The sequence below is a fragment of the Acinetobacter sp. IK31 genome (genome assembly GCF_035615195.1).
GTDB lineage: Bacteria > Pseudomonadota > Gammaproteobacteria > Pseudomonadales > Moraxellaceae > Acinetobacter > Acinetobacter calcoaceticus_C.
Genome location: NZ_JANBOB010000007.1, coordinates 1 through 57,671 on the forward strand (window position 1 = coordinate 1; position 57,671 = coordinate 57,671).

The 57,671-nt window shown below is 37.6% G+C and carries 55 protein-coding genes, 3 pseudogenes and 1 riboswitch (1 of these 59 running past the window's edge); of the genes and pseudogenes, 46 read left to right on the forward strand and 12 right to left on the reverse strand.

Annotated features, from left to right (window positions below; genetic code table 11):
* Window positions 1-599, forward strand: a pseudogene (locus MSG66_RS04320) (hypothetical protein); the annotation flags it as partial.
* Window positions 600-637: 38 nt separating this feature from the next.
* Complete coding sequence (locus MSG66_RS04325) at window positions 638-1,498, forward strand: DNA adenine methylase (protein WP_324652524.1); 861 nt, start codon at window positions 638-640, stop codon at window positions 1,496-1,498.
* Between the two features lie 132 nt (window positions 1,499-1,630).
* Here MSG66_RS04325 and MSG66_RS04330 read toward each other — a convergent pair whose 3' ends face one another.
* The gene (locus tag MSG66_RS04330) at window positions 1,631-2,308 is read right to left on the reverse strand and encodes a hypothetical protein (RefSeq protein ID WP_324652526.1); all 678 of its coding nucleotides are present in this window, start codon (window positions 2,306-2,308) and stop codon (window positions 1,631-1,633) included.
* A 431-nt stretch (window positions 2,309-2,739) separates the two neighbouring features.
* Here MSG66_RS04330 and MSG66_RS04335 point away from each other — a divergent pair, with 431 nt between their 5' ends.
* The 6 genes from MSG66_RS04335 (at window position 2,740) to MSG66_RS04360 (ending at window position 6,705) form a co-directional block, all read left to right on the forward strand.
* Window positions 2,740-3,444, forward strand: coding sequence for a hypothetical protein (locus MSG66_RS04335; RefSeq protein ID WP_324652528.1), 705 nt, complete (start codon window positions 2,740-2,742; stop codon window positions 3,442-3,444).
* A 140-nt stretch (window positions 3,445-3,584) separates the two neighbouring features.
* A complete protein-coding gene (locus tag MSG66_RS04340) occupies window positions 3,585-3,902 on the forward strand; it encodes a hypothetical protein (protein WP_202743975.1) in 318 nt (105 codons plus the stop codon).
* Window positions 3,903-4,076: 174 nt separating this feature from the next.
* Window positions 4,077-4,271, forward strand: coding sequence for a hypothetical protein (locus tag MSG66_RS04345; RefSeq protein WP_324652531.1), 195 nt, complete (start codon window positions 4,077-4,079; stop codon window positions 4,269-4,271).
* Window positions 4,272-4,523: 252 nt separating this feature from the next.
* Window positions 4,524-4,982, forward strand: a complete 459-nt coding sequence (locus tag MSG66_RS04350; protein WP_324652533.1) for a hypothetical protein — start codon at window positions 4,524-4,526, stop codon at window positions 4,980-4,982.
* 308 nt (window positions 4,983-5,290) lie between these two features.
* Window positions 5,291-5,635 (forward strand): hypothetical protein, encoded by a 345-nt coding sequence (locus MSG66_RS04355; RefSeq protein ID WP_324652535.1) that lies wholly within the window; start codon window positions 5,291-5,293, stop codon window positions 5,633-5,635.
* A 125-nt stretch (window positions 5,636-5,760) separates the two neighbouring features.
* Entirely contained in the window at window positions 5,761-6,705 is a 945-nt protein-coding gene (locus MSG66_RS04360) for a DUF4424 family protein (RefSeq protein WP_324652537.1), read from the forward strand.
* A 124-nt stretch (window positions 6,706-6,829) separates the two neighbouring features.
* Here MSG66_RS04360 and MSG66_RS04365 read toward each other — a convergent pair whose 3' ends face one another.
* Window positions 6,830-7,435: a DoxX family protein gene (locus tag MSG66_RS04365; RefSeq protein ID WP_133974331.1), complete on the reverse strand. Its 606-nt coding sequence runs from the start codon at window positions 7,433-7,435 to the stop codon at window positions 6,830-6,832.
* Window positions 7,436-7,599: 164 nt separating this feature from the next.
* Between MSG66_RS04365 and MSG66_RS04370 the strand changes: the two genes are divergently transcribed.
* The 18 genes and pseudogenes from MSG66_RS04370 to MSG66_RS04455 all read left to right on the forward strand — a co-directional run bounded on the left by MSG66_RS04370 (window position 7,600) and on the right by MSG66_RS04455 (window position 23,627).
* Complete coding sequence (locus tag MSG66_RS04370) at window positions 7,600-7,908, forward strand: hypothetical protein (RefSeq protein WP_262471550.1); 309 nt, start codon at window positions 7,600-7,602, stop codon at window positions 7,906-7,908.
* A gap of 69 nt (window positions 7,909-7,977) precedes the next feature.
* A complete protein-coding gene (locus tag MSG66_RS04375; RefSeq protein ID WP_324652541.1) occupies window positions 7,978-8,841 on the forward strand; it encodes a DUF692 domain-containing protein in 864 nt (287 codons plus the stop codon).
* Window positions 8,792-9,547 (forward strand): DNA-binding domain-containing protein, encoded by a 756-nt coding sequence (locus tag MSG66_RS04380; protein ID WP_202743971.1) that lies wholly within the window; start codon window positions 8,792-8,794, stop codon window positions 9,545-9,547. The genes MSG66_RS04375 and MSG66_RS04380 overlap by 50 nt, the downstream gene beginning before the upstream one ends.
* A 2-nt stretch (window positions 9,548-9,549) precedes the next feature.
* Window positions 9,550-10,170 carry an RNA polymerase factor sigma-70 gene (locus tag MSG66_RS04385; RefSeq protein WP_324652543.1) on the forward strand — a complete coding sequence of 207 codons (621 nt, stop codon included), beginning with the start codon at window positions 9,550-9,552 and terminating at the stop codon, window positions 10,168-10,170.
* Window positions 10,164-10,343, forward strand: coding sequence for a zf-HC2 domain-containing protein (locus MSG66_RS04390; RefSeq protein ID WP_197730910.1), 180 nt, complete (start codon window positions 10,164-10,166; stop codon window positions 10,341-10,343). Before MSG66_RS04385 ends, MSG66_RS04390 begins: the two co-directional genes overlap by 7 nt.
* A gap of 91 nt (window positions 10,344-10,434) precedes the next feature.
* Window positions 10,435-11,346 (forward strand): LysR family transcriptional regulator MumR, encoded by a 912-nt coding sequence (mumR, locus tag MSG66_RS04395; protein ID WP_042897352.1) that lies wholly within the window; start codon window positions 10,435-10,437, stop codon window positions 11,344-11,346.
* 341 nt (window positions 11,347-11,687) lie between these two features.
* A complete protein-coding gene (locus MSG66_RS04400; protein ID WP_324652547.1) occupies window positions 11,688-12,941 on the forward strand; it encodes an NRAMP family divalent metal transporter in 1,254 nt (417 codons plus the stop codon).
* A 34-nt stretch (window positions 12,942-12,975) separates the two neighbouring features.
* Window positions 12,976-13,740 (forward strand): 5-oxoprolinase subunit PxpA, encoded by a 765-nt coding sequence (locus MSG66_RS04405; protein ID WP_324652549.1) that lies wholly within the window; start codon window positions 12,976-12,978, stop codon window positions 13,738-13,740.
* A gap of 2 nt (window positions 13,741-13,742) precedes the next feature.
* Window positions 13,743-14,558: a putative hydro-lyase gene (locus MSG66_RS04410; RefSeq protein ID WP_080592901.1), complete on the forward strand. Its 816-nt coding sequence runs from the start codon at window positions 13,743-13,745 to the stop codon at window positions 14,556-14,558.
* Window positions 14,559-14,591: 33 nt separating this feature from the next.
* A complete protein-coding gene (locus tag MSG66_RS04415; protein ID WP_324652553.1) occupies window positions 14,592-16,175 on the forward strand; it encodes an urea amidolyase family protein in 1,584 nt (527 codons plus the stop codon).
* Window positions 16,175-17,893, forward strand: coding sequence for an acetyl/propionyl/methylcrotonyl-CoA carboxylase subunit alpha (locus tag MSG66_RS04420; protein ID WP_324652657.1), 1,719 nt, complete (start codon window positions 16,175-16,177; stop codon window positions 17,891-17,893). Before MSG66_RS04415 ends, MSG66_RS04420 begins: the two co-directional genes overlap by 1 nt.
* 302 nt (window positions 17,894-18,195) lie before the next feature.
* Entirely contained in the window at window positions 18,196-19,416 is a 1,221-nt protein-coding gene (locus tag MSG66_RS04425; protein ID WP_324652555.1) for a chloride channel protein, read from the forward strand.
* 144 nt (window positions 19,417-19,560) lie between these two features.
* The gene (locus MSG66_RS04430; protein WP_324652557.1) at window positions 19,561-20,469 is read left to right on the forward strand and encodes a tetratricopeptide repeat protein; all 909 of its coding nucleotides are present in this window, start codon (window positions 19,561-19,563) and stop codon (window positions 20,467-20,469) included.
* Between the two features lie 74 nt (window positions 20,470-20,543).
* Window positions 20,544-21,002: a hypothetical protein gene (locus MSG66_RS04435; protein WP_324652558.1), complete on the forward strand. Its 459-nt coding sequence runs from the start codon at window positions 20,544-20,546 to the stop codon at window positions 21,000-21,002.
* Window positions 21,003-21,047: 45 nt separating this feature from the next.
* Window positions 21,048-21,500 (forward strand): NF045616 family extracytoplasmic (lipo)protein, encoded by a 453-nt coding sequence (locus tag MSG66_RS04440; protein ID WP_324652559.1) that lies wholly within the window; start codon window positions 21,048-21,050, stop codon window positions 21,498-21,500.
* Window positions 21,501-21,545: 45 nt separating this feature from the next.
* Window positions 21,546-21,950 carry an NF045616 family extracytoplasmic (lipo)protein gene (locus MSG66_RS04445; protein ID WP_420714247.1) on the forward strand — a complete coding sequence of 135 codons (405 nt, stop codon included), beginning with the start codon at window positions 21,546-21,548 and terminating at the stop codon, window positions 21,948-21,950.
* A gap of 14 nt (window positions 21,951-21,964) precedes the next feature.
* Window positions 21,965-22,384, forward strand: a complete 420-nt coding sequence (locus tag MSG66_RS04450; protein ID WP_324652563.1) for an NF045616 family extracytoplasmic (lipo)protein — start codon at window positions 21,965-21,967, stop codon at window positions 22,382-22,384.
* Between the two features lie 639 nt (window positions 22,385-23,023).
* Window positions 23,024-23,627, forward strand: a pseudogene (locus MSG66_RS04455) (TetR/AcrR family transcriptional regulator).
* A gap of 52 nt (window positions 23,628-23,679) precedes the next feature.
* Here the strand turns inward: MSG66_RS04455 and MSG66_RS04460 are convergent.
* A complete protein-coding gene (locus tag MSG66_RS04460; RefSeq protein WP_324652565.1) occupies window positions 23,680-24,108 on the reverse strand; it encodes a hypothetical protein in 429 nt (142 codons plus the stop codon).
* A gap of 256 nt (window positions 24,109-24,364) precedes the next feature.
* Between MSG66_RS04460 and MSG66_RS04465 the strand changes: the two genes are divergently transcribed.
* The gene (locus MSG66_RS04465) at window positions 24,365-24,880 is read left to right on the forward strand and encodes a hypothetical protein (protein WP_324652566.1); all 516 of its coding nucleotides are present in this window, start codon (window positions 24,365-24,367) and stop codon (window positions 24,878-24,880) included.
* 48 nt (window positions 24,881-24,928) lie between these two features.
* On the opposite strand, the gene MSG66_RS04470 is transcribed toward MSG66_RS04465, so the two are convergent.
* The 3 genes from MSG66_RS04470 to yddG all read right to left on the reverse strand — a co-directional run bounded on the left by MSG66_RS04470 (window position 24,929) and on the right by yddG (window position 27,069).
* Window positions 24,929-25,162, reverse strand: coding sequence for a hypothetical protein (locus tag MSG66_RS04470; RefSeq protein ID WP_042897364.1), 234 nt, complete (start codon window positions 25,160-25,162; stop codon window positions 24,929-24,931).
* Window positions 25,163-25,576: 414 nt separating this feature from the next.
* Window positions 25,577-26,008, reverse strand: coding sequence for an SRPBCC family protein (locus MSG66_RS04475; RefSeq protein ID WP_016138615.1), 432 nt, complete (start codon window positions 26,006-26,008; stop codon window positions 25,577-25,579).
* Between the two features lie 128 nt (window positions 26,009-26,136).
* A complete protein-coding gene (yddG, locus tag MSG66_RS04480; protein WP_324652570.1) occupies window positions 26,137-27,069 on the reverse strand; it encodes an aromatic amino acid DMT transporter YddG in 933 nt (310 codons plus the stop codon).
* Window positions 27,070-27,274: 205 nt separating this feature from the next.
* Between yddG and MSG66_RS04485 the strand changes: the two genes are divergently transcribed.
* From MSG66_RS04485 to uca, 5 genes are all read left to right on the forward strand, one after another.
* Window positions 27,275-28,225 (forward strand): 3-hydroxyacyl-CoA dehydrogenase NAD-binding domain-containing protein, encoded by a 951-nt coding sequence (locus tag MSG66_RS04485; protein ID WP_324652572.1) that lies wholly within the window; start codon window positions 27,275-27,277, stop codon window positions 28,223-28,225.
* Between the two features lie 234 nt (window positions 28,226-28,459).
* Window positions 28,460-29,623, forward strand: a complete 1,164-nt coding sequence (locus tag MSG66_RS04490) for a zinc-dependent alcohol dehydrogenase (protein WP_324652574.1) — start codon at window positions 28,460-28,462, stop codon at window positions 29,621-29,623.
* Window positions 29,624-29,851: 228 nt separating this feature from the next.
* A riboswitch (guanidine-I (ykkC/yxkD leader) is annotated at window positions 29,852-29,947 on the forward strand.
* A 28-nt stretch (window positions 29,948-29,975) separates the two neighbouring features.
* Window positions 29,976-30,716, forward strand: a complete 741-nt coding sequence (locus MSG66_RS04495; protein WP_324652576.1) for an urea amidolyase associated protein UAAP1 — start codon at window positions 29,976-29,978, stop codon at window positions 30,714-30,716.
* 15 nt (window positions 30,717-30,731) lie between these two features.
* Window positions 30,732-31,385, forward strand: coding sequence for an urea amidolyase associated protein UAAP2 (locus tag MSG66_RS04500; RefSeq protein WP_003651023.1), 654 nt, complete (start codon window positions 30,732-30,734; stop codon window positions 31,383-31,385).
* Between the two features lie 2 nt (window positions 31,386-31,387).
* Window positions 31,388-34,993: an urea carboxylase gene (uca, locus tag MSG66_RS04505; RefSeq protein WP_324652579.1), complete on the forward strand. Its 3,606-nt coding sequence runs from the start codon at window positions 31,388-31,390 to the stop codon at window positions 34,991-34,993.
* A gap of 39 nt (window positions 34,994-35,032) precedes the next feature.
* Here uca and MSG66_RS04510 read toward each other — a convergent pair whose 3' ends face one another.
* The gene (locus MSG66_RS04510; RefSeq protein WP_262471569.1) at window positions 35,033-35,569 is read right to left on the reverse strand and encodes an NAD(P)H-dependent oxidoreductase; all 537 of its coding nucleotides are present in this window, start codon (window positions 35,567-35,569) and stop codon (window positions 35,033-35,035) included.
* A 92-nt stretch (window positions 35,570-35,661) separates the two neighbouring features.
* Between MSG66_RS04510 and MSG66_RS04515 the strand changes: the two genes are divergently transcribed.
* Complete coding sequence (locus MSG66_RS04515) at window positions 35,662-36,012, forward strand: helix-turn-helix domain-containing protein (RefSeq protein ID WP_324652582.1); 351 nt, start codon at window positions 35,662-35,664, stop codon at window positions 36,010-36,012.
* Window positions 36,013-36,053: 41 nt separating this feature from the next.
* Here MSG66_RS04515 and MSG66_RS04520 read toward each other — a convergent pair whose 3' ends face one another.
* Window positions 36,054-37,994 carry an AAA family ATPase gene (locus MSG66_RS04520; protein WP_324652584.1) on the reverse strand — a complete coding sequence of 647 codons (1,941 nt, stop codon included), beginning with the start codon at window positions 37,992-37,994 and terminating at the stop codon, window positions 36,054-36,056.
* Window positions 37,995-38,261: 267 nt separating this feature from the next.
* Between MSG66_RS04520 and MSG66_RS04525 the strand changes: the two genes are divergently transcribed.
* Genes MSG66_RS04525 through MSG66_RS04540 form a run of 4 tightly spaced genes read left to right on the forward strand, consistent with a single transcriptional unit; the run spans window position 38,262 to window position 41,669 of the window.
* Window positions 38,262-38,387: a hypothetical protein gene (locus tag MSG66_RS04525; RefSeq protein WP_017390353.1), complete on the forward strand. Its 126-nt coding sequence runs from the start codon at window positions 38,262-38,264 to the stop codon at window positions 38,385-38,387.
* Between the two features lie 4 nt (window positions 38,388-38,391).
* Window positions 38,392-38,826 carry a CopG family ribbon-helix-helix protein gene (locus MSG66_RS04530; RefSeq protein WP_032070478.1) on the forward strand — a complete coding sequence of 145 codons (435 nt, stop codon included), beginning with the start codon at window positions 38,392-38,394 and terminating at the stop codon, window positions 38,824-38,826.
* 12 nt (window positions 38,827-38,838) lie between these two features.
* Window positions 38,839-40,650 (forward strand): allophanate hydrolase, encoded by a 1,812-nt coding sequence (gene atzF / locus MSG66_RS04535; protein ID WP_324652588.1) that lies wholly within the window; start codon window positions 38,839-38,841, stop codon window positions 40,648-40,650.
* Window positions 40,647-41,669 (forward strand): ABC transporter substrate-binding protein, encoded by a 1,023-nt coding sequence (locus MSG66_RS04540; RefSeq protein WP_324652590.1) that lies wholly within the window; start codon window positions 40,647-40,649, stop codon window positions 41,667-41,669. The genes atzF and MSG66_RS04540 overlap by 4 nt, the downstream gene beginning before the upstream one ends.
* A gap of 51 nt (window positions 41,670-41,720) precedes the next feature.
* Here MSG66_RS04540 and MSG66_RS04545 read toward each other — a convergent pair whose 3' ends face one another.
* The 4 genes from MSG66_RS04545 to MSG66_RS04560 form a co-directional block, all read right to left on the reverse strand.
* On the reverse strand, window positions 41,721-42,602 hold the full coding sequence (locus tag MSG66_RS04545; RefSeq protein ID WP_001000088.1) for an ABC transporter ATP-binding protein: 882 nt from the start codon (window positions 42,600-42,602) through the stop codon (window positions 41,721-41,723).
* The gene (locus MSG66_RS04550) at window positions 42,602-43,546 is read right to left on the reverse strand and encodes an ABC transporter permease (RefSeq protein WP_202742451.1); all 945 of its coding nucleotides are present in this window, start codon (window positions 43,544-43,546) and stop codon (window positions 42,602-42,604) included. The genes MSG66_RS04545 and MSG66_RS04550 overlap by 1 nt, the downstream gene beginning before the upstream one ends.
* A 102-nt stretch (window positions 43,547-43,648) precedes the next feature.
* On the reverse strand, window positions 43,649-44,050 hold the full coding sequence (locus tag MSG66_RS04555; protein WP_133974284.1) for a hypothetical protein: 402 nt from the start codon (window positions 44,048-44,050) through the stop codon (window positions 43,649-43,651).
* Entirely contained in the window at window positions 44,043-45,383 is a 1,341-nt protein-coding gene (locus MSG66_RS04560) for an MFS transporter (RefSeq protein ID WP_324652594.1), read from the reverse strand. Before MSG66_RS04560 ends, MSG66_RS04555 begins: the two co-directional genes overlap by 8 nt.
* A 98-nt stretch (window positions 45,384-45,481) precedes the next feature.
* On the opposite strand from MSG66_RS04560, the gene MSG66_RS04565 reads away from it, so the two are divergent.
* The 9 genes and pseudogenes from MSG66_RS04565 to MSG66_RS04600 all read left to right on the forward strand — a co-directional run.
* Window positions 45,482-46,378: a LysR family transcriptional regulator gene (locus tag MSG66_RS04565; RefSeq protein WP_324652596.1), complete on the forward strand. Its 897-nt coding sequence runs from the start codon at window positions 45,482-45,484 to the stop codon at window positions 46,376-46,378.
* A gap of 105 nt (window positions 46,379-46,483) precedes the next feature.
* Window positions 46,484-49,681 (forward strand): type VI secretion system Vgr family protein, encoded by a 3,198-nt coding sequence (locus MSG66_RS04570; protein ID WP_324652598.1) that lies wholly within the window; start codon window positions 46,484-46,486, stop codon window positions 49,679-49,681.
* 9 nt (window positions 49,682-49,690) lie between these two features.
* Window positions 49,691-54,511 (forward strand): RHS repeat-associated core domain-containing protein, encoded by a 4,821-nt coding sequence (locus MSG66_RS04575; protein WP_324652600.1) that lies wholly within the window; start codon window positions 49,691-49,693, stop codon window positions 54,509-54,511.
* Between the two features lie 3 nt (window positions 54,512-54,514).
* Complete coding sequence (locus tag MSG66_RS04580; RefSeq protein WP_324652602.1) at window positions 54,515-54,904, forward strand: hypothetical protein; 390 nt, start codon at window positions 54,515-54,517, stop codon at window positions 54,902-54,904.
* 257 nt (window positions 54,905-55,161) lie between these two features.
* A pseudogene (locus MSG66_RS18690) lies at window positions 55,162-55,321 on the forward strand (RHS repeat-associated core domain-containing protein); the annotation flags it as partial.
* On the forward strand, window positions 55,321-55,707 hold the full coding sequence (locus MSG66_RS04585) for a hypothetical protein (protein ID WP_324652604.1): 387 nt from the start codon (window positions 55,321-55,323) through the stop codon (window positions 55,705-55,707). The pseudogene MSG66_RS18690 and the gene MSG66_RS04585, both read left to right, overlap by 1 nt.
* Window positions 55,707-55,958 (forward strand): hypothetical protein, encoded by a 252-nt coding sequence (locus tag MSG66_RS04590; RefSeq protein WP_324652606.1) that lies wholly within the window; start codon window positions 55,707-55,709, stop codon window positions 55,956-55,958. Before MSG66_RS04585 ends, MSG66_RS04590 begins: the two co-directional genes overlap by 1 nt.
* A gap of 354 nt (window positions 55,959-56,312) precedes the next feature.
* A complete protein-coding gene (locus tag MSG66_RS04595) occupies window positions 56,313-56,606 on the forward strand; it encodes an RHS repeat-associated core domain-containing protein (RefSeq protein WP_079269668.1) in 294 nt (97 codons plus the stop codon).
* Between the two features lie 319 nt (window positions 56,607-56,925).
* A protein-coding gene (locus tag MSG66_RS04600) for a type VI secretion system Vgr family protein (RefSeq protein ID WP_324652608.1) crosses the window boundary here: on the forward strand, window positions 56,926-57,671 show its start. Its footprint extends 2,041 nt past the window's final position; 746 of the gene's 2,787 nt are visible here — the first part of the coding sequence; it begins with the start codon at window positions 56,926-56,928; the stop codon falls past the right edge of the window.

Sequence of the window (57,671 nt, forward strand, 5' to 3'; positions counted from 1 at the left end):
ATACTTCTGCTGTTGAGGATACCGATACTTCTGCTGTTGAGGATACTGATACTTCCGATGCAAATGATACAGAAAGCTTGGATGAAGATGGCACAGCTGCTACAACTTCAGGGCAGCCTGGAACTACTCAGGACCCAAATAAAAGAAAATATTTAGTAACTTCAAAACTGATTGCTTGTATATCGGATAATACTTTGAGAAGAGTGTATGGTGAGTTAAGAAAGATTGAAATTGATGAGAATCCATTAGCAGTTATGTTAGTGGCAAGAGCATTTTTAGAAGGAATTTATATTCGCTATTATGAAAATATACTTGGGCTTAAGTATGATAAAAATATCAAAATGCATATTGTATTACAGAAAGTGTGCGATTCCCTTAATTCTAAAAGGAATGATTTAAAGCACTCAGAAGTTAGTGCATTAGCAGTTTTAAAGAAACTACCATCTGACCAAAATAAAATTTTTGCTGCTGGTAATTTAGGTTTATACGCACATGCTGTGGAATATCCTAGTAATAAGAAGCAAATTATAATTGAGTGGGATAATATTTCTGCAATAGTCCAATATATGCTAATAGTGCTATATAAAGCAGATCAATAAAAAGCTAAAATTAACATAGTTTTTGTAAGGATTTTTTCATGCCACAGACACCATCACCTTTAAGATATCCCGGTGGGAAAACATCCATTTGGAAAATGGTGTCTACAATTATCAAAGATAATGAATTAGATCGAGGTCACTATTGTGAGCCCTATGCGGGTGGCTGCGGGCTTGCATTGTCACTACTTTTCAAGGGCTATGTTCATGAACTCCATTTAAATGATATTGATAGATCTATTTGGGCATTTTGGAATGCTGTTTTGCATGAAACAGATATTCTAATTGAGAAAATTTTATCAACAGAAGTCACAGTTGAGGAATGGTATAGGCAAAGAGATATTCAACTAAATAAAGATAACTTCAGTGACTTTGATTTGGCGTTTTCTTCATTCTTTCTCAATAGGACGAATAGGTCAGGAATAATTCTAAAAGCGGGTATGATTGGTGGTTCAAAACAAAATGGTAATTATAAAATTGATTGCCGTTATAATAAAAAGTCTTTAATTGATAAAATTAAACGTATTGAAAAGTACAAACACAGGATCCATTTGTACAATTTAGATGCATTAGATTTCTTAGACAAAACTAGGACCCGTTTGCCAAAGAATAGTGTCTATTGTATTGACCCTCCATATTTTGAGAAAGGACAAACCTTATATACTAATGCGTATGAAAAAAAGGACCATGAAGAAATATCTAAAAAAATATTAAAATTAAAGAGACCATGGATTTTAACTTATGACAATGCAGCAGAAATTAGAACACTCTATGCAAAACGAAACCAATACACATTTGATTTGAACTATAGTGCAGCTGAAAAAAGAGTTGGAACTGAATTATTGGTAATTAGTAAAAACTTAAAAATATCCGAAGAGCTGAAAATTCAAAAAATTAATTAAATTTTAGATTTTTAAATTTTTATCAAAATAACTTGATCAAGAAAAATTTAATTCAGCTCTTATGCTATTTATAGTAGAAGAGCTTTAGATAATTTTTTATGACTAAGATGTTGTAATTTTTTCATTATAAATCTATATAACTTCTGGCTCTTGATTCGGACTAAGCTCACAAAAATCCTTTGTGAATTTAGGTTTTAAACTCTCATTTAAAATAAATAAGGCTGCTGAGAAGAGAGTTATTATAATAAAGGCTACTGTTAATATGATTTTCCAATCCAGATTTAATTTCATTGGCTGATTGAAAATGATCTGGGAGAACATAGGAAGTAATAATGGTGAAAAAGCCAGTATACTTATTCCCATATAAAATATAAATCCAAAAACAATATTGAAGTTAATTCGTAATTTTCCCATTTTCACCTTTGAAACTACGGTTCCATTCTCAATTTTGACTTCACTTTTTATTCTATGATAAAGACTGATAGTACTTAAAATATCTTTTCGGCTTAAAATAAATCTAGCCATTTCTTTAGAGCAAAATCGGCAACCTATTAAAGCTTTAATTTGTGTTTCCTCACATAAACGTAAATAATCTATCTCTAATTCACTGGTAAGAAAATTTTTATCCTTGAAATTAGCTGCTTCTTCATATTTTTGTATGAGTCTTTTCTTAGTAAGGTCTTTAAATTCAAGGATACTATATAAAATATTTTTTGATTTAACAATAATAAATAAAATAACTAGAGTAAAAATAAATGCTGGTGAGGAGTGTTCTAAGGCTAATTTTAATAGTTCAATAATATCGCTCATCTAACTATCTCATTGTTGAAATTAACAATATTATACATGTTTATAATATTGGCGTATATCTAGCCTTTATTATATAATTAGATGAGGAAATTGTAATTTCTAAGTTATTTATATTCACAATGTACTTTATGTTTAGATATTAATATTTGCATTCAGATTAGTTGGATCTGTCACGAAATTTTAACTTGATATTTAACTAAGGTAATTTTAGAATCCGCCCAACTAATTTTTAGGAGCTTCAATGTGAGTACTTGCTCGAGTGACGATAGTCGATCGGTAATAGTCTAAGTATCCACTGAAGTCCTTACGGACCTCTTTTTGTGGATGCAAGAAGAGGTTTTTTATTTTCATCTTTTCATTTCTATTATTAGCCCATGATTTAATCATGACGGGTTGCAGTACTCGCATATGCTCCATAACTTATGGGAGTGATGTCAGTGGTATTTACTTTAAAGAAACGCTCACTTATTTCAAGTTTCTGTTTATTGGCTTTATCTAACGCTAGCCATAGTGGACGACCTATGGTTGTTGACGACGCAGCTCTTGTTTCACCAAAAACCTGCCAACTCGAAACATGGATGCAGCATAATCCTGACAACAAAGAATATTGGGCAATGCCTGCCTGTAATTTTGGTAGTAATTTTGAATTTGCTGTAGGGCTGGGAAGAGTAAACGATGATACTGAGCACGTCAGCTATGCAACCTTACAAGGTAAAACCTTATTAAAGCCTTTAGAAACCAATGATTGGGGAGTTGGTTTTTCTTTTGGAACTCAAATGAATACTAAAGATTCTTCAAACAAAGATTGGACTGTTAACGTTCCATTAAGTGTTTCTACTTTCGATGATAAATTTTTAATCCATGCCAACCTCGGTTGGTTACGTGAAAATACCACGCATAAAAACCAGACCACGTGGGGAATTGCAACCGAAACACAACTTATTCATCCATTAACGCTCACTGCCGAAGTATATGGTAATGACCGAAATGATGCTTTTTACCAGACAGGTTTTAAATACATGGTCTACAAGGACTTTGTTCAGTTAGATGCAAGTTATGGCAATCAAATTTCTCATCAGGATAATGCTTTTTTCTCTGTCGGATTTGTATTCCTAACAAATGAATTTTTACCTTGATGATTTAGGAATATCTTTATCTATCAATAACTGTGACAGATTCTAACTTTTTATAACATGTAAATACGACTATTCTAATTGGACTTGAGCACAATCTTTTGAAGTGTTCCTCTTTTAGTTAGATTTTAGGTATTTAAAAAATGAATAAAATGCACGTAACTTTAGCAGTAATTATTGGCTTAATTGTTGGTGGAGTAATCGGCGCTCTAGGCTACTCTAAAACTGCTGCACGTTATGACGCCATGACCACAGCATGTGTAATGGTAAACCAAGCGGTTGAACATAACATCTTGAAACCAGAACAAGTGAAAGAGCTAGGTGAGCTAACAGGCCAAAGCCTTAAAAAAGATTATGAGTCGGTTGCATCTAAATTCAAATTCTCTGAAAAGCAATTAGGTAACGCATCTGAAGGTTCTAATTGTAGTCAGTTTATTGTTGGGGTAAATGCCGCACAATAACCATTCAGAAGCCCCAGTAAGTGGGCTTTTTTTATAATGTTTAGTTAGGGCAGCTACAATATTAACTGAACATATCATTTATAGACTGCTATAATAATGATCAATTCAAAATCTGAAATATAAGCTTGCCTAAAGGCAGGCTTTTTGTATATGTAAACAAGTCTGCTAGGAAATATGAAACGTTATCTAAAACAAATTCAATCAACAACATCTAATTGGACAACAGAACAAGACTGTTTCTTGATAGAAAATAATTCTCTTCCAATTCACGAACTCATACATCATCTGCCTTTTTCTGAAGAAGAAATAAGAGTGCGTAGATCTGTTTTGGGTTTGGTTCGACGGGATAAGCAGATGAAAACATATTAATTTTACCAAGTGGTAAAAAATAATATGAAAGTAAATATTTCCAATTATCTCTATTCGACCATTCATTTTGCGGATGAGTTATCAAAACCATAATTTTTTTAAGAGTTTTTTTGGTGCGCTTTACATAAACATATAACTAATTACAAACTGTTCTCATAAGATTACTTTTACTTACAATTCTTTAAGCATAATCAAAGTCATAAAAGATTCATAGATCAGCACTTTATAACAATAGTACGGAGAGAGAGGTTAATGCCAAAGTATCTAGCTGTAGCCGAAAAGGTTTATAAAAATATTAAAAAAGATAGCTTATTCACTGATGACATTACTCAGAATCTTAACTGTTTAATTAGTCAGATTCGAAAAGCGATCAAGGGAACTGAGTTTAAGCTCAAGTTCAACTATATAGATTTTGAAGAGAACTTAACCAAACCTTTAAGTGAATGCAAAGTTCAAATTGACTTGAGTGTCATGCCAAAATTTACCAATGAGGGCGAATACCTTCTTTGGCTAGCTGGTTTTATAGAGCGCATCACAGAAGGTGGAAAACCTAAATTGCCTCCAATTTCACAATTTCTTCCACCAGGTTTTAAAATGTCGAAAGATGCATTTCCTGTATCTGTAACTCCCCAAAAAGAAGAACACGCAGACATGATTATTAATTATTTTAAATCTGAGGATTTTATTAAAACCAATAAAACTCCTTCATAAAAGAATATAGAAGTGACGGTCCACTACACTTCTATATACTGCTGGTTTAACTTCAGCGACCGCCTTCTGGGGCGGTTTTTTTTGTCTTAAATCTCTTCATAACTAACTTTTAACATTGTCTAAACTTAAATTTTAGAAAATGTTAAATGTATATAAATGTTAAATTAAATTATATTTTAATATATAACAAATAGTTAACTATATCTATTGGTAAATAAAAAATACATTTTTCACATAAGGCATGGTTTAAGTAACGCAATTAAACATTTAGCTGTTCATAATCTTTAAAAAAAGAGAATGTGAATGATATGAATGAAAATGCCGAGCTAATAAAATACATAGACGTTGCTGAAAACGTATATGAACGTATCTATGAGAATAATCAAGTTTCAAATAACTTGATTGTTAACCTCAATCGAATTATGGCTGAAATCAAAAAGCAAGCCGAAGCAAAGAATCTAAAATTAAAGTATAACTCTATCGATTTTGAATATTGCTTGAGTTTACCTTTGGCAGATAGAGATATAAAAATTGATCTAAGTTTGATTCCTCATTTTGAGCATCGGGATGAATGCATTTTATGGCTGACAAACTTTATTGGAAAAATTAGTGTGCAAAAAAAGATGATAAGGGAGAAACTAAATTTTCATTAAAATGAATTAGATTTTAAGTGCATGAACGAACCGTCTCTAGACGGTTTTTTTGTAGGTAAAATATATAATATGATTTACCTTAGATTGATATTCCATAATTAGAAAATGACATAGAGCACTTTAAAATGAAAAAGCTTGTAATCACCTTTGCTACATTGATTCAACTATCGACCTATAGCCTAGCCAATGACTCTACGGGTTACGTGGGAACGGGTGGGATTCAATACCTCAAAAATTCGCAGATTGCCATGCAAAGCGAAAATCTATTTATGAGTAAAAAACTAATTAAGGTCGATTACCTCTATAAAAACCTAAGCAATAAAGATGTTACTGAAACCATTTTATTTCCACTACCGCGCATTGATAATTTGTTTGAATCTGATTTTGCCCATACAGAAGAACTTTTAAAAAGTTTTAAGATTGTAGTTGATGGTAAAAATATAAAACCAGACATGCATGTCAGAACGTTTATTCAAAAAGATGAAAAATCGCCACTCATTGATGTAACAGACGAGTTTAAGCAGTGTGGTTTTAGTGAAAAAGAGATGTTAAACCCATGGCTGCGTAATAACTATGATTATGGATATTATGTAGATAAGCTAAAGCAATGTAAGACTCCGAATATACAGAAAATCTTAGTCAATTTTAAAAAAGATGATGTCATCCCGTGGTCATCGCAAGTGATTCATAGTTGGAAGCAGACTTTTAAAGCCAATGGTTTGACTAAAATTCACCATGAATATAAACCTTTGGTGGGCGGTTCTGTTGCTTTATATCCCGAGGAAGATAGCCGACAATTTTGTATGGATAATCAATTTAAGCAGGGCTTAAAAAAAGCCCGTGCAGAAAATTCACCATTTAGTGCTTTGGGCTATATTTTGACAACTGGAGCAAATTGGGCAAAGCCGATTGATAACTTTAAGCTAACCATTGAGCGCGATAAAAATGAACTGGTTTCTTTTTGCTGGGATGGGCAAGTCAAAAAGATTAGCCCAACTCAATTTCAGATGACCAAAACCAAGTTTGTCCCTAAAAAAGACCTAGATATTATTTTTGTGAGAGTTAGATAATTTAATACAAGCTTCGAATTCTCCCCAATTGCCTCACTATTGATTGTGTGTCATGAGCTAAACATGGCACACAATAAGAAAAAGATACTCAATGTTGCCGCCATGAGGGTTCTTAACGTAATGATTAATTAGACAGTTTCTTTTTAATCCAATAATCTAAACTAAAATAACGGCCGCCTCCAAGAACAAGCAGTGCGAGAAGCATGACTAAATACGTAGTGGCAAACTCAATTCCATTATTTAAAATTACAAACGAACCATTGGAAGTGAGCCAGTCATAATTGCCGTAGGTTTGTAATATTTGGCGAGCCTTCTCTAACTTTTCAGCTGAAGCCAACACCTGCATGTTTGCAAAGGGTGCATTTGGATCAGCAATCGCTTGCCATCCATTTGGTAGATGTACCGTAAATATAGCAACCAACATCGTAATAATGAGGGGAATACTAATTAAGCGAGTAAAGAGGCCAAATGTTAATAGTATTGCGCCCGCGAGTTCAGTTGTTGTTGCAAGCAGGGCCATTAGATATGGAAAGGGAAGTCCTAAACCTCCATCTGAGTTGCCAAACCATTCTACAATATCATTGAAGTGCATTAATTTATTTGTGCCTGCCATCCAAAATATAGGCACTAGATACAATCGAAGAGCCAGAGCTGCGATGCCATCTGCATGTTGTAGAGTTTTACCCAGTTTTTGATAATATTGAGATAAACCATAAATAAAATTCTTCATGATAATTTCACATCCGATGCGATTGAATATTAATTAGTCGGATAAAGACTGTATTTCTTACATAAAAATTTTTTTTATTTACGGTGTAATAAAAAAGGATTTGGTCCGTCTAACTATACGTACAAATGTACAAACCGAGAATTTATCTTTAAAGGAATACTAAAATGAATAAACTCAACTCAATGACTTCAGTGGCGGCATTATTAGCACTAACAGTTGCTGGCGCTACACAAGTGGCGGTAGCAGCAACCCATACAACAACCGAAGCATATGCAACCAAAGCAGCAGATGGAAAATGCGGTGAAGCAAAATGCGGTGCTAGCAAAATGAAAAACCACGAAAAGTCTGCCGAAGCAAAATGTGGTGCAGATAAAAAAGCAGCTGATGGAAAATGTGGAGCAACCAAAAAAGCAGCGGACGGCAAGTGCGGTGCAGATAAAAAAGTCGCTGACGGTAAGTGCGGCGCTAAGTAAACAATCTGATCATGGATGATGTCGGCCTTCTGGTAAGTGTCGGCATCGTTTCCAAAAGGAGAAATCACCATGATGGATTTGTCAGGCGTAGGGCTTGGTTTAAGGCGTGATTTTATAGATTCGTTTTTAGATGCAAAAACATGTCCGGACTTTATCGAAGTTGCTCCTGAAAACTGGCTAGGTTTTGGTGGACGACATGCAAAATTACTCGCACAGTGTGCTGAAAAAGCGCCATTAATTTGTCACGGCTTGTCATTGTCTATTGGCGGTCCTCATCCACTGAATCTTGAATTTATCGGCAAAATAAAAAGCTTTTTAGAACAATATGATGTCTCTATTTATTCTGAACATTTAAGTTATACAAATGATGGCGGCTATTTATATGATTTGTTGCCAATCCCCATGACCGAAGCGGCTGTTAAATATGTGGCTGAACGTATTTTACGTGTGCAAGATATTTTAGGAAGAAGATTAGTCATAGAGAATGTTTCTACTTATTTAATGCCCAATGCCCAAATGAGTGAAGCGGAATTTATCCGTGAAGTTCTTCAATGTGCAGACTGTGATTTGCTTCTGGATGTAAATAATGTCTATGTCAACAGTATTAATCATGGCAGTGATGCATTTGGATTTATTCGGGAGATGCCAAAAGAGAGAATCCGTTATTTACATATTGCTGGGCATGAACAAGTTCAGAAAAATTTATTAATTGATACACATGGTGCAGAGGTTTGTGATCGCGTATGGGAACTATTGAGATATACCTATCAAGTATGTGGTGTGAAAGCAACTTTACTTGAGCGCGACTTTAATATTCCATCATGGCGAGAGCTAGAAGAGGAACTAGCCAGAATTAAAATAATTCAACAACAGGAGAGTGGCTATGAAGGAAAATCAAATATCCTTCCAAACCATGCAACAACAGTTTTGTGACTGGATTAGAGATCCTGATTTGGAATTACCTCAAGCTCTTCCTGCCGAGCGAATGCAAATTTATCGGGACTTGCTTTTTAATAATGTCAGCTCATTTATTGAGTTAGTTTATCCCGTAGCTCGTGCGATGTTGCCAGAATTAAAGTGGCAACAATTACTCTCGGAATTTTTTCAAAAAGCCCAGTGTCGCTCACCTTTGTATAATGATATTTCTCTGGAGTTTAGAGAGTATTTGACAGATCAGCAGCACCCAATATTGCAAGAATATCCTTGGTTGGCTGAGTTGTTGCAGTTTGAATGGCTTGAGTTGTATTTAGATACTGTTGAAATTGAAAAAGTAGTCTTGCAGGAAAACTGCGATTGGCAGTTAACCACCAAGATATGGGTATTGGTTTATCAATATCCCGTTTATACGTGGACAACTTTAATGACTCCAGAACATGCTGAGCCTATACTGGGAGCGATTATGGTCTGGCGAGATGAACAAGACAATGTATGTATTGAACAGCTTTCGCCTTTGTTTGCTATTGTGATTGAACAGTTGACTCAAAATGTAAAGCTAACTGATCAAGATATTCATACATTCATTCAATCTGTACTCACTGACTTGTCTGAATATCACATTTATCTGCAAATTCAAGAATTAAAAGCACTGTTAATTCGACTGCGATTAATTCACGTTCCCCATGATTTTAAAGAGGTATAAGGATGACTTCAGCCGTAGCATCAGATCATGAAGAAATAGGGGATCAGCTGCATAATCCAGCCTTTTTACAAGACTTAAGACAGCAAATGATAAAATTTGCTTTTTTACAGCTTTCCTCGCTTCCTCAGGCTGAAGATGTGGTGCAAGAGGCATTAACAAGTGCTTTCCAACATTTAGATTCATTTAAAGGACGTGCTGCGTTTAAAACATGGGTGTTTGCCATTTTAAAAAATAAAATTCTTGATGTGATTCGGCAAAAGTCACGTTTGGTCGCAATGAGTGAATTATTTAAGGATGAGGAAAGTGAACTGAGTATTGATGCACTGTTTGATGCTTCTGGACATTGGCATAAATATGAAGCACCTCAAGCATGGCAAAACCCTGAAGAAATGATGGAGCAGACAGATTTCTGGATAATTTTTGAAGCTTGTTTAAATCATTTACCTGCCAAATATGCTCAAGTTTTTATGTTGAGAGAAGTGATAGAGCTGAGCTCCAACGAAATTTGTAGCAAGTTGGAATTGTCTATCTCAAACTTTAATGTGTTGATGTATCGAAGTCGTACCCGACTAAGGGAATGTTTAGAAAATAAATGGTTATTGAAGGAGGATTGTTCATGCTGACATGTCGACAAGCCACTCAACTGTTGTCTGAAAAGCAAGATAAACCATTGTTATTACGTGAGCAAAGTGGTTTACAGCTGCATTTATTGACCTGCCGATCATGCCGCCGTTATTCAAAACAGATCAAAACAATTAGTCAGCTTTCTAAAGCATTTAAAAGTTTTGATGGCTAACTTTAGTTAAAAATTTATTTATTGCTAGCCTAATCACGCTAAGAACTCCCATACTATAAAAGTAAAGGAGTTTTTTAAGACAGGATGAAACGTGAATTTAAAGAATCTTGAAGCATTTTATTGGGTTGTGACTTTAAATAGCTTTAATAAGGCTGCAATTAAATTGCAAACAACCCAGCCTGCGGTATCTCAAAAAATCACATCTCTTGAAAATGAATTAGGTTTTAAAGTTTTAGACCGAAGTTTGCGAAAATTTAAACTGACCCATAAAGGCATTACATTATTTAAATATGCTGAAAAGTTTATGCGTTTGGAGACTGACCTTGTCGCAGAGCTTACAGAAAACCAGCACCTGACCGGAACAATACGTTTAGGTGTTTCCGAAACAATTGTTTATACGTGGTTGGTTGAATACATCGAAAAAGTTCAACAAGAGTTCCCAAAAGTTTCGGTGGAAATTGTGGTTGATCTAACACCCAATTTACAAGAAGGTGTTCGGACAGGGGACTTGGACATGGCCTTTTTGCTTGGACCAACTTTGGCTTTTGAATGTATTGAACAGGCATTGTGTGATTTTGAACTGAGTTTCTTAGCTTCACCGTCATTTAAAGGCTGTGTAGCTCAAATGTCTTTTAAAGCTCTCATGTCTCATACCATTTTAACTTACCCCAAAATTACCTATCCATATAAAGAATTGAAAGCCAGAATGAAAGAACTAGGCGTTGATGAACCACTTTCAATTACCAGTTATTCATTAGCAACTTTATTGCGTTTAGCCGAACAGGGCCTAGGCATTGCAGTCGTACCAACCTTAACGGCGTTGAAAGAAATTATTGATGGTCGACTAGAAATATTAAATACGCCCATTCAATTAAAGACATTTCATTTTACCTCTATCTATATTCACGGGAATGACGTTGCCTTGAAAGAGAAATTGACAGAGGTTGCCGTTAAAGTATCGGCAAGTGCCATGAAAAGTCTCAATGAAAAAATTAAAAACTAGGCTGTTTTCGAGTATCGCTTTTCCCTATTTTTCTTGTTTAAAAAAAGCTGTTTTGTATGTGAAACTATAAAAACAGCTTATGAAGTTCGATAAGTAAAATTTATCCTTGTTTATAAATAATCTAAAAATATATAAAAATCAATATTTTGTAATTTTTACTTTATGTAAAAAGTCTTATTGTCCGTAGGGATTAGCTATGTTTTTATTCTAGATACAAGATTTGATCACCGATTGTGTTGATTGGGGAACAGGGAATCTTTGTCATTTAAAAGGATTAAAGAATATTGTTTGGGAAAAATAATATTCTTGGTTCAACTTGCAAATAGCGTTGTTAAGCTCAAATGGATGAGGAACGCATTAATATGTCTTTACTGAAATCTTCTTTTTTATCAGATCGCCAATGGGCCATTGTTGCCTCAATCTTTATGATGGCGACCTCTGCAATGGGGCCCGGATTTTTAACCCAAACTGCTGTATTTACAGTGAAGTTAGGCGCGGCATTTGGCTTTGCCATTTTAGTTTCCATTCTGATTGATTATGTGGTTCAACAAAATATTTGGCGAGTGGTGACACTTACCCAAATGCGAGCATCGGATATTGCCAATAAAGCAATTCCCGGCAGTGGTTACTTACTGGCTTTTCTGGTCATTTTAGGTGGCTTTTTCTTTAGTATTGGTAACATTGCAGGCGCTGCATTAGGTCTAAATGCGCTTTTTGGCCTCGATACAAAATGGGGCGGTATTTTAAGTGGTGCCTTAGCTATTTTGATTTTTGCTTCAAGAAAAGCAACGCTTGCCATGGATAAAAGCATGATCGTGTTGGGATTGCTTAAAATTATCCTGATTATTATTGTTGCCGTGATTGTGATGCCTCCTGTGGGTCAAGCTGTACATCAAACCTTTGCTCCAGATCAGATCGACTTTGCCATTATTACCACTATTGTCGGCGGTACAGTCGGTGGTTATATCTGCTATGCGGGTGCACACCGTTTACTCGACAAAGGTGCGGTTGGCCCTGAAAATATTGATGAAGTTGCTAAAGCTGCAACCAAGGGCATTATTGTTGTCGGCATCATGCGTTATGTGCTGTTTCTAGCATTTTTAGGTGTGGTGGTGAGTGGCGCAAATATTGATTTAACCAGCCATGATGCCAATCCAGCAGCTCAAGCATTCCAATATGCAGCGGGTACATTTGGTTTTAAATTATTTGGTTTAATTTTCTGGGCAGCCGGCATTAGCAGCACCATTGGCGCAGCATATACTTCAGTGTCGTTCTTTAACGTGTTTAAAAAGAACTTAACACCAAAACAAAACAACTATACGACCATTACTTTTATCGCATTGGCTTTATTGCTCTATGTGTTATTGGGCGCAACTCCAGCAGGTCTACTCATTTTTGTGGGTGGTTTTAACGGTTTAGTGTTGCCAATTGGTCTTACAATTTTTGTGTATGTTGCTGCGTGCCGTAAAGATTTAATGGGTAACTATAACTATCCAAAATGGTTACTTATTTTGGGTGGATTAACATGTCTGTTGACGTGGTGGATGGGCTATATGTCGTTTACGACAGTGTTTAACTATTTGACGAAGCTTTAAGCCAGACTTTGTTAAGTGATAAAGGAATGATGCCATGTTTGTAGATTTAAATAGTGATCTGGGTGAGAGCTTTGGCTCATGGAAAATGGGCAATGATGACCAGATTTTACCTGTCGTGACCAGTGCCAATATTGCATGTGGATTTCATGCAGGTGACCCGCTCGGCATTTTAAAAACAGTCCGTAAAGCAGTTGAGCTTGGTGTAACGGTCGGTGCTCATGTTTCTTATCCAGACCTTGTCGGCTTTGGCCGCCGTAATATGGATTTGTCACGTGATGAACTGATTGCCGATGTGCTTTATCAAATTTCTGCACTCGATGGTTTGGCCAAAGTAGCAGGCTCAAAAGTGCAATACGTTAAACCACACGGTGCGCTCTACAACACCATTGCACATGACCAAGTTCAGGCAGCAGCCGTGATTGATGCGATTAAAATGTATAACCCTGAATTGGTTTTAGTGGCTTTGGCTGGATCAAACCTAGTAGAACAGGCACGTGCGGCTGGTTTAAAAGTCGTAACTGAAGCATTTGCAGACCGCGCTTATAACAGCGATGGTTCACTGGTGTCTCGCCGTCTAGAAGGTGCGGTTTTACACGACTCGGCATTTGTTGCCAGCCGTGTGGTGTCTATGCTTAAAAATGGTGGGGTTGAGTCAATTGATGGTGTATTTACCCCAATTCAGGCCGACACGATTTGCTTACATGGCGACACCGACGGTGCGCTAGAAATGTCGGCAGCCATTAAAGCCGAGCTTGTAAAAAACAATATTGAAATCCGCCCGTTTGTAAACAAAGCATAAGGATGAGCACAATGTATAAGGATATTAAAGTCGACCCAGCTCAGCTTGAAGCCGCTTTAGATGCGCGTTTAAAAATTCGTGCAGGTTTCGATAAACCAACAGCAGGCATGGCGGCGGGCATGACTCAAGTAAACATGATTTCGGTGCCAAAAGAGTGGGCTTACGATTTTCTTCTTTACGCACATCGTAACCCACAAAGTTGTCCAGTGCTCGATGTACTCGAAGAAGGCATCTATGCAACCAAGCTTGCGGCAGATTCAGACATCCGAACCGATTTTCCACGTTATCGCGTTTGGAAAGATGGTGAAATGGTCGATGAAGTGACCGATGCAAGCGAGATTTATAATGCTCATCCTGATTTGGTGACTTTCTTAATTGGTTGTAGTTTCTCGTTTGAAACAGCTTTGCAAGAAGCAGGCATTGAAGTTCGCCATATTCATGACGACACTAACGTGCCGATGTATTTGAGCAATATTCAGTGCCAACCAGCAGGGCGTATTTCAGGAAATATGGTGGTTTCAATGCGACCAATTCCATCGCATCAAATTAGTGAAGCGGTAAAAATTACCGCGCGAATGCCAAGCGTGCATGGTGCACCTGTGCATATTGGGCACCCTGAAAGCTTAGGAATTTTGGATGTAAATAAGCCCGATTTTGGTGATGCTTCTCGCATAGAAGCAGGTGAAATTCCAGTGTTTTGGGCTTGCGGTGTAACGCCGCAAGCGGCAGTTATGAACTCGAAAATTCCTTTTGCGATTAGTCATGCACCGGGCTATATGTTTATTACAGACATTCCTGACCGTGCTTGGATTGGCTAACTGGACTAAAGAAGAATTAAAAAGGATAAGCAAATGCGTTTTTTATCGGTAAACGCTGATTGTTTTCTAATCGAGCTTGCGAGCCTCGAAGAAACTCTGGCGTTATACAATAAATTGCAAAATACGCAATTGAATGGAATTAAAGACTTAGTCCCTGCTGCAAAAACAATTTTGGTTTTTTTTAACGAGATCGAAACCAATTTTAAAACGCTGGTTGCTTCAATTCAGAGCCTCAAAATTGATTCAGCGTTTGAGCGTAGCGGCCAAGAAGTAATTGTACCGATCCGTTACGATGGTGAAGACCTTGCTCAAGTTGCAGAGTTGCAAGGTTTGTCGATCGCCGATGTGATTAGAAAACATCACCAAAGCGTGTGGAATGTCGCTTTTATTGGTTTTGCGCCGGGCTTCGCTTATATGAGTAGTTCTGATCGGCCTTTTACCGATATTCCGCGCTTAACAGTTCCGCGTAAGAAAATACCGTCTGGCTCTTTGGGTTTAGCTGGAAAATACTCTGGTATTTACCCAAAAGACAGTCCAGGTGGCTGGCAGCTTATTGGTACAACATCGGAAAAAATGTGGGATTTAGAGCGTAAAAATCCTGCATTGCTGTTACCGGGTATGACTGTGCATTTTGAAGACATTACGCATAGTCCGACAACCGTAAATGTACCGCAGCAAATTACCCGTACGGTTGATCCTAAACAATCTGTGCCACTGTTTACGATCACTGCATCGAGTCTACAGATGCTCATTCAAGACGAAGGGCGTTTAAACCAGACCAATATTGGCGTTGGGGTTGCAGGTGCAATGGATGTGTCGGCCATGCATAGTGCTAACCGAATTGTGGGTAACCCGACCGACACACCCGTAATTGAAGTTTTAAACGGTGGCTTAAAAGCCAAAATGCAGCATGCAGCCGTGATTGCGGTTGCAGGTGCAATCTCAACCATTCGTGTGAAATTTACCGATGGACAAACCGCAGACTTTGCAAGTTATCAGCCGATTGATTTGGATGAGGGCGATGAGTTTCAAATTCAGCCACCAACAGCAGGTTTAAGAAACTATTTGGCAGTTCGGGGTGGTATAGACGTTGAACCAGTACTGAATAGCGCCTCATTTGACAGCTTGGCGGTGTTAGGTCCAGAGCCTTTAAAGCTTGGAGATACGATTTATCTAGGACAAGTGAAGGCCGCCAACATTAGCGTAAATGAAGTGGGCAAGTTCGATTTGCCAAAAGTTGGCGAGTTGGTTGAGCTAGATATTGTGATGGGACCACGCACAGACTGGTTCGAACAAGCCAGCATTGAATTGCTATGTCAGCAAGAATGGCTCGTGACCAATGAAAGCAACCGAGTCGGGCTAAGACTTTCAGGTGCAGAGCCTTTAACTCGCAAAATTACCCATGAACTGGAAAGTGAAGGCACATGCATTGGTGCTTTACAGATTCCACCGAGCGGCCAACCAGTTTTGTTTATGAATGATCACCCTTTAACGGGCGGCTATCCAGTCATTGGCGCTGTTGCTAAACACCATTGGGATTTAGTGGCGCAGATACCAGCAGGTTGCCACATCAAATTTAAAAAAATTGCCGAATTTACAGATTTTGAGAATGAATGATGAATACAGAAAAATTATTGATTGCTAACCGTGGTGAAATTGCCGTTCGTATTATCCATGCTTGCCGTGATATGGGAATTTCATCGGTCGCGTTATATGCAGATGACGACATTGGCAGCATGCATGTCGAACTTGCAGACGAAGCATGGGGCTTGGCTGGTGCTACGGCCAGTGAAACCTATTTAAATATTCCTGCCATTATTGAGATTGCAAAAAAATCGAAAGCGACTATGGTGCATCCGGGTTATGGCTTTTTGTCTGAACGTGCTGAATTTGCCCAAGCCGTGATTGATGCAGGCTTAAAATGGGTAGGTCCATCACCAAGTGCCATCGAAAAATTAGGCGATAAAATTGAAGCACGTAAAATTGCCGCTTCAGTGGGCGCACCGTTAGTTCAAGGTACACAAGACCCACTCAACAATGGCGATGAAGCTTTAGAGTTTGCTAAACAATTTGGTTTACCGATTGCCATTAAAGCCGCATTTGGTGGCGGTGGTCGTGGCTTAAAAGTTGCGTGGAAACTTGAAGAGGTGAAAGAGCTTTATGAGTCGGCAGTACGAGAGGCAAAAGCTGCCTTTGGCCGTGGTGAATGTTTTGTCGAGCAATATTTAGATAAACCGCGCCATGTAGAAGCCCAAGTCATTGCCGACCAACACGGTAACATTGTCGTACTTGGCACACGTGATTGCTCGTTGCAACGCCGTAACCAAAAATTAGTCGAAGAAGCACCAGCGCCGTTTATCAGCGATGAGATTTATCAACAAATTTTAACCTCGGCAAAAGAGATTTGTCAGGCTGCAAATTATGTTGGTGCGGGAACGGTTGAATATTTACTGAGTCGTGATGGAAAACTTTCATTTTTAGAAGTAAACACCCGTTTGCAAGTTGAGCATCCAGTTACCGAAGAAACGGCAAAAGTCGATTTGGTGGTTGAGCAAATCCGTGTCGCACAGGGCCATGAACTTTCCATTAAAGAAACACCTAAAGCACAAGGCCATGCGATTGAGTTTCGAATTAATGCCGAAGACCCAGCACGTGGTTTTATTCCGGCGTTTGGTGTGTTGAGCTTGTTTGAGGCGCCGTTTGGAAACGGTGTACGAGTGGATACCGGCGTTCGGACTGGTTCATTGGTATCGAGTCATTTTGATTCGCTCATGGCAAAACTGATTGTGACTGGTCCAACCCGTGAAGTTGCAATTGCTCGCGCTAAACGTGCTTTAAAACAATTTAAAATTGAAGGTGTGGCATCAGTTCTAGATTTTCACCGTGCGGTACTCAATGAACCTGACTTTACCAATGAGTTTAATGTACACACCCGTTGGATCGAAAATGACTTTAAACAAGAGTTGAAGCCAACCAAACGCGGCATTCCAAACCATCAACAACCGATGTTACTGAGCTACATTGAAATTGATGGCAAGTTACACCGCTTAGGTTTACCAGCAGGCATGTTTGCACAAGGGCCAGCAACCGCAATTCAAGCACAAACTAATGAGCCAGAAGTGAGTGCCGAGCATTTACTTGCCCCAATTAATGGTGTGATTAGCGCTTGGAAAGTCGAAAATGGTGAGCAAGTCACCGAAGGCCAAGTGGTTGCGATTATGGAAGCCATGAAAATGGAAGTTCAGGTGCTTGCACATCGCAGCGGCGTTATTCAGATTAGCGCAGAGAAGGGCGCGACCTGTCATGCAGAAACCGTCATTGGAAGCATTAATTAAGTTTAAATAAATGATTTCACCTGACTAGATTTTAATTTAGTCAGGTCAGTCGGAATATATTTTTATCTATCAAGTAAATTAGCTATTTTCACAGTACTCGTTAACCATTTTCAACTTGAAAGCTTGTGCTGGTTATGAGATATTTATCACAGTTTAGTGATGTCAAAATTAATCACTGTATAAAAGCTCGCTTATGCGGGCTTTAATTTTTAGCCCAGTTTAAGCATTTCTCACTTAATGAGCTGGCAGAATAAAAAAATTGAGAATTTATCATCCACTCAAAGGCGAATTGAAGAACGCGAATGAAAATTCTACCTTCATCTGAATATGATCAAATTCTAAAATACAGTGTCTATTGGCTCGTCATATCGATTGTGATTGGAGTCGTCGCTGGGCTAGCATCGACTTTAATTTTTGTGGCTTTTGATATTTCTAATAAAGTAAGAAGCCTGCATCACTGGCTCATTTATTTCTTACCCTTTATAGGGTTTGGGATTGGTTATCTCATTAAAAAATATGGATCACCCATTGAACGGGGAACCCATTTACTGATTGATGAAATTCATCAACCTAAGTCGTTTATTCCGAAACGAATGAGTCCTATCATTTTTATCACTTCAATTTTAACGCAGTTATTTGGTGGTTCGGCAGGGCGTGAGGCGCCAGCCGTTCAGCTTTCAGGTGCTTTAATTGATCACTTGAGCCATATATTAAAAGTTTCGGAAGATAACCGAAAAATTTGTTTAATCGCCAGTATTGGTGCGGGCTTTGCAGGGGTATTTGGCTTGCCTCTAGCGGGTGCAATCTATGGTTTAGAAATCACAGCTTTAGGTAATTTAAGATATTCAGCTATTTTTCCATGTTTTGTATCGGCTCTCATTGCTTCGACCATCCCTGAGCTATTCGATATTGTCCACCCACATATTTTTTATGTGATTAGTGAGTTTCCAGCCATTCATTTTAGTACGCTCATGAACTTAATTGTGGCAGGTCTGATCTTTGGTCTGGTTGCACGTTTCTTTATTGCTGCAATTCATTTTGCCAGTGATATCTTTTATAAATACATTCGTTATTTGCCCTTAAGAACGATGGTGGGTGGTATTGTCATTATGCTACTTACTTTGTTCACCGCACATCAGCAATACAACGGTTTGGGTACAGATAAAATTATTTCATCTTTTTATGTACCGATTGAGTTTTACGACTTTTTTAATAAAACCGTTTTTACCGCTATTACTTTAGGTTCTGGTTTTAAAGGTGGTGAAATTACACCACTGTTTTATGTGGGGGCGACATTAGGTAATGCTTTAGGTGCAGTTTTAAACTTGCCAATTTCATTGCTTGCAGGCTTAGGCTTGGTGAGCCTATTTTCAGGAGCAAGTAAGGCGCCGTTAACTTCTATTATTTTAGCCATAGAGCTATTTGGAATGAATGTTGCCACTTATGCCATTATTACTTGTTTATTGGCAGCGCTATTTTCTGGAAATTGTGGGTTGTATCGCCGTAAAAAGTTGATGGATTAGTGAGTGTTTTATAAGTAGGGTTTGATTGGGTTTTAGCCCAATCAGCTCATTTTGTTTGGATTCTCTACCCATTTATTTGTGTTTGAGAATTTATGCTAAAATCCATTAAATATATTTATCACCAAATGCAATTTAATATTAATTATGTTTTTAATTTTAAGAAAAAAACTTCAAAAAATTGGTATTGTTTTCTTAGCAATCAACTTATTAGCTTGTAGTCATCAGCCAGATTTCAAAGATATTTCTCGGTTAGCAGAAAGAGGTGATGCAGGAGCTCAAGCAAAACTTGGTGAACTATATGTAGAGGGGAAAGTTGTTCCTCAAGATTATAAAAAGGCTTTTGAATGGTATAGCAAAGCTGCTCAACAAGGGAATGCAGAAGCACAGAATAATTTAGGAGCAATGTATGCTCTTGGACAAGGGGTAGAGCAAAATTATAAAAAAGCATTTGAATGGTATAGTAAAGCTGCTGAACAAGGGGAAGTAAAAGCACAGAGTAATTTAGGTGCATATTATGCAAATGGTGATGGTGGAGTTAAAAACTATAAGAAAGCCTTTGAGTGGTTTAGCAAATCTGCTGCACAAGATAATGCTGAAGCTAAATACTCTTTGGGCATACTTTATGAAGAAGGTTATGGGGTAACCCAAGATTATAAAAAAGCATTTGACTGGTATAGCAAAGCTGCTGCACAAAATTATGCCGATGCGCAAAATAATCTTGCAGCACTTTATGCACAAGGTAAGGGCGTAGAGCTAAGTGATAAAAAAGCCTTTGAGTTGTATAGCAACGCTGCTGAGCAAGGAAATGAAAAAGCACAAAATAACTTGGGGGCGGTATATGCTCTTGGGAAAGGTGTAAATCAAGATTATAAAAAAGCGTTCGAATGGTATAGCAAAGCTGCTCAACAGGAAAATGACGAAGCACAATTTACTGTAGGGATGATGTATTATAAAGGTGAAGGCGTACAACAAAATAATGAATTAGCCGAAAAGTGGCTAAGAAAAGCAGCAGAAAATGGAAATAAAGATGCTTTGTCGTTATTTGAAGAATAGTTATTTAAAATTTAATAAATGTTAATGTATAAATTAAAATACCTTTGTTTTTAAAGAGATTATGAGCTGTTGAAATGAAAAAATTATCTGTTGGAAATAAAGTAATATTGGTTATTTTTATTATATTTTTCCTACATGTATGCTACGTTGCGTATGGCTTTTTTTCTAAAAAAGAAGAAAATAAAATTAAGGTAAATATGGGTAACTCAGATATTCATTTTTTAGTAAATAAAAATGGAATAATGATTCATAGGTATGAAATAAGAAGTTTGATTGATAGAAAAGAAAATAGTTTAAAATACAAGAAAGTTTTAGAGAAAAGTATTGGAAGAAAAGTATCCGAAATTGTTGTTAGAAATTATAAAAGTTATGAAATTCAAGAAAATAAGCCATACTATCTTTCTATTTCGAGAGAGGGCATTATTAATGAACCAGGTGTAGTAATGCAATCAGTAAATTTTTGTATTAAAGATCATAATATAGTTTATTCCGAAGGGAATGAAGAAAACTTTGTGCGTGAATGCATTAACTAGTATTAAAGTGTAGAGTTTATTAAAGGGGATGTTAGCATAAAAATTATGAAAAGAAGCTATATTTTATTATTGTTATTATTCGGTAGTGCTCATATTTTTGCTTCACCCGAAAAACCACTTTATGCAATCGTTAAAGATAAGAGTATTTGTGTTTATACTAATGATATAAATACAAAACCATATAATAATCAAATATATTTATATATGGGTGGGATTGTTTCTGGAGAAAATTATAAAAGTACATACAGCAAGATTTATAAAAATATAAAAATGCCAATAGATAAGAACTCTTGTATCCCTATACCAAGTTCTTATTTTAATAAGGCAATACCTTTTGATGTTTCTTTAGATATGGAACAAGCTTATGCAAGAAGGATATGTGTAAATCAATCTTCAAAGAAAATTATATTGACGGAAGTAAAGGATGGCTATGAATGTAACAATCAGCCTTTTGATTATTCTGAAAAGAAAGCTACTTTTTTTAGATCGATTATTTGAATGGTTTAAGTAATTTTATCTAAAGATAAATTTAGTTTTTAAATTATAAAAAAACTTATACATTTTATATTCTTACCTCTTTTATTTGTTTTGTCAGCTTGTGAAGAACAGAGTAAAGACTTAAATGTTGAAATTAAAAAAGATCAACTATGTATTTTTACTAATAAACCTAAGAATTATGGAGAGGATGATTTTCTTGTACATATTGGGAAAATTGATTTTTCTAAAGAATATAAAAGTGAATATGAGAAAGTCTACGATAAGACTATTCTACCTGTAAAAGAAAGTAACTGCGTATATATCCCTTTAAATAAAAAAAAAAAAGATACTCCCTACAAAATCACTCTTAGTACTATAAATAGCTCGTTTAGTGCTAATATTTGTGTTCAACAAGAAGGTTCTCTGTCTTCTCTAGAGTATTTGGAAGCTGGCAAAGAGGTATGTAAATAGAGATATAAATACTTATGTATAAAATAAAACTATCCCTAGCTTTAATCTGTACTATCTTAATGAATGTTGGGTGTGCTCAACCTATTAGTCACGAACTAAAAGTTACTGTTAAAAATAATGATATATGTATCTATACTGATAATGAACATACATATCTTGGACCAGATAACTATTTCATTGTCTTTGTTGGTGAATATAAGCCAAACCAAGAATTTAAAAGTATTTATGATAAAAATTATCAAGGTAAAGACGCAAAATTTCCTATTAAATCAGAGGATTGTTTGTCTATTCCAGCTTCAGTTTTTGAAGATAAAAAGGTATATGATGTTAACTTGGAATCTAATAAAAATTTCTCTGAGTTAATCTGTATATCTAAAAAGAATAATATTTTAAGTGCTAAAGTAGTAAGTCCAGAAGATACTACATGCAATTAGGCTCTTAAAATAAATCTATCTGATACCAAGCCATTAATCACACTGTAATGGCTTTTTATTTCCCAACCGCTCGAACTTAATACAAACTATATTTTCTGTGCTTGACGACAACAAAAGCGAATACTATCCTTTGCGGGCTGGCCTACATTGCTAGCGGGTTTTAGCAGACCCTATTTAACAAAGACGATATACGAAACCTTGTTTTGTGTATCGTGATCTCGTTCGCCCCCTTTTTCTCTACGGTAGGGCGGAAGGGGGACACCTTCGGGTGTGCTGGTTTCTTTGTTGCCAGTCTGCTAACCCTCTTTCGTCCTGCCACCATCATTTAGCAGTGATCGGTAGGATTTCTTTTGTTAACAAAGGAGTCCGCTATGCGTACTAATTCTTCTCATTTATTGGCCTTTGCCAAAATCTTTCCGTCCATACCAATTAAACAGTCTTTAAAACGGTTTAATCGACTCTAGGTTTTCTACGACCTTAGATCGTTACGACTAAAAAATCATAGCAACAATAAACCCGAGATAGGTCAGCACACCATTTTTGTGCAGCTTTCGTATGCCTGTTTTTAACACTCATTTTAAGAGTGACGGCATTTCTATCTCTTTTAGATACAACAAAAAAATATTTTAAGCGGTATACATGAAAAATTTAGAATCTTCATTTAGAGCGCTGCGAGTGCTTCACGCAGCAAAAGATTTATTTAATCAAGATGGCTTTCATAAGGTCGGTGTCGACCGAATTATTGCAGAAGCCAAAATTCCCAAAGCCACTTTCTATAACGACTTTCACTCAAAAGCACGACTGATCGAGATGTGTCTCACTTTTCAAAAAGATGCGCTCAAAGTAAAAGTATTTTCAATTTTCAATTTTCAATTTTCAATTTTCAATTTTCAATTTTCAATTTTCAATTTTCAATTCTTACCGTGAACAAATGGTGCTTGATAAACTCAAGCAAATTTACCTTCTACATGCCGACTTAAATGGCTTTTATCATTTACCGTTTAAAGCAATTTTGGAAATTGAAAAGCTCTACCCAAAAGCCTATAGCGTGGTGATTGAATATAGAACTTGGCTAATCAATGAAATTTATAAACTGCTTTTAACCGTCAAAACCACCGCTTCAATGAAAGATGCCTACATGTTTTTGTTTGTGATTGATGGGGCAATGGTTCAGCTTTTAAGTAAAAACAGTGTAGATGAACGAGACAAGTTACTAGAATATTTTTTAATAATGTTGTCTTAACGATAAACCCAAACACTTCTTAAAAATAAAAGCCCGTGACTGGGCTTTTTATTTACTTTTTGGTAATAGGATCTATAAGTTGATTGATAATAATTCCTTTATTTAGATCACAAGTGGTATCAGGTTTAACGATCCAATTGTAGTTATTCAAATTTATGGAATAAGCTTCTCCACTACCATAAGCAATAGTGTCACCATCTTTATATTGTTTTGAGTCAACAATTAAAAGATGCTTATTGCTATCCCAATAAGCATCTTTAATCGCAAAAATAGGGAGAATTCTTTCATTCGCCTGCATTAAATAAATACAAGAGCCCTCGATTTTGATCTGTGCCTCACTATAACTTGCATTATCAGCACCGCCAGTGTCTGCAAGTTTCGGTACAATAAGTTTGTTTTGAGGCTGAGGAGGATTGGTACATCCATTAAGCAAGATGACCAATCCAGTTAGAAGAGTAATTAAAATATTTCGTTTATTCATATTTAATATACTAATGAAAAGCCTAAATTATAAAGTTCGTCAGTAGACATGTAATAGTATTCATTACATTGTCCAAATCCAGTGCCCGAAGCGGAAGTCCCTTTTACTCGAATCCAAACAGGACTACAGGTTTGACTATTACATGCATTATCATAGGTGGAGAAGTTTAAAAATATAAAAAATGATAAAATTTCTATATTGCCAATAAACTGAATAAATATTTTTATAATCAATATTATATACAAGGATTTAATTTGTGAAGAGAATATTGCTGTCTATTTTTCCACTATGTATGCCATTTCTACATGGATGTTCTGCTGAAGAAAAAAATGTCAACTCAACGCCTACGCCTGACCAAGTTTCAGTTAATAAGATTACTCATGAGGCAAATACGAAAAAATCTTATAAGCAGTTTTTTATTCTTTCAAAAGATTTAAAGTTTGATAAAGATTTACATCAGTTAGAAGCGATATGGTCTGGTAAATTAGTCTTGTACAACAACTGTTTATCCATTCTAGTGAAAAGCGATAATAAAGAAACTATTCATACCCTAGTAGTGCCTAAAAACTATGAAATCATATTTGATGATCAAAATAATATTGCCGGACTTAAAGATAGTAAGTCAAAAAAACAATACAAATTAGGTGAATCATTGCTATTAGGAGGCTTGGCTATAGATCAAGAAAAACTGAAACCGCATAAAAATATACCGAGTTATTGTGAGCCAAAATTGGCACTACCAGAATACATTAAAAGTGTTAATTCTAAGTAGTTTGTAAAGAAAATTATTATCAAGCATATTAATTAGTCCATCCTTTATTCATTCGAGTTCTAGTTGATCATCATCTTTCGTAACTTTGATTTTCATCTTTTTATATTTACGTTTGTTTGGATCTAAGGCAGAGTTTGAGACTTCATCAGCAAATTTTGGATTCTGCATGAGTTTTGCATAGGCTCTGTAACCTATGCGAATTCTGGTAGGTGGACAATCTGTTCTTTTGGAATAATATTCAATAAGTGAATTTAATTCCTTTAACAAGCACTGATGTTCCATTGTATGGATTATTTTCTAATAGTAGGTCATTTCAGCATACTGAACTTTAGAAAATTTCTAAAGATTTAATTGATATACATCATCTCTATGAAATGTTAATTGTTGTGCATTATTCTTGTTAAGTGTGAGTTAATTTGCTTTTTATCTCATCTTTCTGTTTTCTTTTAATCAAACAGTCATAACTAAGGTGTAAATTAATTTTAGAAAAAGAAAATAGATAGAAGATTGCCACGAACAAAAACTATTTAAGCAATTCTCTCAAACTGTAGAATTAAGCTGACTTTAACGAGTCGGCTTTTGTTTTTGTCATTAAGTTTTCGAATTTACTATTTTTAGAAATTGATATACCAGCTCTTCAATAAATCTACTTAAAAATAAAAGCCCGATAAAGGGCTTTTATTTGATATATCTCAATTAAAACTTAAGTTTTTTAAGCCCACGGCTTACACCATTTTGTAAGGCTGCTTTAATGATCGGGCCAATAAAAGGAACGCGACCTTTAAAGCTAATGGTGTAATCCAAGCGAGTACGGTTGTTTCCCAAGTCGCTAAATTTCATTACACCACGGTGAGCCTTAATTGGGCTAATGCCGCTGGTAATTGCATATTCGATGAGTTCATTTTCTTTGTAGACTAAATTTGTTTCTACAAATGAAGGGGTAAATGGAATAGACATCTTGCGTGCAGAGCCGACACCATTGCGAGCGTCTTTTCCGTTGCTAATCCGAGTTACTTTAGCTGGAGCGAAAAGCTTGCTTAGGTTTTCATGTTCGCTCAAGATTGCAAAGACCTTGTCTATGGGTGCATCAAATTCTTGTACGATGTTGATTTTTTGAGTTTTTAACATCTTATTCCCTCTAGAAATAATTTTGACATGGACGATTGTCAGAATTTGGATGTTAGCACGCTTTTGGCAATGGGGGAATTCTAGTTCGTCGGAGTTCTCGGAAGCCCGAAAAATTCATTGCGGTAACTTTATGATATTTCCTGCCGTTTTATTATTTTTTTAAAGAAAGGCTGAATAACAGACCAGTTTGTTGAAATCCAGCAAATAAATGAACCAGCTGTAACCATTGCTGTTCCTTGCCAAAAGCTCAAGGATAATTGAGTTTGTAAAACAAACATTGCCAAAATAGATGAAATAATAGGAGTGAAATAAGAGGCCACCACAAGCATGGTAATGTTTCCATGAATGATGCCAATGTTCCATGCCGCATAACCAAAGCCAATTGCAGCAGATGCAACTAAAAGGGTGATTACAGTTGGAATATCCATTGAAGGAATAGCAAATTGCCCCGAGAGAAGCAGCTTGAGCCATAGTGTTAGTGCGACACAAACAAAGAAAATAGAGATCGGGTTTTGTCCATTACTCATTTTTTTGGTGAGTACACAGTAAAAAGCCCAAATGATGGCACCTGCAAAAGCCAACATATAGCTCAGCGGGTTGCTATGAAAATTATCGACAATACTCTTTAGACTAAAATCACCGCTTCCAGTTTGAATAAAAACAATGCCAAAAATTGAAAAAGTTAAGCCTAAAATAATAAGAAAATTAAACTTTAATTCCTTAAAAATAACGAAAGCCAAAACTGTCAAACTCGGCCATAAATAGTTAACAATACTGACTTCAATCGCTTGTTGAGGGCTTTGAGAATAAGCAATCGCAAATGAAAAACACAGCTCGTAAGCAACGAACAGAACTGTACCCAATATTAAATATTTTTTAGAAATCAGTTTAAAGTCTGGAACTCTGAAAATGGCAAGCAACAGTAGCGCACTGAGAGTATAAATAAGCGTGACACCCATTTCTGGTCCAATGGCGGCACTGACTTGTTTCATCAGACCGACCATAGATGCCCACATGAGAATGGCGCTTAAACCAATCAATGTTGCTAGATTTTTTGACATAAAATTCAGTAAATAAAGTTTGGAAAGTGGTAAAAGATTAAGCCGTATTGGCGAAAGGAATAAAATTTTCAAGATAGGGAATATAGGACAAATTATATAAAATATAAACAATTAAATTTATTGATTGGTTGAATCTGCTATGTTGGTTTAAGCATTCCATTGGGTAAAGAAATTTCGAATAAAACAACATTTTTACGAGGAAAATATGGAAGTCATTAAAACGGTTGGTGTTGTGGGAGCTGGTGTTATAGGTGCGAGTTGGACGGCCTTATTTTTATATAAAGGATTTAAAGTTAAGGTTTATGACCCTTATCCTATAGATGAAGCGATCTTAAAAAAAAGAATATATGAAAATCTAAATGATTTATTGGCTTTAGATGAAAACGCTAAGCACATCCATTCTCTACAAGATGTGTTGCTTAATCTGGAAGTTTTTAATCATTTAAAAGATGCGGTTTCAGATGTAGATTTTATTCAAGAAAATGCTCCAGAGCGTTTAGATTTAAAACAAAAGCTATATCAAGAAATCACGTCATATTGCCCTGAACACACTATTATTGCTTCAAGCTCATCGGGCTTAAAAGTGTCTGATTTTCAAAAAGAGACTCAATATCCTGAACGTATTTTATTAGGTCATCCTTTTAATCCTCCTCATCTTTTGCCTTTGGTTGAAATCGTTGGCGGTAATTTGACAGATCCACAAATTTTAAAACAGGCTTCTGAGTTTTATAAACAGTTAGGTAAGAAACCAATCATTTTAAATAAAGAAGTAAAAGGACATGTGGCAAACCGCTTGCAGGCTGCGCTATGGCGAGAAGCTTTTTCATTGGTTGAACAAGGCGTGTGCTCTGCCGAAGATGTTGACGTCGCGATTACCAGTGGGCCGGGATTAAGATGGGCGCTATTTGGTCCCTATATTAATATGCAACTTGCAAACCAAAAGGGTTTTAAAGAGGCGATTCATCATTTAGGCCCCCCAATGACAGAGTGGTGGAATGACATGCAAGCATTTCAACATTCAGACGAAACAACTGACTTGTTAGAAGCAGAAACCAATCAGTTGTTAACACAATATAAAGATATCGATTTATACCAAACCCGAGACAAAGGATTGGTCGATATCTTGAAGCTCAGACAGCAACTTAAGTTAGATTGAGTCAGCGTTTAGGGCAGAGCCAATCATTTTATTATAGAGATGATTGGCTTTTTACAAGGTCAGATAAGAAAAATATCTCTCGCTGAAAATGATTGCTCATTCATTAATTGTTACTCAAATCTCTATCCCGTTGCATTTGAACTATATGCCTTACGTGAAAAATAAGAATCGTTGCAAACGGTAAAGAAAGCCTCTTCATAATCAAATGACATCATAAAAATGAGAGGAATGAAAATGCGCGCTCTTACCTATCACGGTGCCGAAGATGTCCGAGTTGAAACGGTCGCGGACCCTATTATTCAAGAACCAGATGACATTATTTTAAGCGTAACAGCAACCGCAATATGTGGTTCTGACCTACATTTATATCGAGGCAAAATTCCAAAGACCGAGCATGGAGATATCTTTGGTCATGAGTTTATGGGAGTTGTAGAGGAAGTTGGCCCCGCCGTTACCCAAGTGAAAAAGGGTGATCGTGTGATTGTTCCTTTTGTGATTGCTTGTGGCGAATGTTTCTTTTGCCAACTCGACCTGACTGCTGCATGTGAAAAAACCAATACAGGGCGCGGTGCAATTATTAATAAAAAACAAATTCCACCCGGTGCAGCTTTATTTGGCTATAGCCACTTATACGGCGGTATTCCCGGTGGCCAAGCAGAATATGTGCGTGTGCCAAAAGCCAATAAGGGTCCTTTTAAAGTACCAACCTCATTGTCAGATGAAAAAGTACTTTTCTTGACTGATATTTTGCCGACTGCTTGGCAGGCAGTGACCAATGCCCAAGTCAAACGTGGCTCAACCGTTGCTATTTATGGTGCTGGTCCAGTTGGGCTATTAAGTGCTGCTTGTGCCAAGATGCTCGGTGCAGAAAAAATATTTATGGTCGATCACAATCAATATCGATTGGAATATGCGGCTGCCACTTATGGGGCTATTCCAGTCAATTTTGAAGAAGTGGATGCTGCTGAATATATTATTCAAAATACAGACAACTACCGTGGTGTAGATGCGGTGATTGATGCGATTGGTTTCGAGGCGAAAGGTAGCATCATTGAAACTGCGCTAACAACCCTCAAACTTGAAGGCTCAAGTGGGGCTGCTTTACGCCAATGTATTGCAGCGGTTCGCCGTGGTGGTGTGGTGAGTGTACCGGGTGTATATGCAGGTCCAATACATGGTTTCTTATTTGGCGATGCTTTTGATAAAGGCTTGACCTTTAAAATGGGGCAGACCCATGTTCATCAATATTTACCACAACTATTAGAACATATTGAGCGTGGTGAATTAACACCTGAAGCCATCATTACTCACCGCATGAAATTAGAAGATGCCGCAGAGGGATATCGCATTTTTAATAAAAGAGAAGAGGACTGCCGTAAGGTAATTCTGATCCCTTAAAATGTGTCTAGTATTTTATTCGTTCGCCCATTTGTCTTAAAAGTCCCTAATGATTTGGGGACTTTCTTATATCAGTTTTAAAGTTGCAGCTAATTTAAAAAATGCACTATTTTTTATGCAGCCATCTATTCTCTACTCTAAATTGCACCCCAATTGATCAAGTTTAGTATTACTTTTAACCAAAAACGTAATACTAAGCTGGCATGTCATTTGCATAGTTATAAACAATCAAAAGTGATCTAGGGTTCCGATACTTCATGTATGACTGGACCGAGAGTTCACGGTTCCTAGCGAACTACACGGAGGGATAAAAGCCCGGGAGGAAGTCTAAAACTATCCGACAGGAGTAGCTATGAACACTGCAAGTTATCATAACAATCAGGCGATTTGGACCGAACTTTTACCCGGTGGACATCACTGGTCGGGCCGTATTCAAAAAGGAACAATTCTTAGATTTAAATCACTTGGCGCTCAGGCAAACGTTTCTTTGTTCTGTGTAAATGCTGCCGATGTGCTGGAACGTTTTAATATGCCCGACAGTTTAAAAGGGCAACATACTGCCTATTTAAAAGCTTCCAATGTGCTCTATTCAGATCTTGGTCGTGTCATGGCTTCAATTGTTCGAGATGATCATGGCTGGAACGATGCACTCTGTGGCCCAAGCCGACCTGAACAAATTGAAAAGCAATTTGGTACTTGTACATTTCAAGATACCCGCAATGATATGTACCAAAACGGCTTAGATAGTTTACTCATTGAAATGTGTAAATACGGACTTGCCAGCCAAGACCTGAGTGCCACGGTTAACCTGTTTTCTAAAGTTGCGGCAGATGAAAGCGGTGCTTTGTCTTATGTAAATTCAGATAACACCGATCAAACCATTGAGATGCGTTTTGAAATGGACTGCCTGCTATTTTTATCTGCCGCACCGCATGGTTTAGACACCAGCTCAAGCTATCAACCTGCCGATATTCAACTCAGTTTATTTAAAGCCAATTCACTAACAGACAGCGATATTTGTCGTGATGCGTGTTCGCAAAATCAGCGTGCCTTTCAAAACACAGCCCGCTACTACGCACTTAGCAATATTTAAATCAGGAGAAGCATCATGACAGTTTTACAATCATTTGAAAAAGCAGTTTTAAATGAAGTTTGTCCTGCGGGTGAAGCGTGGATGTGTGAGGTTAAAAAAGGCCAATATTTTCGAATTATTGATCTTGAGGGAAACCAAGCGGTCGATACTTTGTTTATGAGTGCCGAAAACCCAACTGAGCGTTATAGCGCAATGGATACTTTGGCCATCAATCAACACATTTATTTAGAAAAGGGCACCAAGCTTTACAGTAACTTTGGCCGCCCAATTGCGGTTATTCATGATGATAACTGCGGGCGTCATGACACCATTGGCGGTGCCTGCTCATGTGAAAGTAATACAGTTCGTTATGCACATGAAACTTACCCAATGCATAGTTGCCGTAACAATTTTATGTATGCTTTGGCAAAACATCCCATTGCAAAAAAGCATGGCTTAAATGTCCGTCACATCGGCCCAAACATTAACTTTTTTATGAATGTGCCAGTAACGCCAGACGGTCAGCTTAAATTTGATGATGGAATTTCAGGGCCGGGTAAATATGTCGAAGTTCGGGCAGAAATGGATTTAATTGTTTTAATTTCCAATTGTCCGCAGCTCAATAACCCATGTAATGCCTATAACCCAACCAAAATTCAACTGGTTGTCCGTGAAGCGGAAGGGGTGTAAGCATGTTTAAAAAAGTTCTGATTGCCAACCGTGGTGCAATTGCCTGTCGCGTGATTCGTACCCTTAAAAAACTCGGTATTGCTTCGGTTGCAGTTTACTCCGAAGCCGATCGTGATTCTCTACATGTGACTTTGGCTGATGAAGCTTTCTTGATTGGTCCTGCGCCTGCTCATCAAAGCTATTTAAATATTGAAAAAATCCTTGAGGTTGCTAAACAGTCGGGGGCAGAAGCCATTCACCCTGGTTATGGTTTTTTGTCTGAAAATGCTGAGTTTTGTGATTTGTGTGAAAGCCAAGGCATTGCTTTTATTGGGCCAACTTCAAGCCAAATGCTCGATTTTGGTTTAAAACATACTGCACGTGAACTCGCTATTAAAAGCAACGTGCCTTTACTTCCGGGCAGTTCACTCCTTGCAGACGAAGCTGAAGCCTTAACTGAAGCGGCCCGAATTGGTTATCCGGTCATGCTTAAAAGTACCGCAGGTGGCGGTGGTATTGGCATGCGTCTGGTCTGGAACGAAACCGAATTAAAAGACGCCTATCAAACCGTTTCTTATTTAGCGCAGGTCAATTTTAAAGATGCTGGTTTGTATTTAGAGAAATTTGTACAGCATGCGCGCCATATCGAAGTGCAAATTTTTGGTGATGGGCAAGGGCAAGTTTTAGCCTTGGGTGAGCGTGATTGTTCAGTGCAACGCCGTAATCAGAAAGTGATTGAAGAAACACCCGCACCACACCTAAATGAACAGCAACGTGATTATCTTCAAAAAGTTGCGATTCAACTGATGCAGTCGGTGAACTATCGTTCGGCAGGCACAGTTGAATTTGTCATGGACACTGAAACCCAAGAGTTTTATTTCTTAGAGGTCAACACGCGTTTACAAGTCGAACATGGCGTGACCGAGCAAGTGTTTGATGTCGATTTAGTCGAGTGGATGGTCACTTTAGCAAGTGGCGACTGGTCAGCGCCGACCGAAAAGTTAGAACCAGCAGGACATTCGATTCAGGTCCGTCTTTATGCCGAAGACCCGATTAAACAGTTCCAACCGAGTGCCGGCTTGCTTACGCATGTTAAATTTGATCCGCAAGCCCGAGTCGAAACATGGGTGGAGACAGGTTCAACGGTATCGTCTTTTTATGACCCAATGATTGCCAAAATCATCGTGACTGCTGCAACACGGGACCAAGTCATACAGGCAATGAGTGCTAGTCTTGCAAACACGCAGGTAGCAGGTATCGAAACTAATCTGGAGTATTTACAAAACATTATTGCTTGCGATGTGTTTGCTTTAGGCACCCAAACCACTCGTTTTTTAAATACATTTGAATGGAAAACACAAAAAATTGAGGTGTTACAGGCTGGTATTCAAACCGCCATTCAAGACGTAACAGGCCGATTGGGTTATTGGGATGTCGGAGTGCCGCCATCAGGTGCCATCGATCCACTCAGTTTAACTGTGGCAAACCAGCTTTTAGCCAATGAACCAAATACAGCAGGGCTTGAATGCACCTTACAAGGTCCAACCTTAAAATTTCACTGCGACAGCCAAATTGTGATTGTAGGTGGTGATATGCCATCAACGCTTGATGGTGAGCTGGTGCCGATGTGGCAAACCATCAATGTGAAAAAAGGTCAGATTTTAAAATGTGGCATCATTCGTTCAGGCTGCCGTAGCTATATTGGCATTAAAGGCGGTTTTGATGTTCCTGACTATTTAGGGTCACAGGCTACTTTTACTTTGGGTCAGTTTGGTGGACATGCGGGACGTAATCTATTAATTGGTGATATGTTACCGATTACTGAATATTCCACTCACTCGACCACGACTTTAGCTCAAGCACAAATTCCTAGCTTTACCCAAAACTGGGAAATTGCCGTGATGTATGGCCCACACGGCGCACCAGACTTTTTTACCAAACAAGATATTGATACGTTCTTTGCCAATGAGTTTGAAATTCACTATAACTCAAGCCGTACAGGCATTCGTTTAATTGGTCCCAAACCTGAATGGGCACGTGAAGATGGCGGCGAGGCAGGCTTACATCCATCCAATATTCACGACAATGCTTATGCGATTGGGGCAATTGATTTTACGGGCGATATGCCAATTATTTTGGGTCCCGATGGTCCGAGCTTAGGTGGCTTTGTATGTCCTGCGGTGGTGATTCATTCCGAGCTTTGGAAAATCGGGCAACTTAAAGCAGGCGATAAAGTCAAATTTGTACCTGTAAGTTACCCGCAAGCAAAAGCACTCGATCAAAAATATCATCAAAGTTTAATCGCGGCTGATACAACGCTAACTGATTTTAACCCAGCCATTCAAGCAGAATCCGATACTCTAAAAGATGCAGTTTTGGCAACTTTGCAAGGTGAGGGCGACTTGCCAAGTATTACCTATCGACCAGCAGGAAATAGCTATTTGTTGGTGGAATATGGTGAGTTAGTACTCGACCTAAATTTACGCTTCCGTATTCATGCACTCATGCAATGGGTCAAAGATCAAAACATTCAGGGCATTATCGACTTAACACCGGGCATCCGTTCACTACAAATTCATTTTGATTCAATCCAGCTCGATCAACTTGAGCTTTTACAGAAACTTCAACAAGCAGAAGCCGAATTACCCGACATTCAAAATATGCAGGTGCCTTCACGGACTGTCTATTTACCTTTAGCTTGGGAAGATTCACAAACTCAGCTTGCCACCGAACGCTACACGCAAATTGTTCGTCCAGATGCGCCGTGGTGCCCAGATAACGTCGAGTTTATTCGTCGTATTAACGGCTTAGCTTCAAAGCAAGCGGTTAAAGATGTGGTTTACAGTGCTAACTATTTAGTTATGGGTTTAGGCGATGTGTATTTAGGCGCACCCGTTGCGACACCACTCGACCCACGCCAACGTTTAGTCACTACAAAATATAATCCAGCACGAACTTGGACACCTGAAAACGCCGTGGGTATCGGCGGTGCTTATATGTGTGTGTACGGTATGGAAGGGCCGGGTGGCTACCAGTTTGTTGGCCGTACCACTCAAATGTGGAGCCGTTACCGTAAAAATGCCGACTTCGAAGAGGGTAAGCCTTGGCTACTGCGCTTTTTTGACCAAGTTAAGTTTTATGAAGTCTCTGAAACAGAACTTCTGCAAATGCGTGAAGACTTTAAGGCGGGCCGTCTACAACTTCGCATTGAAGATGGTGTGCTCAATTTAAAAGAATACAACGAGTTTTTAAAAACACATCAAGATAGCATCCAAGCCTTTAAAGACATGCAACAAGCCAACTTTGAGGCTGAACGCCGCCGTTGGCATGAAGCCGGTTTGCAAGAATATATCTCTGAAAGCCTAGATGCTGTTGATGAAGGTGAAACCGTAGTTATTCCTGAAGGGGGCTGTGCAGTTGAGTCGCATATGCCAGGCTCAATCTGGAAAATCGAATGTGCATCGGGAGATATTGTTGAAGAAGGTGCAACTCTTGCGGTGATTGAGGCAATGAAAATTGAAATCCCGATTATTGCGCCTGAACGCATGAAAGTTGAAACCATTACCATTGAAAAAGGGCAAACTGTAAAAACGGGACAAGTGCTATTTACCTTGGCGCCTGTCGCTTAAACCAAAAGAGAGCATCTATATCGATGCTCTCTTTAAACCTTATGCTTCGGTCAAATGCTTTAATACTTTATGACCATGTTCAACCGCTTCTAATTTAATTTTCGACTCTGGATTGCCTGATAAAGGTGATACGTCATAAAGCAAGTAAGTGCCGCTTAACTGCATTTGCGTATATTGAATTGAATATTGAACCGCTTTTAAAAAGCTATCGGCTAAGTTTTCTCGGTCGTTCACCATGTCAGCTTCTTTTTGCCCGACCGTCATACTAATAATGACTTTTTTATCTTTTAATTTATCGCCCTGAGAGCCATAAGCAAATTGATAAGTGAAAACTTCATCAAACCATAACTTCAAAATTGCCGGCATATTAAACCAGAACATTGGATATTGCAGAATGATGGTGTCGTGGCGTAACAAGGCCTCTTGTTCAGCATTCACATCAATTTGATAATCTGGATAGAGCTGGGAAATATCTCGGACTTCAAGGTCTGGGTAGGTTTTTACGAGTTCATTCACAATCGTTTTATTTGCAATCGATTGAGCGTAGTAGGGATGGGCCAAAATAAGTAAAGCCATAATAATGCCTTGTAACTATAAAAATAATAGTCACTATAATTTTTATAGTATTCGCGTACAATAACTATCAAAGTTGATAGGTGGCGTTAAAAATGGCAAATACTGAAAATAAATGTGAAATCAGCATGAATGGAAAAACTTATCCATGTCATATCAGTATGGCTATGGACTTGGTTGGTGGAAAATGGAAAGGCGTTATTTTGTATTATCTAAAAGATGGACCAAAACGTTTTAATGAAATCAATCAATTAATGCCAACAATCACAGAAATGACCTTAAGCCTTCAACTTAAACAATTAGAGCAAAGCGGCTTAATATCCAGAACAGTTTATGGTGAAAAAGCACCAATTAAAGTGGTGTATGAAATGACCGAATTGGGCCAGACTTTCAAGCCTGTTTTAGAGTCTTTATCGGTATGGGCACATACGATGATTAGTCGGTAATGATAAAGATTCGCTTTGTTTTAAAAGAGCTGTTACTTAATTTACGAAGTTTTAGAAGTATTACTAGTACTAATATGAATAAAAATTTTTTCACAAAGCTCTCTTGCCGATTGAGTTAATTCCCAGTCCACATGATCCATAAGTGTTAAAATTAAACGGCAAAATTTTAATTTTTCTTTAATTGTTCCTGATTTATCAGCGAAGCATCTCTTGGGATTGTCATCCGAATTTTGAAGTTCATCTACTTTGATGTGGTTATCTATTATTTTTCCAATACCATGTTCTTGATGAAAATAATTTACATCTTTAGATAAGCGACTAATATCAAAACCTTCTTTACTTGAATCTTGCATACCATCAATAGACAAATAATCACTAAGTATAGTTTTTAAATCTTCATCGCTAGCTAAAGCTGCATTTAAACCAGAAAACTTAATATTACATGCTAAATTTACTAGACTTGTTGGAATTGTATTTTCTGTCTCTTTACATTGTAATAATAAAAACTTATCACCTAAACTTTGGTTTAGTTGTTCTACACGGTCCCTTTTATTCCGGATATCACCATCTGCAATTAATAAAACACTGCTTGTAGTAAGTAAGGCATTCATGCCTCGATCATCTAAATGGCCTGTAAACTCATCACTAAAATCCCAATGAACTAAATTACTTCCTGCATACTCTACAAAGGTATAGTGATAATTGGGCATAAAACGACGATATTGTTTATATAATTCTGTATTTACTGTTTTTAATTCACTTAAGAATTTCTCCATATATTTTGTGATATAAAGCCGATCAGTTATACCTTCAACCCAAATTGTGCAGTTGGCTAAATAGACTGAAGAGGGTTTTACACCTAATGAAGCAAGTAAGTCTCGATCTCTATCACAACGATAAATTTTAAATTCAAATTCTTTTGGATCTTCAGATTTAGGCTGTTTAACAAATTTTTGGATAATAACGTGGTCTGATTCATCTACCATATCTAAAAGATGATTCGAGTGTGTAGTAAAAAAATAATAATGTTGAGTTTCATTTAAATAAAAATTCATGAGCTGGCGGACCATACCAGCATGCATATGCAACTCAGGTTCTTCTACAAAAAAGGAATGAGTTTGTTGTTTTTTAATGAATGCTTCATAAGTCAAAATAATGATTTGTTGTAGACCATCACCAAGTTCTGAAATAGGGAATTGTCTGTCAGAGCCTATTTTTATATTAACAACATCTTGATCATGTTTAGGGATAAGTGATATTGGTTCATTATCAAAAAAATATTGGCTAAGTTTATTTTCATAGCTTTTTATAAGGTCGCGTTGTTCTGGTTCACCAAGTAGATGGATCTTAAGCTCCTGATAAAGAGACTCGCCAGTAATAATACTTTTTGCATTAAATTTCTGAATATTTTTGAAATAGTCCTTTTGTGCCCGCTCCATATAGGGTTGTTTATTTTCTATTTCGGTAACAGGACGCATACCTCTAAGTATAGGAAGATAGAATTTTTCAGAGTCTAAACTTAGATCGGAACTATCTTGATATTGTTCCTTAAATTCATTTTTTAAATTAATAGAATGTTGATTTGGAGCAAATTTATGTAAAAGCCCCATACTATTTAAGTAATCAAGGCAGAGTTTAAATTGTTCGGCAGAACTATCGACAGAATAATTTAAGGTTTCCTGAAAAGTATTTAATTGAGAAAGGAAGTCACTATATGAACCTCTCTCTTTTAAATATTTATATTCATCTTTTTCTTGAAGTTCTTGTGAAACAGCTAAAAGTTGTCTAAATAATTTTATTTGATAACGGTGGGATGGCGTTTTACTACTAAAAAAATTTCTTAGAAATCTACTTTTTCCAGCATTATTTTTACCAATAAAAAAATTTAATCTTTTTATTTCAAGAATTTTATTATAGTTATCTTCATTGTAAGCAGTATAATTATCAACGTTTTCAGGCCAATAATATAATTTATTATTCATATTTCAAAAGTGATAAAGGCTTAATTGTTAAATTCATGATATTACAAAATAATTTTAATTTGAAATTTATTTGACCAATTGTACTACGTTTTTTTATTTTCACTTTTGTATGCCCTGATTTTGCACAAATTTAAAGAACTTGCCCAAAAATCACTCATAAGTACCCATCCAATCCATCAAAACCGCGCTTAAAAACTGGCACATTTTCTGCATCTCTTATCAGTAATACAAAAACTGAATTTGGTAATACCAAGCTGGAGGTGCGATATGAACGATGTAAAACCCGTGGCCCAACCAAAGCAAACTTTAAAAGCCTTTTTAGTCGAATTGCTCAGCGTACGTGCAGGCGTATATATCAAACAAAACAATTATCCGACTAAAACAAAAGGATAAGACTGTGGCAAAACAAAAGTTAGCTCGAATCAGTATTACCGTACCTGAAACGACACTCAACGCACTCGATCAGAAAATTGTCGAGCAGAACTACGAAAGTCGTTCGCAAGCCATTGTTGACATGATTAATAAACACTTGATTGCAGAGCAGGCGCAGGCGAATGAAGTGATGGTGGGCACCTTGACGCTGCTTTACGACGCTAGCCAAATGACCCTACGCAATCAATTGGTTGATTTACAACAACAGTTTTTAACTCAGGTGATTAGTTCACTTCATATTCAGCTCGACCAACAAAAGATATTGCAAGTCATGTTAATGCAGGGTGCGAGCTCTGAACTCAGACAAATTAGCCAGCAATTTATTGTGCTTAAAGGGGTGATTAAAGGGCATTTAGAACTGATGGATGCCGTGATGCCGCCTATACAGCAAAATGACTAAATGAGGAGTAGCGTGTTGAAAAATTTATGGACTATCCAAGACTGGAAAACAGCATATCAAACTGGACAAATCCATATTGAAAGTCTGATTGCTTATGTTGCAGAAATTAAAAATGATGACCATGCATGGATTGAAATTGCCTCCGTTGAGCAAATTCAATCACAAATTAATGTTTTAAAAGATCAAAACATTGCTGATTTACCGCTGTACGGTGTGCCATTTGCAGTTAAAGACAACATTGATGTCGCTGGTTTTCACACCACTGCTGCCTGTAAAGAGGTTCAATATTTAGCGACACAAGATGCTGCTGTAGTTGCCAAGCTGAAAAAAGCAGGAGCGATTGTGGTGGGCAAAACCAACCTCGATCAGTTTGCGACTGGACTGGTTGGGGTTCGTTCTCCCTATGGTGCAGTAAAAAATAGTTTTAAGCCCGAATACATCAGCGGTGGTTCAAGCTCAGGCTCTTCGGTAGTAGTGGCTAACGGTATAGTGCCTTTTAGTTTAGGAACAGACACGGCGGGGTCAGGCCGTGTTCCTGCGGGCCATAATAATATTGTGGGTCTTAAGCCGACAAAGGGCTGGTTTTCTACTACAGGTTTAATTCCTGCCTGTCGGACCATTGATGTCATTTCTATTTTTGCACTGCATATTGATGATGCTTGGACAGTGGCCAGTTTAATGCAGGGCTATGATGAAACAGATGAATATTCACGAGCACATCCAGCCAATGTACCAACTCAGTTTTCTAAACGAAAAATTGCCATTCCTGCTCAGCTTGAGTTTTATGGCGACCTTGAATCTGAAAAAGCCTTTTTAGTTGCAATCGAGCGTGTAAAAAAACTAGGTTATGAAGTTGAGAGTATTGATTTCAGCGCGTTTAATGAGCTTGCTGTTGCACTTTATAATGATGCATGGGTAGCAGAAAGAACAGTCGCCGTTGAACGCATGACAACACGTGACAAAGCCCATCCGGTTATTGCCCAGATTATTGCGCAGGCAGATCGCTTCAAAGCAACAGATGCACTTCAAGCGGAATATAACCGTGCAGTACTGGCCCGAAAAATTAATTTGGCACTTCAACCTTTTGATGCATTGATGGTTCCAACTACACCAACCATTTACACCATTGCAGAAGTTGAAGCTGACCCGCTAACTAAAAACGCGCACATGGGGGCCTATACCAACTTTGTAAATTTTGCCGATCTTTCTGCTTTGGCCTTACCAAATGTACTGCGTGAGGATGGTTTACCAAGTGGTGTAACCTTTATTGCATCCGCTTGGCACGATCAGGCACTGGCTAATTTTGCGCAGCTCTGGCAAACCGAAACACCGCTGAGTTTGGGTAAATCAACTCAACATTATCAAAAAAGTATAGAGATCCAGTCCAACCATTCAGTGCAGCTTGCGGTCGTGGGAGCGCACTTAACAGGCATGCCACTTAATTTTCAGCTGACTAGTCGTAATGCCACTTTACTCAAGAAAACCCAGACAGCAGAAGCCTATAAACTATTTGCCTTAAAAAATACCACGCCACCAAAACCGGGGCTGCAATGCGATGCGACAGGTACGTCAATTGAAGTTGAAGTGTGGGATGTTCCTTTAGCAAATTTCGGAGCCATTGTGGCTGAAGTGCCTGCACCACTTGGTATTGGCAACCTTAAATTAAAAGATGGAACATGGGTCAAAGGTTTTATTTGCGAAGCTTATGCCCTTCATGATGCAACCGATATTAGCCATTTTGGAGGCTGGCGAGCCTATATACAGTCACTCAATCAAACCGCTCAAAATGTTGTTAGTAAAAATGTTGGGGAAGTTTCTATATGATTAAAAAAGCGTTTTTATCCGTATCTATTTTATCGGCAGTTGTATTGGGTGGGTGTGACAATACGGCTAAAGTGCCCGAGGCCAAACAGGATGCTCAGGCAACCACAAATACAAAACCAATTACCATTGGCTATAGTGATTGGCCAGGCTGGGTGGCTTGGCAAGTAGCCATTGAAAAAGGTTGGTTAAAAGAAGCAGGGTTAAATGTGGAGTTTAAATGGTTTGATTATTCCGCTTCTCTCTCGGCTTTTTCGGCAAATCAGCTTGATGCCGTTTTGGTCACCAATGGCGATAATTTGGTAACAGCTTCGGGGGGCACTCAAGGCATGATGATCATGGCAACAGATTATTCTGCGGGTAATGATGTCATTATTGCAAAAGAGGGAATTAATACCATTCAAGACTTAAAAGGAAAATCAATCGGCGTTGAAAAAGGCTTGGTTGATCATCTTTTACTAGCAACAGCTTTAACCGACCATAACATTAAAGCCAATGACGTGAAGCTGGTAAACTCAGCAACCAACCAATTACCTCAAGTGTTCAATAGCCCAGATATTTCTACGATTGCTGTTTGGCAACCTGTTGCAGGTCAAGCATTAAAAGCCGTAGCGGGTTCTAAAATTATCTATACCTCTAAAGACAAGCCGGGTTTAATTTATGACACTCTGACCGTCAACATGAGTCATTTAACTGCCCATCAAGAAGAATGGAAAAAAATCATTCAGGTGTGGGACAAAACAGTTAAATATATTAATGACCCTGCAACCCATGCCGATGCAGTTAAAATCATGGCAAACCGTTCAGGGGTTGACCCGAAACAATATGAGTTGATGGTTAGCGGGACGCATCTATTAGATATCAATGCCAATAAAAAGGTATTTGCTAAATCAGATGGTTTTGACTCGATTTATGGTTCGACTTATCACGTAAATAAATTTAATGTTGAAAATGGTATTTATAAAACTGAGCAAAATGTAGATGGGCTGATTTATCCGACACTCATAGAACAACTCAAATAAGCCCAATCAATAAAAAAGCCCAAGTTCAGCTTGGGCTTTTTAATGTCTTTCTTATTTTTCTGTACTGACTTGAGTCATACGCGGAATTTTTGGTAAATCTTGCAAAGCTGGGTCAAGCTCGTCTTCTTCGGCGTGTACCAGATAATCAACCCGTGAGCGGAGCTGTTTAAACTCAGGGGTACTCATTAAGTCCAGTGAACGTGGGCGCGGTAAATTCACTTCAATAATTTCCTTAATTTCACCTGGGTTGGCTTTGAGTGCCACAATTCGGTCTGCAAGTAAAATAGCTTCATCCATGTCATGGGTGACAAAAATAATGGTGATATCAATGTTTTGCCATAAATCCATTAAGTGTTTTTGCATTTTTTGGCGAGTGTGAGGGTCGAGCGCACCAAAAGGTTCATCCATCAGTAAAATTTTAGGTTGATTGACCAAGGCTCTCGCAATTGCAACGCGCTGTTTCATGCCACCAGAAAGTTGATGTGGATACTGATTCTCATATTTCTCTAAACCAATAATATTGATCCATTCACGTGCTTGAGCCTCGGCTGTCATTTGACTGGCTCCTCGCATTTGCGGACCAAACATCACATTTTCTTTTACGGTTTTCCAAGGGAAAAGGGTATAGCCCTGAAACACCATGCCGCGTTCAGGACATGGGCCTGTAATGCATTCGCCGTCTACTAAAACTTCTCCACTATGATATGGGTCTAAACCTGCAATGACACGGCTCAGGGTCGATTTACCACAGCCGGAAGGGCCAATCACACAAATAAATTCTCTTTTATGAATTTTTAAATCGAGCTTATTTAAAACAGTGCGTTCGCTTTGTCCATGCTTAAAGACTTGGCTCAGTTGTTTAGCTTCTAAAATAACAGGACGTTCATAAATTTTTTGAAAGTATTCATGCGCGTTAAATGTTGAATCATTCATTATTTTGCTCCTACTTTCCAAGTGAACATCCGCTCACCTAACTTCATTAATACCCAATCACATACCAGACCAATCACCCCAATAATCAGAATGGCTGCATAGACATTGTCAAAATTTTGATAGCGTGCTTGTTGGGTAATAAACCATGTAATACCCGAAGTCGTACCAATCAACTCTGAAACAATTAAATAGGTCCAAGCCCAGCCCAATAACACCCGTAAGTCACGGTAAATATCGGGTAAGGCAGCGGGGATCACTACATGGAATAAACTCTTCAGCTTATTGGTGCCAAGCGTATAGCCAGCTTCAATTAAGCTTCGATCAACCATTCGGGTGGTATTGGCAATAATGAGAATTTGCTGAAAAAGTGTACCAATCACAATAATTGCGATTTTAGGTGCGTCATTAATTCCTAAAATTGCCACGGCAAGTGCGCCAAAAGCCGGTGCAGGCAAGTAACGGAAAAACTCGACAAAAGGCTCTGTTAACAGCGATATGCGCTTAGAAAAACCACACAAAATACCGAGTGGAATCCCCATAAGCGAAGAGATAAAAAAAGCTGAAAATACCAGTTTAATACTGTGCCATAAACTTTGATGAAACCACGGCGAATCGGGTTGCTCTGGTGGTGTGGTAAAGGCGGTGACCAAAGCCTGAGCGACTTCATGAGGAGCGGGTAAATAAATCGGATTGACTAAAATACCTTGTGGTGGTGCAGAATTTCGATTGACTGCATTTTGTGCTTCGAGATAGAACACATTTTTATCAATGCGACTTCCCACTTGTAAGTAAGAAACACTTCCCGAACTCGTGATTTGTACTTGAGGATGCCAAACAAAAGGTAAGTAACTGATTGCGCACCAAAGACATATTGGAATAACGAAAGAACAAATACTGAGAATCAGCTTGTTCTTTCGCGTAAATTCCTTTGCAACATAACCCATATCGACAGCTCCCCATTTTGATCAGTATTACGATTTTCATAAAACGTAATATTGTTAAGCAAAATAAGTGCCATCTTTAAGGCGAGCGATATGACTTAGTTGTTAGTTTTGGAGTGGAACTAAAGTTTCATGTAAATAAACCCAATAACATTTTTCGCCTTCTACTTTAATGCAGGCTGTGGAAGTACGTACTGTCTCGGTCTCATCAGTTTGCTGATGCTCCTGATATTGGACCCAACAATAATTTTCAAATTCGTATAAAGCTGTGCTTTTAAGAATAGTGATTTTTAAAGAGGGTTTTTTCCCGATATTTTGGCTAAATAAACTATTCACTTCGGCTAAACCAATGCAGTGGCCTTGAACCGTGACCATCTTAAAATTTTGATCAAAACTATCTAAAAGCGGGCTAAGACTCTGTTCTGCATTTTGGCCTGTAAATACATTTTCGATCAAAACGTGTAGGTCAATCACGCTTTGAATGGCTTGATTCATTTGTTTAGACATAGGCTTTTTCCTTTAAAATGGGAATGAGTGAAAGTAAGCAGAGGACTGCTGCAATTAAAAAAGTATGTTGATAGCGAAGCAGATCACTTGAGCCAGACATCAAGTTATATATTGAAATGAGAACAACAGTACCGACACTAAATGAAACTTGTCGATTGATGTTCCAGAGCACACTACCTTGTAGTAAATCTTGACCCGTAAAATCAATTAACGAACTAATTTGGGCAATATTGGCGCTTAAGCCGCCTCCCATACCCATCACTAAATAGGCGAATACTAAAAAGCTTATGGGGCTAGTGTTTGAAATAAAAAATAAGAAAAAGATTCCAAGGCTATGAAGGGTAATGCCAATAATAAGTAAATATTTCTTTTCTATTTTTTGATAGAGCAGGCCACCGCTTATCATTGCCACCAGCGCACCTGCTGCATAGAGCAACATGAATGAGCCAGTTTGTTTTGCGTTAAAGCCAAGGTTAACCTGTAAATTAAAAATATTGAGTAAATTAACGCCTGTAAAAATACCGGGAACAGCGTAATAGACAATAAATGCATTGCGTAAATTTTTATTTTTTAATAACTGAAGATTAAGAATGGGATGAGAGATTTTTTTCGAATGTTGAATGTAAAAAATAAGCATTCCCACCGAAATTAGAAAACTGCTTACAGCCAACGTGAGATTGTGATAATCCCCATAGAATGAAAATGAGAGTAACAAACATAACAGGCTTATATTAAAAATAACCAAGCCTTTTATGTCTGGTCTTTCACTCGGCACATTCTCTGTTTTTTTAACCCATAGCCATGCTAAAAATGAGGCAAGTAAAGAAAAAGGAAGATTAGAAAAAAATACCCATCGCCAACTCAATGAATCAATAATCACACCACCAAGGGCGGGTGAAAATGCGGGCGCAATTAAAGCAATTGCCATAATCATTGTAGAAATGCGTTGGCGCTCTTGATTGGGAAATAAGGCATATACCAATGCTTGGCCTACGGGAATTAATAAACCTCCAGCGATACCTTGAATAAAACGCCAAAAAATTAAGCTATAAATCGATTCACTAAATCCAATAAAGCAAATGCTGATAGAAAATAACAGCATCGAATAACATAATAACTTTTGGTTCCCTAGCTTGGTGGCTAACCATAAACTCATCGGCATGATTAAAATCAAACCTAAAATATAAGCATTTGTTACCCAAGCGACCATGGATTGGCTGACTGAAAATGATGATGCAATATTAGGTAAAGCAATTGCTGACATAAAAATGTTAATGCAATCAATAAAGAACCCAAGTAAAAACACCGTTGCTATTTTATATCGATAAGACATACCTACCTCCGAGCAGGCAGGGTAAGATTTGGCTCTTTTATTGTCGATGCAGGGGAAGTAAAATCATTGTTTAATAATTTCAAACAATCGGCTGAATTGTGCAAAAAAATCTCAAGCAAATTACTAGTTTTTTACAAGTTGTCGATTCCGGGTCTTTTACTAAGGCTGCCGAAATTTTGGGGCTGAGCCGATCAATGGTCAGTATTGATATAAAACAATTAGAAAAGCAGTTAAATACAAGTCTCTTAATTCGGAATACCCGTAATATTGCATTAACTGAAATAGGCCAGCATTTTTATCAAGATTTTAAACAAATCCAGCTTCAGATTGATGAGGCTTTTGAGCGAAGCCAGCATTTAGGCATAAGTATTACAGGCACTTTACGTTTTTCATCAACCAATGAATTTGGTCAACGTTTTATTCTGCCTTTACTTCCTGAATTTTGTCGGCTTTATCCACATTTACGCTTACAATATTCGTTTAATTCTTCCCTCGATGATTTAGTCACTGAAAAATTAGATCTTGTTATACGGCTAGGAAATTTAAAAAACTCATCTCTAAAAACTCGAAAAATCGGAGAATATCCAATTTATCTTGTGGCTACACCGCAATTTATACAAAACCATCCTGTAGAAAATATATCCGATTTGGCAGATGTTCCTTGGATTGGTCACACCTTATTAAATTGGCAAGATTCACAATATATTTTGCAAAATAGTTTAGGGGAGCAATATTCATTACCTTTTATTCGAAGTCAGTATGAATCAAATTCAGTAACAGCAATTCATCAAATGGCTCTTTCATCCTTAGGTATTGCGATTTGCCCAGCATGGTTAGTTGATGAAGATATTCAACAAAACCGCTTAATTCGTTTGTTTCCTGATTTCTCATTACCGTTACAAAATATTCAATTGCTTTATGCTAATACCTCTAATTTACCGGCCAAAACTCGAGTATTTATAGACTTCTTGGTGGCCCGTCTTTCTTTTAGATAAACTAAAAAAGTATTTAAGCTATGGAAACTAATCTACTTTATAAAAAATAGACAATTCTGTCTGTTTTTTATAAAATACCGATGATTACGACTCAGTTTTATAATAATGATGTCCCATAAAATATTTCAAATTTTAGATAGTTTAGGTTTGGTTGCACAGAATCGTGTACTTCATGTGCAATTTTCCAACCCATCATTAAACAATCAAGTCTTCTTACAACGTATTGAAGGCGAACATACGCTCAATCAGGGTAGCGTTGCTGAGCTACTGTGTCTGTCGACGAACGCACATATTGCATTAAAACAATTTATTGGCTGTCAGGTTGCTGTCGATCAGGTCACTGACATGGGCCAGTTTTTTAGAACCACGGGCATTATTACCGAAGCGAGCCAAGGGCAAAGCGACGGTTCACTCACCATTTATAGCTTAACCTTAAAAGACTCAACTGCACTCTGGCATAAACGCCGTAATAGCCGCGTGTTTATGAATAAAAGTGTGCGCGATATTAGCGAAATTCTGTTTAAAGAATGGCAAGGCAAAAGCCCGTTATTTGCCTCAAGCTTAACGCTCGATACAGCAGGGTTAACTAAAGACTACGATGTGCGTCCATTTGTGATGCAGTCAAACGAAAGCGATTATGACTTTTTAACCCGTTTGTGGCGTAGCGAAGGCATTAACTGGCTAGTGGATGAATCACAGCTTTTAGTAGCCGACCCGAATGCGTCCATTCAGCCACAAGTACTGCGTTTAATTGACGATAACCAAAATTATCAGGCTCTTGAGCGCCGTAGCCTACGTTACCAACGCAGCAGTGCTACAGAACAGTTTGATACTATTACCCAAGTCAAGGCAGAGCGCCGCTTACAACCGTCTTCTGTTCATGTGCAACGCTGGCAAGCCGATGCTTTGCAACAAGAAGAAGGCAGTGGCAGCGTACAAGGCACACAAAAGCACAGCGAACACTATGACAATGCTAGCCTAAACCTTGAAGATGCATGGCACGTTAGCCCCGCGTGGATGCAAGACTTAAACGGTGAAGATCAAGCCACCGCTTCAGGCAATAGCCAGATTGAACAGCTCAACCAACACATTAATGCCTACCATCACCTGAGCTCTAAACAGTTCACTGTTTCAGGGAACGTTCGTGATGCACAAGTGGGTTACTGGTTCGAACTGAATGACCATCCAGAACTCGATCAACACGACAGTGCAGATAAAGAATTCTTAATCTTAAGCAAACACTACTATAACCAGAATAATTTACCGAAAGAGTTACAACAGCAACTCGAACGTCTGTTACCAAAAGACAAGCTCAAGGCAGCCCAACTCGACAGCCAAAACCTTGAGCAGCGCCACTTTGCTGAGCTGAATGTTGTTCGACGCAACATTAAAGCTGTCCCTGAATATAGTCCGCTAGAACACCGACCAGCCGCTTACCCACAGCGCGCTAGAGTGGTGGGGTTGGAAGGTGAAAGCATTCATGTCGACCAATGGGGACGTATTAAAGTCCGCTTCCTGTTTACCCGAACTGATGACCATAGCCATGATGGTGGAGCAGGAAGTAACGACAATGACACCGACTCGGCTTGGGTCGATGTGCTGACTCCGTGGGCGGGCGCCGGTTATGGCGCACGCTTCTTGCCTCGCGTGGGTGAGATCGTGGTGATCGATTTCTTTGACGGCAATATTGACCGTCCATTTGTGGTGGGCCGTATTCACGAAGCTGAACGTCACCCAACCCAGTTCGATCAGAAAGGCCAGCTACCCGACACCAAAAAACTGAGTGGCATTCGCTCAGAAGAAGTTGATGGCAAAGGCTTTAACCAGCTACGTTTTGATGACTCCACAGGGCAAATCAGTGCCCAGCTACAAAGTAGCCATGCAGCCAGTCAGCTCAACTTGGGTAACTTAAGCCATCCAAAAGACAAAGCCGAAAGTGAAGGCCGAGGTGAAGGCTTCGAACTCAGAACTGATCAATGGGGCGCAGTAAGAGCAGGTAATGGCTTACTCGTTAGTACCCATAAACAGGACCAAGCTCAAGGCGTACACCTCGACGCAAATGAGGCCAAACAACAAATAGAAGGCAGCCTCAACAATGCCAAGGCACTCAGTGAAGTTGCTAAAAATCAGCAAACTGATCCATTGGAAGTTCTTGAGAACTTAAAAACCTTCATAGAACAAATTGAAGAAAAAGATCAAGACAAAGCTGCTGCTTTTAAGCAAGCCTTGATGATATTAACTGCACCTAACAGCATTGCCATAGCGAGTAATGAAGACATTCACTTAAGCGCAGATGCTCAGTTAAGTCAAACTGCTGGTGATAGCATTAACCTGACCACTCAAAAAAACCTGATTGCACATGCCCAAAATAAAATCAGCCTTTTCGCAGCGCAAGAAGGAGCAAGACTGTATGCAGGCAAAGGTAAAGTTGAGATACAAGCGCAAGGTGATGGCGCAGATTTAATTGCCCGTAAAGCTGTTCAGATTATTTCAACAGAAGACAAAATTGAAATTAGTGCTTCTAAAGAAATTGTGATTACGGCGGGTGGATCTCAACTCAAGATTAATGGCTCGGGAATTTTCCCTGTCACTGGTGGCAAGTTTGAGGTGAAGGCAGGGCAGCATTTGTTTATGGGGGGAGGAAGTGCGAATTTCAGTTCTTCATTGCCGCCTCCACCAAAACGTAGTCCTGGTACTTTAGAGCTCATCCATGATTATGCGCATGGTGAGTTTGTTAAAAGTGGAAGTTATACAGTTGTCGATACCTTAGGAAAAGAAGTTACAGGCAAGTTGGATGATAAGGGATTTGCAAGAGTTTCTGGCTTAGCAACAGGGGCCGTGAAGGTCTTCTTTGAGCCTGATCATCGTGATCCTTGGGATGCAGCAAGTGACTTTAAGCGTCCAGTTGAGTGGCCAAATGAGAATGATGCTGATATTGAGCAATCAGAGTCATTAATTGCACAAATGAGTAAAACAGCCCAGTCTAAACTTGGTGAATTATCTAAACAATTAACCAATCCTGCGAATATTATGAAAAATATTCAAACTGCACAAAGCATAAAATCTGAAGGGGCAAAGGCTTTAATGCCAATGTTAAAAACAGAGGCGCAGGGATTAGTGACTGATCAAGTGAAAAGCTTTTTACCCATTTCAGAAGTAGGCCAAAAAATAGGGAACAACATTGATCTTGGATCAATTCAAAAAATAAATGACTTCAGCAAATTAAGTACTGTTGATGGCGGTAGCTTGGTGACTAATGCTCTTCCTCAATATTTGCAAAGCCCTTTTAAAAAGAATTCGTAGAGAAATAAAATGTCTGGAAAAACAGAAGTTGTTAAACCATTATCAGAAGTTGCTATTAAAGATGTTAGTCATTCAAAACAAAAAATAGATGACTGGTTAAAAAGTCATACTCATCAAATTGTAACGTTAGACTTGGTTGCAAGTGTAATGGGAACAATACCAATTATTGGCAATGTGATGGCTGCCATCGATGTGGTTTCCGACATTTGTTATATCTACGATAAAGGTTTTCAAAATGCCGATATTATGGATTGGACCACAATGGGTATTGACCTTATTGGGATTGCACCTGTACCAGGAACAACAGCAATTCGTATGTCTGCTCGTCCAGCCTTATTTTTAGTTCGTCAAGAAGTTAAACGTGTGGGTAAAGCTGCTTTAGGAGAAGCAGTTATTGTAGTGATCTCTAACCATTTAAACGATCAGGTTGCAGGGGATATAGAAAAATTCTGCAAAACTGGGTTAAATAAACTAAATTCAATTTTAGCCACTTGTGGTGGAACAGTCCAAAATGCAACGACACAAATTAATGGCGGAATTGTTCGAGTTGTAACAAAAGGCCAAGTATTTACAAATGCAGGCTCAAATACAAACCGCGCTCAACAGCAAGCTGCTGGTGTTATTAAAGGAATAAAAAGTGGTGATTTAACGCGAGCTGGAAAAAACTTGGTTTACATGACTGAAAACTTGGGGAAAGCTCTTATTAAAACAGGAGCAAACTCCAATGCTAAAGTTGTTACTTCTTTAGTTCCTGCACATCTAAAGCAGCCGATATTAAATGTAGGCGCAACGATTAATAAAATTGGTATCACTGCCAATACTAAAATTAAAGGCTTGGGAAATGCAGCGCAGCCGCAAACAATTGGGTGGCTATTTGATGTATTGAGAATGAGTGCTTCTAAATTTAGGAAAAAGAAACCAGCTCAAGTTAAGCCAACTCAAACCACACAAGTCAGACATGACAAGAAAAATAATAAATTAGAAAAGGCGAATACTGAACATGCAGCGACTCATAATGCGAATGCAGGTAAAAACTGTAAAGGTGGTGCGACTAAACGATCGATTACTTTTGCCATGGGTACTGAGTTTTTAAATCATATAGATGCCCAAATTCACCCGTTACTAATAGAGCAATTTTCGAGAACGTACGTATCGAACTTATATCAGTATGATAATTCGATTTTCGGAGCGCGGTGGATTACACCTTTTACAACCAAGATTGCTCGTTGTTCTAGTTACAACATTAATGAACCTAAAGAACCGATTGAGCAAGAGGGCTGGGAGTATATTGGTAGCGATGGCCGCCCTGTTCGTTTACCAGAGCTAAAAGTTGGGCAGAGTTACTATGATGAAGTAGAAACTTTTACTTATACAGTTGTCTCACCTGAAATTAGAGCAATTTCATATGGTGTTTCAGAAACTCGCTTCTATCAAAAATATAAAAATGAGTTTCGTTTAGTCTCCATAGAACGTCAAAATGGATTTAGTATCGGACTACGTTATGACTATGAATTAGAAAATGGTGATAGCTATTTATCCGACATTATATTTAAACAGCAACAACAAACTTTGGCGCATATAGCATTACAAATTAATGATGTGCAGAAAGTTGTTGCAGCTTGGTTGATTGAAGATGGTCAACTCATTAGACAACTATCAGCATATCAATATAACGAGCAAGGCGATTTAATTAAGGCAACCAATGAGTTTGCTGCCTCTTATGAATATCAATACCAAGCTCACTTATTGACTCGTTATACTGATCTTACTCAAAGAGGAATGAATTTAAAGTGGGATGGCGTTTTACCTAGCTCAAAAGCGATTGAAGAATGGGCCGATGACTATAGTTCCGCTACTAAATTAGATTGGGATGAAAACGTTCGCGTAACTTCAGTCATGGATATCGATGGTAACGTGACTGAATACTATTATGGTATTACGGGTTACACCTATCGAATTATTTATCCAGACAATTTGCAAGAATGGTTCTTTAGAGACCAAGCAAAAAATATAACTTCTCATATTGCTACAGATGGAACAGAAACATCATATACCTATGACGAACGCGGTAATGTCTTAAGTATGGTTCAGGCCGATGGCTCAACCTTCTATTATGAATATGACGAAAAAGATAATCTGATCGGTTTTGTTGACGCTGAACAGGGGCGTTGGTTTAAAGAGTACGATGCTTCAGGAAATATAATTAAAGAGATTGATCCGCTGAAGCATGAAACAGCCTATGCCTACAATGCAATGGGATTGGTAACTTCCATTCAAGATGCTAAAGGCGGAAAGAAGACACTTAAATATGATGATCAAGGCAACTTGGTTACTTATACTGATTGTTCTGGTAAAGAAACGCACTGGCACTATGATGATCGCGGACGCGTCAAATTTATTGAAAATGCTTTAAAGCAAAAAGTTGAATATTTCTATACGGAATTAACTGCTGAACCAAGACAGCCTCTAGCTAAAGGCTTACCGCTGAATGCTTTTGGACAGCTCGAAAAAATTAAACATGCTGATGGGGCTGAAGAGCATTTTATTCATGACGAAGAAGGTCGTTTATTAGTTCATATTGACCCTAAAGGCCAGCAGACACGTTATGAATATGACGTAGCTGGTTTAATTACTAAGCGTATTGACCCATTAAATCAAACTTTAAAATATCAATGGGACCGTTTAAGTCGCTTAAAACGTTTAATTAATGAAAATGGCGCAAGTTATGAGTTTGTTTATGATGCTGCGGGTCGATTAGTAAAAGAAATTGATTTTGATGGCAAAGAAACTGCTTATACGTACGATGAATATAATGGTCGTTTAACTAGTAGCATTGAGGTCGCTTCTGCCTATGGTCAAGATTTCAAAGATCGTGCTGCGCCTAAAGACCGTATTCAGCAATTTATTTTTGACAGCATGGGGCGTTTAGAACAACGCACAGCAGGATATGGCTATCAAGGACAAGAGCTTGAAGAAAAGCAAACAGAAGAATTTTCTTACGATGGCTTAGGTAATTTAGTTCAGGCTAAAAATGCTGAAACTAACTTGCAGTGGTTTTACGATGCAGCAGGCAATTTAATAAAAGAACATCATCAAGATGTTGTGACTCAGAAAACTGCTGTGTGGAAACATGTCTATGATGAATTAAATAATCGAACCACAACCATCCGACCAGATGGACAGAAAATAGATTGGCTGACTTATGGAAGTGGGCATGTCTATAGCATGGCCTTAAATGGAGAAGATGTTGTTAGTTTTGAGCGTGATGATTTACATAGAGAGACATTACGACACTATGCAAATGGTCTTAGCCAACAACAACGTTATGATGAGGTGGGGCGTTTAACTCAGCAATTAATGTTAAATGGGCATGACAAAGGCTATCAGGCCCAAACACAAAATAATGCTATCCAGCATACCAACCAATTGATTGAGCGCTTATATCACTACGATAAAACAGGTGAGTTAACGCTCATTAAGGATACTCGTCGTGGAACCATTCACTATAAATATGATCCTGTTGGGCGTTTATTAGAGGCAACCAGTAAGCTTGGCAAAGAGACATTTAATTTTGACCCGGCAAGTAATATTCTGGATCGCTATAACAGTACCAAAGAGCAATCTTCACAGCATATTTCTGATGAAAAAGGTTATGGCTATAACCGTTTAGTCAATAACGTGGTGCAGGAATATCTTGACCAACAATATCAATATGATGCTTTTGGGCAACTGATTAGACAAAAGTCATCACAAGGTGATTTAAATCTTGAGTGGGATGTATTGGGACGTCTTGTTCGTAGTAGAAACAATCAATACACGGCAGAATATCGTTACGATGCTTTAGGCCGACGTATTCAAAAAAGAAGTAAGCATCACCATACAGGTTATGAGCAGAACATTATTTATGGTTGGGATGGTGATACTTTAGCGTATGAATCTAACGCTGATATAACTAAACACTATTTCTACGAAAAAGATAGTTTCGTGCCTTTGTTGCAAGCGGCGTATCATCACTCAATTGAACTACATCAAACCCAAGACTGGACAGAAAAAACATATAGCATTTATAAAGACCCTCTTTGGAATACCGTAAAACAAAGCCAAAGCTTTGATGAGGTATGGTTCTATCACTGCGACCATTTAGGCACACCGCAAGAAATGAGTAACCAGACAGGTGCCATTGTTTGGAAAGCTCAATATAAAGCTTGGGGAGAATGTAAGGTTGAACAAGCTAAGTCAGATTTCTTTGAAAATTCAGAGATTATAAGCAACAACATCCGTTTCCAAGGTCAGTATTTTGATGGGGAAACAGGACTTCATTACAACCGTTATCGTTATTATTCGCCGTATGTAGGACGGTTTATTAGTAAAGATCCGATTGGATTATTGGGTGGTTTTAATGTTTATGCTTATGCACCTAATCCAGTGGATTGGGTTGATCCTTTGGGGTTGAATAAATCATGCCCTAATCAACCTACGAAAAAGGATCATTATGATGCTTCATCTAGGAGAGAGGCTTTAAGAAAAGCTAAACAAGATGCAAAGATTCCTCAAAGTCAACAGCCTAAAATAACGAGAGAAGATTTAGATGATGGGTATGGAAATAAAGTCATGAAAGATGGACAGCCAGTTACTACAAGAAACTATCATTATACAAATACTGATGGTAAACAAATTGTTATTCAAGAACATACTTATGGCCATACGAAGGCAGAAAAAAATAAAGGTTTAGAACCACATATTAATGCTAGACCGATTGAAAACACTAAGACTGGTTATGTTCCTGGTACATATGGGCATTACAATATTAAACCTAAAGGTGGTAGTTAACTTATGTTTATTAATGAAATAAGTAATAATGTTTTTTTAAAGAAACTTTATTCAGATGATATAACTTCATCTATATTAATAGGGCGATTTAGTATTGACTTGTCGGGTTACTGTGATATAGATTTTCATGTGAATAAGGAACCAGATATTCTTGTTGAAAAATATGGGGTATGGGGGGTTGATTATAATACTGTTGTTATTAAAACTAAAGGTAGAATATCCGGAGATGTTTTAATCAATGGGTGGTTGCTTAATGATTATAAAGAATTAACTTTTAAAAAGACTCATAATGGTATTTTTATAAAATCAACAAATGGTAATTTTAATTTTTCTGTGGAAGTGAATGGATTAATATTTCAAGGTATTTCTGTTTATTTTGATGGAAAAGATTAGAAATTTATTAAAATATATCTAAAATTCTTTATTATCTGAGAATTTTAGATATATCAATATCTAAATATTATTAAATTAGATAGATTATTATGTAATAGCTTTTCTCTATATATTTGTCATCTGGATGCGTCTTAAGAGGTGAGTGATTCCCCATGTGAAATGATCTGTAAAATTTAATATAAGATTGGGAGAGTTCTTTTCAGCAAAGCAACGCTTTGCACGAGAGCTATGTTCGAAATTGCAAAGGAAGAAGAGTAAAATCTAATTTTTTAGAAAATAGTGAAATTATTTCAAACAATATTCATTTGCAAGGTCACTATTTTGATGGGGAAACAGGGCTTCATTACACTCCGTTATCGTTATTATTCGCCGTATGTAGGTCGGTTTATTAGTAAAGACTCGAGTGGGTTGTTGGGTTGATTGATTCTTTGGGGGTAAGCAATGAGACAAATCAAAAAAAATTAAAAAGAAAATTATCGGCTGTGGAGTCTGCTCAAAATAAAGCTGTTAGAACACGAGAGTTAAGTGATGGTAGAATAAGATATTATGAAAAAGAGGCTTTAGCTAAGACTCAAGGTCCAACTCGAGGAAGATCCCATGTTACAGAAATTAATCCTAAAACTGGTACCGTTAGAGTATGGGAGGAAACATATGATCATAATGGTAATGTAAATAGGGTACATCCTAAGATGATAAACGGTGAGGTTGTGGATATTCCACATTATCCACCAACAAAAGCAGATATAGATCAAGGTAAAGCAACTCCATCAGGGCGAGCTATCAAAAAAGGGTGTCCTCTATAATGTTACGTAATATTGATAAAATAGTATTAGATAAACTTCATTTAATTTTAGAAAATGAAATATTTGATTATCGGATAGTTGCTAGAGAAGCATATTTAATTCGTCTTGATATGGATTATTTAGAACTCAATGAGGATTTACAAAATTTGCTTGATGAATTGATTGGAATGGATGCAGGCGAAGAGGGGGAATTTTCACTTACTAAAGATGAGATTATAGCAAAAATAGATTCTATTGAAGATGTGGGGTAAAATTATTAGAACTCTTGTGAAAGTTATTTTTAATCATCTAATAGAGTGGTCGAAAAAGTTAGAAATCATCTTTAATTGTTGATTAAATGAATAGTATTTTTATAAAATCAATAAATGGTGATTTTAATTTTTCTGTGGAATTGAATAGTTTGATATTTCAAGATATTTCTGTTTATTTTGATAAAAAAGATTAGAAAGTCATTAAAATATATCTGGAATTCTCTGTTGTCTGAGAATTTTAGATATATCAATATCTAAATATTATTAAATTAGATAAATCATTATGTAATAGTTTTTCTCTAATATATTTTTCATTTGGATACGTCTCAGGAAGTGAGTGATTCCCCATGTCAAATGATCTGTAAAACTTACTATAAGATTGGGAGAGTTCGTTTCAACAAAGCAAGGCTTTGCACGGAGAACTATGCTCGAAATGGCAAAGGAGAAAGAGCAAAATCTAATTTCTTCAAAAATAGTGAAATTATTTCAAACAATATCCATTTCCAAGGTCAGTATTTTGATGGCGAAACAGGGCTTCATTACAACCGTTATCATTATTATTCGCCGTATTTAGCTCGGTTTATTAGTAAAGACCCGAGTGGGGTGTTAGGTGGATATATATTTATGCTTATTTACCGAATCCAGTAGGATTAGTAAAGAAAAAACCATCTAAATATGCCTTAAAAGATAGTCATAATGCTACTGCTCAAGAATTAGCAGATAGTAAAATTGGTGGAGGAACTCGAAGTGGTCAATCTAAAGTTCGACAAAAATTATTAGATGAAGATAATTCTAACAATAAAGGTGTTTATACTTGTTGGCGTTTAATTCACTTTTTTATATTTATCACGGATAGTATTCTCATTCATTCGTGTATTCATATGGTTAAGTTTCTCTTTACAAAATAGACAGATGTTTCTGTATTTTATAAAATAACGCCAATCCTGACAAAGTTTTCATAAAAAAGATGTTATCTCATATACATAGAATTTTAGAAGATTTAGGTATCAGTTCGCAAAAACGTGTGCTTCATATTCAGTTTTCTAATCCATCGTTGAATACTCAAGTCTTTTTACAAAGTATTGAAGGGCAGCATCAGCTAAATGAAGGTGTGACTGCCGGTTTATTTTGTCTTTCTACCAATGCCCATATTTCATTAAAACAATTTATTGGTTGTCAGGTTGCAGTCGATCAAGTAACTGATCAGGGGCAGCTATGTAGAACTACAGGAATTATTACAGAAGCCAGTCAGGGGCAGAGTGATGGTTCATTAACATTGTATAAATTGAGATTACAAGACCCGACCGTGCTGTGGTATAAACGCCGCAATAGCCGTGTGTTTATGAATAAAAGTGTACGGGACATTAGTGAAATTCTATTTACAGAATGGCAAAACAAAAGTTCGTTGTTTGCGTCTAGCTTAACTTTGGACTTAAAAGGTCTGACACAAGACTACGATGTTCGACCTTTTGTTATGCAAAGTAATGAAACGGATTATACTTTTTTAACCAGACTTTGGCGTAGTGAAGGCATTAACTGGTTAATTGATGAAGCGCAGTTGTGTGTCGCAGATAGCTCAGATGAGATCCAACCACAAAAATTACGTTTAGTTGATAATAATGAATCATATTTAGCATTAGACCGAAGAAATATCCGTTATCACCGTAGTAGCGCAGTTGAACAACAAGACAGTATGACGAGCCTTGTGGCAAC

Coding starts and splice junctions, on each gene's coding strand:
- MSG66_RS04325 (WP_324652524.1), top strand. CDS start 638: ATGCCACAGACACCATCACCTTTAAGATATCCCGGTGGGAAAACATCC.
- MSG66_RS04330 (WP_324652526.1), bottom strand. CDS start 2,308: ATGAGCGATATTATTGAACTATTAAAATTAGCCTTAGAACACTCCTCA.
- MSG66_RS04335 (WP_324652528.1), top strand. CDS start 2,740: ATGTCAGTGGTATTTACTTTAAAGAAACGCTCACTTATTTCAAGTTTC.
- MSG66_RS04340 (WP_202743975.1), top strand. CDS start 3,585: ATGAATAAAATGCACGTAACTTTAGCAGTAATTATTGGCTTAATTGTT.
- MSG66_RS04345 (WP_324652531.1), top strand. CDS start 4,077: ATGAAACGTTATCTAAAACAAATTCAATCAACAACATCTAATTGGACA.
- MSG66_RS04350 (WP_324652533.1), top strand. CDS start 4,524: ATGCCAAAGTATCTAGCTGTAGCCGAAAAGGTTTATAAAAATATTAAA.
- MSG66_RS04355 (WP_324652535.1), top strand. CDS start 5,291: ATGAATGAAAATGCCGAGCTAATAAAATACATAGACGTTGCTGAAAAC.
- MSG66_RS04360 (WP_324652537.1), top strand. CDS start 5,761: ATGAAAAAGCTTGTAATCACCTTTGCTACATTGATTCAACTATCGACC.
- MSG66_RS04365 (WP_133974331.1), bottom strand. CDS start 7,435: ATGAAGAATTTTATTTATGGTTTATCTCAATATTATCAAAAACTGGGT.
- MSG66_RS04370 (WP_262471550.1), top strand. CDS start 7,600: ATGAATAAACTCAACTCAATGACTTCAGTGGCGGCATTATTAGCACTA.
- MSG66_RS04375 (WP_324652541.1), top strand. CDS start 7,978: ATGATGGATTTGTCAGGCGTAGGGCTTGGTTTAAGGCGTGATTTTATA.
- MSG66_RS04380 (WP_202743971.1), top strand. CDS start 8,792: ATGAAGGAAAATCAAATATCCTTCCAAACCATGCAACAACAGTTTTGT.
- MSG66_RS04385 (WP_324652543.1), top strand. CDS start 9,550: ATGACTTCAGCCGTAGCATCAGATCATGAAGAAATAGGGGATCAGCTG.
- MSG66_RS04390 (WP_197730910.1), top strand. CDS start 10,164: ATGCTGACATGTCGACAAGCCACTCAACTGTTGTCTGAAAAGCAAGAT.
- MSG66_RS04400 (WP_324652547.1), top strand. CDS start 11,688: ATGGATGAGGAACGCATTAATATGTCTTTACTGAAATCTTCTTTTTTA.
- MSG66_RS04405 (WP_324652549.1), top strand. CDS start 12,976: ATGTTTGTAGATTTAAATAGTGATCTGGGTGAGAGCTTTGGCTCATGG.
- MSG66_RS04410 (WP_080592901.1), top strand. CDS start 13,743: ATGAGCACAATGTATAAGGATATTAAAGTCGACCCAGCTCAGCTTGAA.
- MSG66_RS04415 (WP_324652553.1), top strand. CDS start 14,592: ATGCGTTTTTTATCGGTAAACGCTGATTGTTTTCTAATCGAGCTTGCG.
- MSG66_RS04420 (WP_324652657.1), top strand. CDS start 16,175: ATGAATACAGAAAAATTATTGATTGCTAACCGTGGTGAAATTGCCGTT.
- MSG66_RS04425 (WP_324652555.1), top strand. CDS start 18,196: ATGAAAATTCTACCTTCATCTGAATATGATCAAATTCTAAAATACAGT.
- MSG66_RS04430 (WP_324652557.1), top strand. CDS start 19,561: ATGTTTTTAATTTTAAGAAAAAAACTTCAAAAAATTGGTATTGTTTTC.
- MSG66_RS04435 (WP_324652558.1), top strand. CDS start 20,544: ATGAAAAAATTATCTGTTGGAAATAAAGTAATATTGGTTATTTTTATT.
- MSG66_RS04440 (WP_324652559.1), top strand. CDS start 21,048: ATGAAAAGAAGCTATATTTTATTATTGTTATTATTCGGTAGTGCTCAT.
- MSG66_RS04450 (WP_324652563.1), top strand. CDS start 21,965: ATGTATAAAATAAAACTATCCCTAGCTTTAATCTGTACTATCTTAATG.
- MSG66_RS04460 (WP_324652565.1), bottom strand. CDS start 24,108: ATGAATAAACGAAATATTTTAATTACTCTTCTAACTGGATTGGTCATC.
- MSG66_RS04470 (WP_042897364.1), bottom strand. CDS start 25,162: ATGGAACATCAGTGCTTGTTAAAGGAATTAAATTCACTTATTGAATAT.
- MSG66_RS04475 (WP_016138615.1), bottom strand. CDS start 26,008: ATGTTAAAAACTCAAAAAATCAACATCGTACAAGAATTTGATGCACCC.
- yddG (WP_324652570.1), bottom strand. CDS start 27,069: ATGTCAAAAAATCTAGCAACATTGATTGGTTTAAGCGCCATTCTCATG.
- MSG66_RS04485 (WP_324652572.1), top strand. CDS start 27,275: ATGGAAGTCATTAAAACGGTTGGTGTTGTGGGAGCTGGTGTTATAGGT.
- MSG66_RS04490 (WP_324652574.1), top strand. CDS start 28,460: ATGCGCGCTCTTACCTATCACGGTGCCGAAGATGTCCGAGTTGAAACG.
- MSG66_RS04495 (WP_324652576.1), top strand. CDS start 29,976: ATGAACACTGCAAGTTATCATAACAATCAGGCGATTTGGACCGAACTT.
- MSG66_RS04500 (WP_003651023.1), top strand. CDS start 30,732: ATGACAGTTTTACAATCATTTGAAAAAGCAGTTTTAAATGAAGTTTGT.
- uca (WP_324652579.1), top strand. CDS start 31,388: ATGTTTAAAAAAGTTCTGATTGCCAACCGTGGTGCAATTGCCTGTCGC.
- MSG66_RS04510 (WP_262471569.1), bottom strand. CDS start 35,569: ATGGCTTTACTTATTTTGGCCCATCCCTACTACGCTCAATCGATTGCA.
- MSG66_RS04515 (WP_324652582.1), top strand. CDS start 35,662: ATGGCAAATACTGAAAATAAATGTGAAATCAGCATGAATGGAAAAACT.
- MSG66_RS04520 (WP_324652584.1), bottom strand. CDS start 37,994: ATGAATAATAAATTATATTATTGGCCTGAAAACGTTGATAATTATACT.
- MSG66_RS04525 (WP_017390353.1), top strand. CDS start 38,262: ATGAACGATGTAAAACCCGTGGCCCAACCAAAGCAAACTTTAAAAGCC.
- MSG66_RS04540 (WP_324652590.1), top strand. CDS start 40,647: ATGATTAAAAAAGCGTTTTTATCCGTATCTATTTTATCGGCAGTTGTA.
- MSG66_RS04545 (WP_001000088.1), bottom strand. CDS start 42,602: ATGAATGATTCAACATTTAACGCGCATGAATACTTTCAAAAAATTTAT.
- MSG66_RS04550 (WP_202742451.1), bottom strand. CDS start 43,546: ATGGGTTATGTTGCAAAGGAATTTACGCGAAAGAACAAGCTGATTCTC.
- MSG66_RS04555 (WP_133974284.1), bottom strand. CDS start 44,050: ATGTCTAAACAAATGAATCAAGCCATTCAAAGCGTGATTGACCTACAC.
- MSG66_RS04560 (WP_324652594.1), bottom strand. CDS start 45,383: ATGTCTTATCGATATAAAATAGCAACGGTGTTTTTACTTGGGTTCTTT.
- MSG66_RS04570 (WP_324652598.1), top strand. CDS start 46,484: ATGATGTCCCATAAAATATTTCAAATTTTAGATAGTTTAGGTTTGGTT.
- MSG66_RS04575 (WP_324652600.1), top strand. CDS start 49,691: ATGTCTGGAAAAACAGAAGTTGTTAAACCATTATCAGAAGTTGCTATT.
- MSG66_RS04580 (WP_324652602.1), top strand. CDS start 54,515: ATGTTTATTAATGAAATAAGTAATAATGTTTTTTTAAAGAAACTTTAT.
- MSG66_RS04590 (WP_324652606.1), top strand. CDS start 55,707: ATGTTACGTAATATTGATAAAATAGTATTAGATAAACTTCATTTAATT.
- MSG66_RS04595 (WP_079269668.1), top strand. CDS start 56,313: ATGATCTGTAAAACTTACTATAAGATTGGGAGAGTTCGTTTCAACAAA.